Origin of the sequence: Escherichia sp. E4736, from assembly GCF_005781225.1 — a bacterium.
Taxonomy (GTDB): Bacteria; Pseudomonadota; Gammaproteobacteria; order Enterobacterales; family Enterobacteriaceae; genus Escherichia.
The window spans coordinates 57,672-103,063 of record NZ_VATT01000012.1; the positions used below are offsets into that span (position 1 = coordinate 57,672).

Consider the following 45,392-nt stretch of genomic DNA (forward strand, 5'->3'; position numbering starts at 1 on the left):
CTGACACAGACCGCGCCACTGCGCGAGGGCTGATTCGCTACGACCATCGAACCAGTTCAGCCACCACAGAGTGGCGTTCAGCGGATAATCACGCAGCAGTTTCTCGCGCTGCAAACGCGCGTTGTCCTGACGACCACTTAACACCAGCAGCAGGTTATGCAGGCAAAGCACTTCCTGATTGGTTGGGCAGGCGCGAAGACTTTGTTGGCAAAAATCCAGACCCGCGTCGAAGTTACCATTGCGCGCCGCCAGCCGTGCCAGACCATAATAGCCGCCCGCTTTACTATTGCCGCTCCAGACCGCACGCCAGAAATCCTCTTCGGCCTGTTGATATTGTCCCTGACGTTCATAAGCACTGGCGCGAATCAAACTTGCCTGTCCACACTGCGGGTTTTTGTTCAGCGCATGTGCGCGTTTCAGCGCCTGACTGGCATACGCCACCGCTTGCGGGAAATCTGCGCGGTTATATTCCAGCATCGCCAGCGCCAGGTTACAGCGATAATCCAGCGGGTCCAGCGCCACGCCGCGCAGGTAGTAATCGAACGGTGAACGACTGGCGTGATGATATTGCTCCAGATGCTGACCGATAAACCAGGCTTCATCTGTACTGGCAATGTCTTGTGCAGCCAGTGGCGCTTTGGCAACGTCCGGCAACGGCAACTCTTGCGGCTGATGTTCCTGATAACTCAGTACAATATTGCCGTCAGCATCGGAAAGTTCGATGGTCAGTCTGTCAGGATTGATACCGTGCAACACGCCCTGGATGGCGGTCGCTGGTGTCAGGGCCACGGCATCATCGAGCAACGCGTTGCATTTGCCGATTTCGCGGATCGCCAGACGATATCCACTCAACGGGGAGATGGCATACAGCCCCCACTCAATCCCCCGCTCGCTACGCTGGAGTTTTATCACCGCATCGCGGGAGGCATTTTGCACCATACCCAGAGAATGATAAGGCAGGAAATACTGCTCGAAACGCTTCTCTTCGTAAGCATCAAGCCAGGTAAAATCGGGCTGGTTATCGGCAAAAATACCGGTCATCAGCTCGATATACGGACCGTTATTGTCGGTCAGACTCTTATCCCACGCCTGGCCAAATTCACTGTGTCCCCAGCTCCACTGTTTTTTACCTGGCGCAATATGGTGGTTGGCAACGTGCAGCAAACCGCCATCTTCATCGTGACACCACGCGCCGACAAAATCGTACTGCGATTTTTCAGCCATATACGAAGTCGGCACTGGCACATTTTTATAGCGAGAAATGTCCACTCCGGCGGAGTAGTCCACTTTGTAGTAGGTGCCGGTGGCGATGGGGAAAGCTGAAACAGCCCGTTTGCCGTGATCAAACACCGCAGTCACATCCGGCGGGAAAACGCTCTGATGCCCTTCACCACCTTTCACTGCCGGGTTGGCCCACCACAAGAAATGACGCGGCGTGGCGTTGCCGTTATAGACGCGGCTGGCGATTTCCAGCGCTGCCCGGTCAGGGCGCAGTGTGAAACCAGTCATCACTTGTAAACCGTGCATCGGCTCCGTTTCGCCGACCCACACCGTCTGTGCGCCGTCGTCATGGGCTTCGATGGTGAAATCAACGGGCATAAAGGTGGTCGGGCGATGGTGTTGTGGCCAGTTAAACTCAATCCCGCCCGAAATCCACGGCCCCAGCAGCCCCACCAGCGCCGGCTTAATGACTTCATTGTGATAGACAAAATCTCGCTGTTTCACTTTATCCCATGCGCGATGCACGCGACCGCCCAGTTCCGGCAGGATCATCACTTTGATGTAGTCGTTTTCCAGCCACACCGCCTGCCAGGATTTCAGGGTTTTCTGCTCGCTCAGCGTATCGGTCACGCCATAGGGATAAACCGCGCCGGACGATCCCTGATAAACGCGATTTTCCAGGAACATGGGATGTATATCCTGCGGCCCGGTTTCATAGGTCGGGATCTCAACGCGCTCTTGCCACACTTTTACTGGGGTCATGGTGCCCTCAATATTAACAAGACATACTGAATTAAAAGATTTGTGGCAGTGTATTGAACAATCTGGCAATGTTTTCGCGGAATAATCACGCAATTAACTAAACAAGGTTTAGTGAAGATGAGAGCCTGCATTAACAATCAACAGATCCGCCACCATAACAAATGCGTGATTCTGGGACTGCTGTACCGGCAAAAGCGCGCCAATAAATCAACGCTGGCCCGGCTGGCGCAAATTTCGATTCCGGCGGTCAGTAATATTTTGCAGGAACTGGAAAGCGAAAAACGGGTGGTGAATATCGACGATGAAAGCCAGACGCGCGGGCATAGTAGCGGTACATGGCTGATTGCGCCGGAAGGTGACTGGACGCTGTGCCTGAACGTGACGCCCACCAGCATTGAGTGCCAGGTCGCTAACGCTTGTTTAAGTCCGAAAGGCGAATTTGAATATTTTCAGATTGATGCACCGACACCGCAGGCACTGCTGTCCGAAATCGAAAAATGCTGGCATCGTCATCGCAAACTGTGGCCGGGCCGCACCATCAACCTGGCGCTGGCAATTCACGGTCAGGTTGATCCGGTAACTGGTGTATCGCAAACCATGCCGCAAGCACCGTGGACCACGCCAGTTGAGGTGAAGTATCTGCTGGAAGAGAAGCTGGGCATTCGGGTGATGGTCGATAATGACTGCGTGATGCTGGCGCTGGCGGAGAAATGGCAAAATAATTCGCAGGGACGGGATTTCTGCGTGATCAACGTTGATTACGGCATTGGCTCGTCGTTCGTGATTAACGAGCAAATTTATCGCGGTAGTTTGTATGGTAGCGGGCAGATTGGTCACACCATTGTTAATCCGGATGGCGTCGCCTGCGACTGTGGACGTTATGGCTGCCTGGAAACCGTCGCCTCGTTAAGCGCATTAAAAAAACAGGCGCGAGTATGGCTAAAATCACAACCTGGCAATACTCAACTTGATCCAGAAAAACTGACTACAGCGCAATTAATCGCTGCCTGGCAGAGTGAAGAACCGTGGGTCACCAGCTGGGTTGACCGCAGTGCCAACGCCATTGGTTTGAGTCTGTATAACTTCCTCAACATCCTAAATATTAATCAGATTTGGTTGTATGGCCGCAGCTGTGCCTTTGGTGAGAACTGGCTTAATACCATTATTCGCCAGACAGGATTTAACCCGTTTGACCGCGACGAAGGACCGAGCGTGAAAGCGACGCAAATTGGCTTTGGGCAATTAAGCCGCGCACAACAGGTGCTGGGGATAGGTTATTTGTATGTTGAGGCGCAGTTACGACAGATTTGATGGCGCGATAACGTAACAAGGCTTCCCGAAGGAAGCCTTGACGATCACAAACGTAAGATTGCCTGATGCGCTACGCTTATCAGGCCTACACGGATATTGCAATATATTGAATTTGCAAATTTTTGTAGGCCGGATAAGGCGTTCACGCCGCATCCGGCATGAACAACGAGCACGTTGTCAGCAAATCACCGTTTCTCTTATGCGTAAACCGGGTAACGTGCGCAGATGTCGAGAACTTTACCTTTGATGCGCTCGATAACCGCTTCATCATTGATGCTGTCCAGCACGTCACACATCCAGCCAGCCAGTTCTTTCGCTTCTGCTTCTTTGAAGCCACGACGCGTAATCGCCGGAGTACCTACACGAATACCAGAAGTTACAAACGGGCTCTTCGGATCGTTCGGTACGCTGTTTTTGTTCACGGTGATATTGGCACGGCCCAGAGCGGCGTCTGCTTCTTTACCGGTCAGGTTTTTATCAACCAGATCAACCAGGAACAGGTGGTTATCAGTACCGCCAGAAACCACTTTGTAGCCGCGCTCCAGGAACACTTCTACCATCGCTTTGGCGTTTTTCGCGACCTGCTGCTGGTAAGTTTTGAACTCAGGCTCCATCGCTTCTTTCAGCGCTACTGCTTTACCCGCAATAACGTGCATCAGCGGACCGCCCTGACCACCAGGGAAAACGGCAGAGTTCAGTTTTTTGTACAGTTCTTCGCTACCGCCTTTCGCCAGGATCAGGCCGCCGCGCGGACCCGCCAGGGTTTTGTGAGTGGTGGTAGTCACTACGTGAGCATGAGGAACCGGGTTCGGGTAGACGCCAGCAGCAACCAGGCCCGCAACGTGCGCCATATCAACGAACAGGTAAGCACCGATGCTGTCAGCGATTTCACGCATTTTCGCCCAGTCAACCACGCCGGAATATGCAGAGAAGCCACCGATAATCATTTTCGGTTTGTGTTCTTTGGCTTGTTTTTCCAGATCGGCGTAGTCGATATGACCGGTAGCATCGATACCGTAAGGAACGATGTTGTACAGTTTACCGGAGAAGTTAACCGGAGAACCGTGAGTCAGGTGACCGCCATGCGCCAGGTTCATACCCAGAACGGTATCACCTGGTTCCAGCAGCGCGGTGTAGACCGCAAAGTTAGCCTGGGAGCCGGAGTGCGGCTGAACGTTAGCGTAATCAGCGCCGAACAGCTCTTTCGCACGATCGATCGCCAGTTGTTCAACGATATCAACATACTCGCAACCGCCGTAGTAGCGCTTGCCCGGATAACCTTCAGCATATTTATTGGTCAGCTGAGAACCCTGCGCCTGCATTACGCGCGGGCTGGTGTAGTTTTCGGAGGCGATCAGTTCGATGTGCTCTTCCTGACGTACTTTTTCCTGCTCCATAGCCTGCCACAGTTCGGCATCATAATCGGCAATGTTCATTTCACGCTTTAACATCCGCATCTCCTGACTCAGCTAACAATAAAATTTTTTCGCCTAATTTTGGCGGTCCTGATGGACAACGGCGAACAGTATAACCGAATCATTGTGCGATAACAGGTCTTGACAAAGGAATTTACGCAAACGATTACCTTCAAGCTATGCAAGGCTTTGGAGAATAAAGGGCCTGCAACCGGAAACGGATTTCTTTTCAGGTTTGTGATGCAAATTTTTCACTTCATCACATTCTTGATGAAAAACACCAAAAGAACCATTTACAGTGCAGGGCTATTTTTTATAAGATGCATTTGAGATACATCAATTAAGATGCAAAAAAAGGAAGACCATATGCTTGACGCTCAAACCATCGCTACAGTAAAAGCCACCATCCCTTTACTGGTGGAAACAGGGCCAAAGTTAACCGCCCATTTCTACGACCGTATGTTTACTCATAACCCAGAACTCAAAGAAATTTTTAACATGAGTAACCAGCGTAATGGCGATCAACGTGAAGCCCTGTTTAACGCTATTGCCGCCTACGCCAGTAATATTGAAAACCTGCCTGCGCTGCTGCCAGCGGTAGAAAAAATCGCGCAGAAGCACACCAGTTTCCAGATCAAACCGGAACAGTACAACATCGTCGGCGAACACCTGTTGGCGACCCTGGACGAAATGTTCAGCCCAGGCCAGGAAGTGCTGGACGCGTGGGGTAAAGCCTATGGCGTACTGGCTAATGTATTTATCAATCGCGAGGCGGAAATCTATAACGAAAACGCCAGCAAAGCCGGTGGCTGGGAAGGTACTCGCGATTTCCGCATTGTGGCTAAAACGCCGCGCAGCGCACTGATCACTAGCTTCGAACTGGAACCGGTCGACGGTGGCGCAGTGGCAGAATACCGTCCAGGACAGTATCTCGGCGTTTGGCTGAAACCAGAAGGTTTCCCGCATCAGGAAATTCGTCAGTACTCTTTGACTCGCAAACCTGATGGCAAAGGCTATCGTATTGCGGTGAAACGCGAAGATGGCGGGCAGGTATCCAACTGGCTGCACAATCACGCCAACGTTGGCGATGTCGTGAAACTGGTCGCTCCGGCGGGTGATTTCTTTATGGATGTGGCAGATGACACGCCGGTAACACTGATCTCTGCGGGTGTAGGGCAAACGCCAATGCTGGCAATGCTCGACACGCTGGCAAAAACAGGCCACACAGCACAAGTGAACTGGTTCCACGCGGCAGAAAATGGCGATGTTCACGCCTTTGCTGATGAAGTTAAGGAACTGGGGCAAGCACTACCGCGCTTTACCGCGCATACCTGGTATCGCGAGCCGAGCGAAGCCGATCGCGCTAAAGGTCAGTTTGATAGCGAAGGCCTGATGGATTTGAGCAAACTGGAAGGTGCGTTCAGCGATCCGGCCATGCAGTTCTATCTCTGCGGTCCGGTTGGCTTCATGCAGTTTGCCGCGAAACAGTTAGTGGACCTGGGTGTGAAGCAGGAAAACATTCATTACGAATGCTTTGGCCCGCATAAAGTGCTGTGATTTGATGTTGCCGGATGGAAACATCCGGCAACCATGACGCGGTTTAAATCGCCGCGTCGTCCTCTTCGCCGGTACGAATACGAATGACCCGTGCCACGTCGAAGACGAAAATTTTACCATCACCAATTTTGCCGGTTTGCGCCGTACGAATAATCGTGTCTACGCAGATATCTACAATGTCGTCTGGCACGACGATCTCAATTTTCACCTTCGGCAGAAAATCCACCATATATTCCGCACCGCGATACAACTCAGTGTGGCCTTTCTGACGCCCAAAGCCTTTCACTTCGGTCACGGTCATGCCGGTAATACCGACTTCGGCCAGTGCTTCACGGACATCGTCCAGCTTGAAGGGTTTAATAATCGCATCAATCTTTTTCATGCTATTCCTTGAAAAGGTCGCCTGTCTTTTGATCTGCTAAACGTAACACATTACACCGATTCATTCCTTGAAATCGTTTGCATCCAGCTCGTGTCGGGAAAGCAGTTTATAAAATTCTGTCCGGTTGCGCCCCGCCATTCTCGCCGCGTGAGTGACGTTGCCTTTAGTGATTTGCAGCAGCTTGCGCAGGTAGTTGAGTTCAAACTGATTACGCGCCTCAACAAAGGTGGGCAGCGCCGTGTTTTCGCCCTCCAGCGCCTGCTCCACCAGCGCATCACTAATCACCGGAGATGATGTCAGCGCCACACACTGTTCAATCACGTTCACCAACTGGCGCACATTTCCCGGCCAGCTGGCAGTCATCAGGCGTTTCATCGCATCGGTGGAGAACGCGCGGACAAACGGTTTATGCCGTATTGCTGCCTGACGCAACAAGTGATTTGCCAGCAGCGGAATGTCTTCCGTGCGCTCCGCCAGTGCCGGAATTTTCAGGCTGACAACGTTGAGGCGGTAATAGAGATCTTCACGGAATTCCCCGCGCGCCATCGCTTTTGGCAGGTCGCGGTGAGTCGCAGAAATAATCCGCACGTCGATATCAATATCGCGGTTACTGCCCAGCGGACGGACTTTTCGTTCCTGCAATACGCGCAGCAATTTGACCTGCAAAGGTGCGGGCATATCGCCAATCTCATCGAGAAACAGCGTACCGCCTTCCGCCGCCTGGAATAAACCTTCGCGATTGCTGACGGCACCAGTAAACGCGCCGCGTGCATGACCAAACAGCTCCGACTCCAGCAACTGCTCGGGCAATGCGCCACAGTTAATGGCAATAAACGGCTTGCTGTTACGCGGGCTGGCGTTGTGGATAGCCTGGGCAAAAATCTCTTTCCCGGTGCCGCTCTGACCGTTAATCAAAACGCTAACGTCTGATTGCGCCACCAGCCGCGCCTGTTCCAGCAAGCGCAGCATCAGCGGGCTGCGAGTGACAATCGCCTCGCGCCAATGTTCGTCGGTGGCTGGGGCAGATTGCTCCAGTGCATCATCAATTGCCTGATATAGCGCGTCTTTATCAACGGGCTTGGTGAGGAAACTAAACACGCCCTGCTGTGTCGCGGCAACGGCATCGGGAATGGAGCCATGCGCGGTGAGGATGATTACCGGCATACCTGGCTGCACTTTCTGGATTTCAGCAAATAGTTGCATACCATCCATTTCATCCATCCGCAGGTCGCTGATGACTAAATCCACTTTTTCACGATTCAGTATCCGCAGCCCCTCGGCACCACTTTCTGCCGTGACCACGCTGTAGCCTTCGCTGGTCAGGCGCAGGCCAAGTAATTTCAGTAATCCCGGATCGTCATCGACCAATAATAAATGCGCAGGTTTATGGCTCATCAGGGGTGACCTCATTGGTAGATGGCGCGGTTTTTTCACTCTCGTGCGGCGTGTCCGGTGGAAAATTTCCGGCCGGTTTGCGAGTCGAGAGTTGGCGTTCAATATCCGTCAGGTTCTCCAGCTTGCGGGTGGTAAGTTCCAGTTGTTGCTGTAGAACGTGATGTTGCTGGCGAAGGGCGTCCAGTTCGCTGTCGCTGGATTGCTGGAGTTTACTGTAACGTTGGCGCTCTTCCGCCAGTTGCAGTTGCAGCGCCTGTCCGTCGCGCCAGAGTTGATACAACGGGCGAACCTGCGCCGGGATCTCAGTACTTAACGCATCAATGCGCGCAACCAGTTGGCGGCGCTCAAAAGGCGTGATTTTGGCATCGGCAAGCAAAATCCCCTGCTTAAAGGTATTTTGCCAGCTGCCATCACCATACTTGCGCGCTTCCTGACGCGACTGCGCTGGCATTAAGCGGTTGGCGCAATCCATCGCCCGTAGCCAGTAAAGCGGGTTAGTTTCAGTTGATTTACCTTGCAGCGCCCAGATGTCGCTACATTCAGTAGAAAGATAATCAGCCAGTTGATAAACCGGGATTTTTTCTTCTACTGGCGCATTAATGGCTGGCTTATTGTGATTCTGCACGCAGCCCAGCAGCGCCAGACAAGGCAACCCCGCCAGCCACAGCCGTCGGGATAAAAATCGTTGAAAAATGTGTCGCATATTCACCAGACTCAGAGCCTATCCCAGTGGGCGTAATTGTTGCAGGCAGTTTGGATACGGACAGCGCGGAGAAACCGGAGCGTACACGTAGTACGTGAGGATTTCGAGCACTGCCCGGGGCCGAACTGGCAAATAAAATAGCCTAATGGGATAGGCCTTAACATTATTTCGTGTTTTTCGACGAAGGCAATTCAATGCGGAAGCAAACGTCTTGCCCGCTCTCGTCGACCAGATACAGTTCCCCCTGCATACGGCGAATACAATCCCTGGCAATGCTTAATCCCAGACCGCTCCCCTTCACCGCCCCTTTTCGCTGGTGACTTCCCTGAAAAAAGGGTTCGAAGATCATGGCGCGTTCCTCTTGCGGAATGGGCGTGCCTGTATTGATGACATCAATATAAACCCGTGCGCCATGTAAACTGCTGCGAAGGCAAATGTTACCGGATTCAGCCCCGTAGTGCACCGCATTGGAGTAAAGATTATCCAGCACGCTCATCAGCAACATGGGTTCCGCCAGGCATGCTGTTGCCTTGAGATCAACGTCGGTATGCATCATTTTAGTCCGAGCTGGCAGACTGTGAGCGGAAACTACCGTCTCCACCAACGGTGCTAACTCAACATTCTCCAGTTCCACCGCGCCATCTGCCTGTTTACGGTTGTAATCAAGCAGTTGTTCTATAAGTTTTTGCAAATTGCGGCTGCTGCTATCAAGGATGCTCACCACCTCTTTTTGCTCTGGCGTAAGCGGCCCGACAACCTGGTCAGCCAGTAATTCAGTGCCCTCGCGCATACTCGCCAGTGGCGTTTTTAATTCATGAGATAAATGTCTTAAAAATTGATGGCGCTGGGATTCCAGCCATGACAGGCGTTCACTTAACCAAAGAATACGTTGCCCTACCGAGCGTAACTCGCTCGGTCCACTAAACGAGACGCTATTACCCAGTGAGCGTCCTTCCCCCAGACGGTTGATCATCCGCTCGATATTTTTCACCGGACCAATAATCATTCGGGTGAAAAGCAGCACCATTATCAGACTCACCAGAAACAACACCAGTGACTGCCAGCCGAAATACTGTCCGCGTTCGGCTATCTCTCGCTGGAGTTGCTGCCCGCGTGAAAACACCACGGTGCGCGTGGCCTGTACCATTTCGGCATTGGCATTGGCAAAAGCTTCCAGACGCGCGGCAGCCGCCGCATCCGGCCCACTGTTGTTACACTGGAGTTGGGCAAGATTGTTCAAATCCTGACGCAATGCCTGGTAAAGTTTATCGTCCGGCAGCACGCCAGCGTGGGCATCGAGCATTTCGCTGTAACGTTTACGCTGGCTTTGATAGACCTTCGCCAGGGTTGAGTCGTCCAGCACGCAATACTGACGGTAGCTACGCTCCATCTCCAGTGCCGCATTAGTCATTGCCTCACTGCGCCGGGCGTCAATAAGCGTTGTGCGATTGACCAGCGCCGCCTGATCGCTAAGCGCATTAAGGCTTTGCCAGGCTTGCCATGCCAGTACCAGCAGAGGCAGCAGAATCAGCAAGAATGCCAGCATGACTAATTGTCGTAATGAACGGGGAAAAACAGGCCAGCGTTTCAAGGTGTTACTCTCGTCAGACGCGAATAGCCTGATGCTAACCGAGGGGGAGTTCAGATACAACAAAGCCGGGAATTACCCGGCTTTGTTGTGGAATAAGGCGGTGCCTAACTCGACGTTTCGCCCGATGGTTGATATAGCTACGCTGATATCAGAAGTTGGACGGCAGGCACCTTGTTGTGCGTCATTCGAATTTTATGTAGCACGTCCCGAAGGGGCTGACATAAGTGGGTGAATGAGCCACTGGTTATTATTATGCAGTAACTGTGCCAATAAATAAAATAGTTTGATAACGTACTGATAAAACATAGCTTTAATGGATTAATGGCTGTTCCACTGGTTGACTATAAATCAGCCAGTGTGTCGCTTAAAAGAGACGCCCAAAGCTTAAATTATTCGTTTTAAATTAAATCAATAAGTTATATGTCACCTATAAGCGACACGGCAAACCACCCATTGTCGTGATTTACAGACACAAAAAAAGCTCCCGGAGTTGGGAGCTTATAATTGTTGGCGAAGTGGTTGTGTGTAATGCCGGATGCGGCGTGAAAGCCTTATCCGACCTACAAAACAATGGGTTGCGTGGAATTTCCGCAGCCTTACCCCAGCTGCTTACGCGCATTACGGAAAATACGCATCCATGGGCCATCCTCGCCCCAGTTTTCCGGATGCCAGGAGTTGCTGACAGTACGGAAAACACGTTCCGGGTGCGGCATCATAATGGTGACACGACCGCTTTCGGTAGTGACCGCCGTAATACCGTTCGGGGAACCGTTCGGGTTAGCCGGATAGGTTTCGGTGACTTTGCCGAAATTATCGACATAGCGCAGCGCAACCAGCCCTTTGCTTTCCAGTGCCGCCAGATGCGCCGCGTCGCGTACTTCAACGCGCCCTTCACCGTGAGACACAGCAATCGGCATCTGCGAGCCCACCATCCCCTGCAACAGCAGAGACGGGCTTTGGGTCACTTCAACCAGGCTGAAACGCGCTTCAAAGCGATCGGAGGTGTTACGCACGAAACGAGGCCACAGCTCGCTACCTGGGATCAGCTCACGCAGATTAGACATCATCTGGCAACCGTTACATACCCCCAGCGCCAGCGTTTGCGGACGATGGAAGAAGGTTGCAAACTCATCGCGTACACGGTTGTTGAACAGAATAGACTTCGCCCAACCTTCACCGGCACCCAGCACATCACCGTAGGAGAAACCACCGCACGCGACCAGGGCGTGGAAATCCTCCAGACCAGTGCGTCCAGCCAGCAGATCGCTCATATGCACGTCGATAGCATCGAAGCCCGCACGATGGAAAGCTGCCGCCATTTCAACATGCGAGTTCACGCCTTGCTCACGCAGTACGGCAACTTTCGGGCGCGCGCCAGTAGCGATAAACGGAGCTGCTACATCTTCGTTAATATCGAACGACAGTTTCACATTCAGGCCCGGATCAGCGTCGTTGGATTTCGCCTGATGTTCCTGATCGGCGCACTCCGGGTTGTCACGCAGGCGCTGCATCTGCCAGGTGGTTTCTGCCCACCAGACACGCAACGTGGTACGGCTTTCGCTGAATACAGCCTGCCCGTTGGCGGTAATCACAAAACGGTCACCGGAAACCGCCTGGCCAACATAATGGACGCACTCAGCAAGGCCATGCTGTGCCAGTACCGCTTCAACCGCTTCACGGTCAGCGGCACGAACCTGAATCACCGCACCCAGCTCTTCGTTAAACAGCGCCGCCAGGTGATCGTCGCCCAGAGAGGCGATATCCGCTTCAATGCCGCAATGACCGGCAAATGCCATTTCCGCCAGCGTCACCAACAGACCACCATCAGAGCGGTCGTGGTACGCGAGCAGCTTACGCTGTGCAACCAGCGCCTGAATCGCGTCATAGAAGCCTTTCAGTTGTGCGACGTCGCGCACATCAGCCGGTTTGTCGCCAAGCTGACGATAAACCTGCGCCAGCGCCGTTGCGCCCAGCGCGTTATTGCCAAGGCCCAAATCAATCAGCAGCAGTGCGTTATCTTCGGTAGAAAGCTGCGGCGTGATGGTGTGACGCACATCTTCCACGCGGGCAAATGCAGAAATCACCAGCGACAGCGGCGACGTCATTTCACGCTCTTCGTTACCTTCCTGCCAGCGGGTTTTCATCGACATAGAGTCTTTACCCACCGGGATCGTCAGGCCCAGCGCCGGACAAAGCTCTTCGCCCACCGCTTTAACAGCTTCATACAGGCCAGCATCTTCGCCAGGATGACCTGCCGCCGCCATCCAGTTGGCGGAAAGTTTAATGCGTTTGATATCGCCAATTTGTGTTGCGGCGATGTTGGTTAACGCTTCACCGACCGCCAGACGGGCAGAAGCGGCGAAATCCAGCAGCGCAACTGGCGCACGTTCGCCAATTGCCATCGCTTCACCGTAGTAGCTGTCGAGGCTGGCAGTAGTGACCGCACAGTTAGCGACCGGCACCTGCCACGGGCCAACCATCTGATCGCGCGCCACCATGCCGGTTACGCTACGGTCGCCAATGGTCACAAGGAAGGTTTTCTCCGCCACGGTCGGCAGATGCAGCACACGTTTCACCGCGTCAGCAATGGTGATCCCTTCACGGACCAGCGCGTCGCCTTTCGCTTTCAGCGTTTGCACATCGCGGGTCATCTTCGGTGTTTTACCAAGCAGTACGTCCAGCGGCAGATCGATCGGCTGATTATCAAAATGACGATCGTGTAGGGAGAGATGCAGTTCTTCGGTCGCTTCACCAATCACCGCGTAGGGCGCGCGTTCACGCTTACACAGTTCGTCAAACAGCGGTAACTGATCGGCAGCAACCGCCAGCACGTAACGTTCCTGGGATTCGTTACACCAGATTTCCAGCGGGCTCATGCCCGGTTCGTCGCTCAGGATGTCGCGCAGTTCAAATTTACCGCCGCGCCCGCCGTCGCTTACCAGTTCCGGCATCGCGTTAGAAAGACCGCCTGCGCCAACGTCGTGGATAAACAGGATTGGGTTGGCATCACCAAGCTGCCAGCAACGGTCGATCACTTCCTGGCAACGACGTTCCATTTCCGGGTTGTCGCGCTGAACAGAAGCAAAGTCGAGGTCGGCATCAGATTGACCAGACGCCATAGAAGACGCCGCACCGCCGCCAAGACCAATGTTCATTGCCGGACCGCCGAGAACGACCAGCTTCGCACCAACGTTGATCTCGCCTTTTTGTACGTGATCGGCGCGAATGTTGCCGATCCCGCCCGCCAGCATGATCGGTTTGTGATAACCGCGCAGCTCTTCGCCGTTGTGGCTGTTCACTTTTTCTTCATAAGTACGGAAGTAGCCGTTCAGTGCCGGACGACCAAATTCGTTGTTAAATGCCGCGCCGCCCAGCGGACCTTCGGTCATGATATCCAGCGCGGTGACAATGCGCTCAGGCTTACCGAAATCTTCTTCCCACGGCTGTTCAAAGCCAGGAATACGCAGGTTGGAAACGGAGAAACCGACCAGACCGGCTTTCGGCTTCGCGCCGCGTCCGGTGGCACCTTCATCACGGATTTCACCGCCAGACCCCGTCGCCGCACCCGGCCACGGAGAAATCGCCGTCGGGTGGTTGTGAGTTTCGACTTTCATCAGGATGTGCGCCGGTTCCTGATGGAAATCGTAGCGGCCCGTTTCGTGGTCGGCAAAGTAGCGGCCAACTTCAGAACCTTCCATCACCGCGGCGTTATCTTTATAAGCTGAGAGAACGTGATCCGGCGTGGTTTCGAAGGTGTTTTTGATCATCTTAAACAGCGATTTCGGCTGCTGTTCACCGTCGATAATCCAGTCGGCGTTAAAAATTTTGTGGCGGCAGTGCTCAGAGTTCGCCTGGGCGAACATATACAGCTCGATGTCGTTCGGATTACGACCAAGCTTTGTGAAAGCATCCTGCAGATAGTCAATTTCATCGTCCGCCAGTGCCAGGCCGAGACGCAGGTTAGCGTCGATCAGCGCCTGACGGCCCTGCCCCAGTAAATCAACGCTGGTGACTGGAGTCGGTTGATGATGCGCAAACAGCTGCTCTGCATCATCTAAAGCAAAAAAGACCGTTTCCATCATACGGTCGTGTAGTTCAGCGGTAACCTGCTGCCACTGTTCATTGGTCAGCGTAGCGGCTTCTACATAGTAAGCCACGCCGCGCTCAAGGCGGTTTACCTGTTGCAGCCCGCAGTTATGGGCGATATCGGTCGCTTTTGAAGACCAGGGAGAGATGGTGCCTGGGCGCGGGGTCACCAGCAGTAATTTGCCTTCCGGGGCATGGCTGGCGAGTGCCGGACCATATTTCAACAGGCGTTCAAGTTGCGCGTGCGCTTCTTCGTTTAACGGCGCATTGAGGTCAGCAAAATGGACATACTCGGCGTAAATGTTGTGAACCGGGAGCCTGGCAGCCTGAAAACGCGCCAGCAGTTTATTGATTCGGAATGCCGACAGTGCAGGCGAACCACGCAGAATTTCCATCATAAGTCTCTCGTCTTCTAAGCTTTCGGTGTACCCAAGGGGGGGAAACGGGCGTCATTATAAAGAATCTGCTGCGCTGACGAAACCGTTTGCGTGGAAATAAAATCACCATCGTGAATTAGCAACGCGTGCCGCCAATGGCTGTAATAAGTTGCCAACTGGCACAGGTTTACGCAAAATGCCGCTCATTGATGATTATACCTTTGTTTAGCATATCGTTTTTTCAAGCCAGGACACGAACGACACAGAGAATTAACTAATTGAAAAAATTAAAGATTAATTATCTGTTCATTGGCATTCTGGCACTGCTTCTCGCGGTAGCTCTCTGGCCATCTATTCCTTGGTTTGGTAAAGCCGACAACCGTATCGCCGCCATTCAAGCGCGGGGAGAATTGCGCGTGAGCACCATTCATACTCCCCTCACATGGAATGAGATTAACGGTAAATCTTCCGGGCTGGATTATGAGTTGGCCAAACAATTTGCCGACTACCTCGGCGTGAAACTGAAAGTGACCGTACGGCAGAATATCAGCCAGTTGTTTGACGATCTCGACAACGGCAACGCCGACCTGCTGGCAGCAGGTCTGGTTTATAACAGTGAGCGGGTAAAAAACTATCAGCCTGGTCCTACCTATTATTCCGTATCACAACAACTGGTTTACAAAGTGGGTCAATATCGCCCACGCACGCTGGGCAATTTGACGGCGGAACAGCTCTCCATCGCACCAGGACACGTCGTCGTTAACGATCTACAAAGACTGAAAGAAACTAAATTCCCGGATTTAAGCTGGAAGGTGGACGACAAAAAAGGCTCAGCGGAATTACTGGAAGATGTCATCGGAGGTAAGCTGGATTACACCATTGCTGATTCTGTCGCCATCAGCCTGTTCCAGCGAGTTCACCCGGAACTCGCCGTGGCACTCGATATCACCGATGAACAACCAGTGACCTGGTTTAGCCAGTTAGATGACGATAATACCCTTTCCGCAGCTCTGCTCGACTTCTTCAACAAAATGAATGAGGACGGCACGCTGGCACGCATTGAAGAGAAATACCTGGGGCATGGCGATGATTTTGATTATGTCGATACGCGCACATTTTTACGCGCCGTCGATGCGGTGCTGCCACAATTAAAACCTTTGTTTGAGAAATACGCCGAGGAAATTGACTGGCGTTTGCTGGCGGCTATTGCTTACCAGGAATCACATTGGGACGCGCAGGCCACCTCGCCGACCGGTGTGCGCGGCATGATGATGTTGACCAAAAATACCGCGCAAAGCCTGGGCATTACCGATCGTACCGATGCTGAACAAAGCATCAGCGGCGGCGCGCGTTATTTGCAGGATATGATGAGTAAAGTGCCGGAAAGCGTGCCAGAAAATGAACGGATTTGGTTTGCGCTCGCCGCTTACAATATGGGTTATGCGCATATGCTGGATGCTCGCGCCCTGACGGCAAAAACCAAAGGTAATCCAGACAGTTGGACCGATGTTAAACAACGTCTGCCTTTACTTAGCCAGAAACCCTATTACAGCAAGCTGACTTACGGTTATGCGCGGGGACATGAAGCTTACGCCTATGTCGAGAATATCCGTAAGTATCAGATTAGTCTGGTGGGGTATCTGCAAGAGAAAGAAAAGCAGGCAACAGAAGCGGCGTTGCAGCTGGCTCAGGATTATCCGGCAGTGTCGCCAACAGAATTGAGTAAAGGGAAATTTCCTTTTCTCTCGTTTCTTTCACAGTCGTCATCTAACTATCTGACACACTCCCCTTCGCTGCTGTTTTCCAGGAAGGGAAGTGAAAAGAAGAAAAATTAATCCGCAGAAGATTGCGCTTTTTTCTGCGCTTTGATTTCCTGACGGCGCATGCGAAAGAAGTCGCTGAGCAGCGCTGCACACTCTTCCGCCAATATCCCTTCCGTGATTTCCACCCGGTGATTCATGCCCGGATGGTGCAACACATCCATTAATGATCCGGCAGCCCCCGTTTTCGCATCTCGTGCACCAAAAACTACACGACCAATCCGGCTGTGAATCATCGCTCCGGCGCACATCACACACGGCTCCAGCGTGACATATAATGTGGCGTCGATCAGGCGATAATTTTGCATCACCAGACCGCCCTGACGCAGGGCCATGATTTCAGCGTGCGCGGTAGGATCATGCCGACCAATCGGACGATTCCAGCCCTCGCCGATTACCCGGTTGTTATGCACCAATACCGCGCCGACCGGTACTTCCCGCTCGTCCCAGGCACGCTTTGCCAGCGTCATGGCATGGCGCATCCAGTATTCGTGACTTAATTCGACTTCAGACAAAAAGAAAACTCCGGTTATAAAAGCGCGGCGCATTATACACGGACGCTATGCTTTACTCTATTCCAGTTGCTGGAGTTCACCGCGCGGGGTTACTCGCCAACGATGCTGGCAGAAATAAAGCAGCGGGTTGTCCTGATTACTGTCGCTGTAACCACTGTACAACCGCAGTGGCGTGCCGATTTTGCGTTCTAGTTGCGCGACCTTCTCATGCCCGAGGCAACGCATTGTCAATACCCAGCCGCCATAACCACGCTGAATTTGGCTGGCGATAAGATTCACCCGCGGTAACCAGGGCGTATCGAAATAGACCGCCTCAACCAGCGGCTGTGGAGAACCGGTAATCAACCAGATATCAGCATCGGAACTGAGCAAGTAGGTGGTCAGGCGCTCTTGCACCAGCGGAAAGGCAGTAACATTGTCGCGAAACCAGTGTACAAAATCGGCTTTTAATGCCTGTAAACGCGCTTCGCTGTGACCAAAAGTGCATCCCCACAATAGCAGGCTCATCGGCCAGCGCGCAGCACGGCCTTTTATCAATAATGCCATGGCAATAACCGGCAATAGCGGCAGGACAAGCAGTGTATTCAGCGGTTGGCGACGCAGTAAGTAGCGCAGAAAACTACCGAACATATCCTGTTGATGCAATGTTCCATCTAAGTCAAAAAACACCACACGACGCTCGTGAGTTGCCAAACCATACTCCTCTGGACTGAAACATCCTGATTAATCATCGCTACTACATAGCCTAACAGATAGATCATCACTTTTCCGGCAACAATCTACCGTATAATGCTGAATGGAATTTTTAATTCATAGATCTTACAAGCTATGGAATATAATATTCACTCGCTTGTGTCTCATATTGCCTGTTGTCGCCATTATTTCATCGCGAGGAAAGATATGAACGGCTTACTTCGTATTCGTCAGCGTTACCAGCAGCTTGCCCAGAGTGATAAAAAACTGGCGGACTATCTCCTGCTACAACCTGATACGGCGCGCCATTTAAGTTCGCAGCAATTGGCCAACGAAGCTGGGGTCAGTCAATCCAGCGTGGTGAAATTCGCACAAAAACTCGGCTATAAAGGTTTTCCAGCCTTAAAACTGGCGTTAAGCGAAGCTCTGGCGAGCCAGCCGGAATCCCCTTCTGTCCCCATTCATAACCAAATTCGCGGTGATGATCCGCTGCGACTGGTGGGTGAAAAACTCATAAAAGAAAACACGGCTGCCATGTATGCGACGCTGAACGTTAACAGTGAAGAGAAATTGCATGAATGCGTAGTGATGCTGCGTTCTGCGAGGCGGATTATTTTAACTGGCATTGGTGCTTCGGGTCTGGTAGCGCAAAACTTTGCCTGGAAACTGATGAAGATTGGTTTCAATGCTGCCGCAGAACGCGATATGCATGCGTTGCTCGCTACTGTACAGGCATCTTCACCGGACGACCTGTTATTAGCCATCTCTTACACTGGTGTACGACGTGAGTTAAATCTCGCGGCAGATGAGATGCTGCGCGTGGGTGGAAAGGTGCTGGCAATTACCGGTTTCACGCCGAATGCTTTGCAACAACGAGCGTCCCACTGCCTGTATACTATTGCCGAAGAACAGGCGACGAATAGTGCATCGATCTCCGCTTGTCACGCTCAGGGAATGCTTACAGATTTGCTGTTCATTGCGCTAATTCAGCAAGACCTGGAACTGGCCCCTGAGCGCATTCGCCACAGCGAGGCACTGGTGAAAAAACTGGTTTGAGCAAAGAATGCGCGTATAATGCCCGCCCGGTTTGTGTTGTTTTGAGAGTTTCCTTATGGCGCTGTTAATCACTAAAAAATGCATCAATTGTGATATGTGTGAACCTGAATGCCCGAATGAGGCGATTTCAATGGGTGAACATATCTACGAGATTAACAGCGATAAGTGTACCGAATGCGTAGGTCACTACGAGACGCCAACCTGCCAGAAAGTGTGTCCGATCCCTAATACTATTGTGAAAGATCCGGCGCATGTCGAGACAGAAGAGCAGTTGTGGGATAAATTTGTGCTAATGCATCACGCAGATAAAATTTAATATTCTGCTCCTGAAGTAGAATATTAATTATTTATAGACAAAAGCTTAACGCTATTATATTTATTAAAATGATGACAACAGCATAATCATTTATCAAATGAATTCATATAATATCTGCGCAGACGTTTATTTATAATTATTAAAGGCGCGCCTGGCTGGTTAACCTGACGCGCCTTAAGTACGTTTCCTTGTGTTATAAGAACAGAAGGATCAGCTGTAAAACAGCAATGATGACTTTAATGACCCGTTTAAACAGGTATCGACAATCAGCCATTCGTTTTTCCTTAAACAAGGAATGCAGCCGTTCAGATTAGCCCTTACATCTCCCCAAAACTGAACGTGCGAGTTATTGAGGATGCATGCTGCACTCCACACCAGAGCTTTGACGACACCACTCGTTTCAATGGGGGAATTCAGTGGCATGGTGTAAAGCACAGCAAAATCGCCAATAACGAAACCAATTTTAATGTACTTACGAATTTGCGGTCACGTTAATATTTCCATCAATATCGCTTTCTTCGTAAAGGCTCGAGTTTTTATGATAAAGATTGCAAGTTGCTTGTAAAAGATAACCACCCTGATCCATAATCGCTGTTGTTGAGGGTGCATGCTGTACAAAATTAAAGTTATAAAGTAAAACCCCCGTTCCTTACCAGTTCGGGGGTTTTACTTTATAAAGAGAACGGTATTATTTTAACTTTCAATAATTACCGTGGCGCAAGCATAATGACGTTCATCTGCCAGCGTCACATGCATATGTGCGACGCCCAGCTTTTCCGCCAGTTTTAATGCCTCGCCCCACAGTCGCAACCGTGGCTTACCAAGCTCATCGTTGAACACTTCAAACTGATTAAACGCCAGACCATTGCGGATCCCGGTTCCAAACGCTTTTGCCGCCGCTTCTTTCACAGCAAAACGCTTCGCCAGAAAACGCACTGGCTGTTGGTGCGTTTTCCAGATTTCCCATTCGTTATCGCTTAATACGCGGCGAGCAAGGCGCTCACCGGATCGGGCGAGCACCGCTTCAATGCGAGCGATCTCCACGATATCCGTGCCTAAACCTAATATTGCCATTAGCCACGCGCTTCCAGCATCAGGCGCTTCATTTCTGCCACCGCATCTTTCAGTCCGGTCATCACTGCACGACCAATAATGGCATGGCCGATATTCAGTTCATGCATCTCAGGAATGGCGGCAATGGCTTTCACGTTGTGATAGGTCAGACCGTGGCCGGCGTTAACTTTCAGACCGAGACTTGCAGCAAAGGTCGCGGCTTTAGCAATGCGCGCCAGCTCTTGCGCCTGTTCAGCGTCAGTTTTGGCATCGGCATAACAACCAGTATGGATCTCGATAAACGGGGCGCCTACCTCTGCTGCAGCTTTGATCTGCTCTTCATCTGCGTCAATAAACAGAGAAACCTGAATCCCGGCATCCGCCAGACGTTTACAGGCATCGCGCATTTTGTCACGCTGACCTGCGACGTCCAGGCCACCTTCAGTTGTCACTTCCTGGCGCTTTTCCGGTACCAGGCAGCAAAAATGAGGCTTCGTCTCAATGGCAATCGCCAGCATCTCTTCGGTCACCGCCATTTCCAGATTCATGCGGGTATCCAGCGTCTGACGCAGGATGCGCACGTCGCGGTCAGTAATGTGGCGACGATCTTCACGCAAATGCACGGTAATGCCATCCGCGCCAGCCTGCTCGGCAATAAACGCGGCCTGCACCGGATCGGGGTAAGCAGTACCACGTGCATTACGCAGCGTTGCGATATGGTCAATGTTGACGCCCAACAGTAATTCAGCCATGACAATCCTCATCAGTCATTATGTGTTTGCACTGTTCGCTTAGGTATAAACTGCCGGAACAGTTCCCTGCTCTTTAAAGGTTTACCGCCAAGATACGGCTTAAGCGCCATGCGGGTAAAGCGTTTCGCGGCACGCAATGTGTCTGCGTCAGGAAATTCCCGCGTGTGTAACGCTTTCAACTGCCTCCCGGTGAAGGTTTTATTGTCGATAACGACGCTTGCGATAAACCCTTTTTCTTCGCGATAACGATACGTCATGGTGTCATCCACCGGTTCGCCGCTACCTGCACAATGGGTAAAATTGACGCCATAACCCAGATGCCCGAGCAATGCCAGCTCAAAGCGGCGCAACGCGGGTTCCGGTGTGCCAGTAGCCCCAGCCAGAGACTGGATGCAGTGTAAGTAATCGAAAAAGAGTTCCGAGAAGCGCGTCTCGTATTCCAGCACGCGGGAGAGAAGCTCGTTGATGTACAGACCGCTGTAAAGCGTGATACCGCTTAATGGCAGCGCCAATGAGACAGCTTCAGCACTGCGCAGTGTTTTGACTTCACCGCGCCCACCGAAGCGAAGCAAGAGAGGCGTGAAAGGCTGTAATGCACCTTTCAGGGTAGAGCGTTTAGAGCGTGCGCCTTTGGCAACCAGACGCACGCGGCCCGATTCCTCCGTGAAGACGTCCAGCATCAGGCTGGTTTCGCTCCACGGGCGACTATGCAATACGAATGCGCGCTGCCAGCCTTCCATCATACTCGTCGCCTTTCAAGTTGCAGGTGCCCTGGCTGCACCCGTTCACCCTGGTCACTTACTTTAGTAAGCTCCCAGGGATTCACGGTCTTGCCGCCTTCCTGCACCTCGAAAGTCATAGAGTATGCTAATTAAAGATCGTCAACGTAACCGAGACTACGCAGTGCGCGTTCGTCGTCGGCCCAGCCGGATTTCACTTTTACCCACAGTTCAAGATGGACAGGCGCTTCGAACATTTCCTGCATGTCTTTACGCGCTTCAATACCGATGGTTTTAATCTTGGCCCCTTTGTTGCCAATGACCATCTTCTTCTGCCCTTCACGCTCAACGAGAATCAAACCGTTGATGTCGTAACCACCACGTTCATTGGTGACAAAACGTTCGATCTCCACGGTCACGGAGTACGGCAGTTCTGCGCCGAGGAAACGCATCAGTTTTTCACGGATGATTTCAGAGGCCATAAACCGCTGTGAGCGGTCGGTGATGTAATCTTCCGGGAAGTGATGCGTCGCTTCCGGCAGGTGTTTGCGCACGATTGCCGCGATAGTGTCAACGTTAAGTCCGGTTTCGGCGGAGATTGGCACGATATCGAGGAAATTCATCTGGCTTGCAAGGAACTGCAGGTGCGGCAGCAGATCGGCTTTCTCCTGCACGTTGTCCACTTTGTTCACCGCGAGGATCACCGGCGCTTTGCCATCACGCAGCTTGTTGAGCACCATTTCATCGTCCGGCGTCCAACGGGTGCCTTCAACGACAAAAATCACCAGCTCAACGTCGCCAATGGAGCTGCTCGCCGCTTTGTTCATCAGGCGGTTAATAGCACGCTTCTCTTCCATATGCAGGCCCGGGGTATCGACGTAGATCGCCTGATACGCGCCTTCAGTATGGATACCCACAATGCGGTGACGAGTTGTCTGCGCTTTGCGGGAAGTGATGGAGATTTTCTGCCCCAACAGTTTGTTCAGCAGCGTGGATTTGCCAACGTTCGGACGTCCGACGATGGCAATAAATCCGCAGTAACTTTTATCGATGCTCATTCCAGCTCCAGTTTTTTCAACGCCTGTTCGGCGGCAGCCTGCTCAGCCTTACGACGGCTTGAACCTGTGCCAACCACCGGTTCACTCAGGCCGCTGACCTGGCAGTGGATAGTAAATTCCTGATCGTGCGCTTCGCCACGTACCTGAACTACCAGATAAGTCGGCAGCGGCAGATGGCGACCCTGCAAATATTCTTGCAAGCGCGTTTTCGGATCTTTTTGTTTATCGCCTGGGCTAATTTCGTCCAGACGGGTTTGATACCAGTTAAGAATTAACTTCTCGACAGTTTGAATATCACTGTCGAGGAATACGCCGCCAATTAATGCTTCGACGGTGTCGGCGAGAATTGACTCGCGACGAAATCCACCGCTTTTAAGTTCACCCGGCCCTAAACGCAAGCACTCACCTAACTCAAATTCGCGTGCCAGTTCTGCCAGCGTATTGCCACGGACCAACGTGGCGCGCATGCGGCTCATATCGCCTTCATCCACACGCGGGAAACGGTGATACAACGCATTAGCGATAACGTAGCTCAAGATTGAGTCGCCTAAAAATTCTAAACGCTCGTTATGTTTGCTGCTGGCGCTGCGGTGAGTTAATGCCTGCTGCAGCAGTTCCTGATGATTAAAAGTGTAGCCCAGCTTCCGTTGAAGCCGATTAATTACGATGGGGTTCATGCGATACCAATAAATAAATGCGTCAACAATTCAGCACACGAAACAGACCTGATACACATAGGCTCTGTTAACCGCTTTGTCGCGGATTCATTACGCCATATATGGAAACCAACGCTGTTTCGTGTGCCGTGGCAACCAGAAGGCGCCAACCTTAAACTTCGGGGGAATATTCTATACACAACGATAAGGGATGTCGTTAGCCTGGGGAGATTTATCTCATAAATAATTCACGTTGCCGCCAGAATGACGACAACGTGAACGAGAAGCAGCAATTAATGGATGCCGCCAATGCGACTTAAGCGCACACCTGTCGGCCATTCACCTTCTTGCTTATCGAAACTCATCCAGATTGCCGTTGCCCGACCTACCAGATTCGCTTCCGGCACAAAGCCCCAGTAACGGCTGTCCGCGCTGTTGTCGCGGTTATCGCCCATCATGAAGTATTGACCCGGCGGGACAATCCAGGTTGCCAGTTGTTGTCCTGGTTGCTGGTAATACATCCCTACCTGATCCTGGGCGATTGGCACAGTCAGGATACGATGCGTTACATCGCCCAACGTCTCTTTACGTTCGGAAAGACGAATACCATTTTCTTTGGTTTCGTTTTTCGGCACTTCAAAGAAGCCACTGGTCGCTTCCCCGCCGTTACGACGCGAGAAGGTCTGTACGAAATCGCTCGGTTCAACGTTGGAATAAGTTACCGGCAGCGCGTTTTCACACGCTTGACCAGAACTGCATCCAGGTTGAATGGTCACTTCTTTCGCGACCGGATCATAAGTGACCTTATCGCCCGGTAAACCTACCGCTCGCTTGATGTAATCAAGCTTCGGATCTTCCGGGTATTTGAAGACCACGATATCGCCACGTTTCGGATGACCGGTTTCGATCAATGTTTTCTGGTAAATAGGATCTTTAATGCCGTAAGCAAATTTCTCTACCAGAATGAAGTCACCGATTAACAGAGTCGGCATCATCGAACCTGACGGGATCTGGAACGGTTCATAAATAAATGAACGCACAATCAATACGATAGCCAGCACCGGAAATACAGAAGCCCCGGTTTCCAGCCAACCTGGCTTCGGCGCAACCTTTTTCAGTGTTGCTTTATCCAGTGAATCCCCGGCAGCCGCTTGCGCCGCTGCCTGACGTTCCCGTCGTTTAGGTGCGAAAAAGAATTTATCCACGCACCATAAAATGCCCGTCACCAGTGTGGCAATCACCAGAATCAGGGCAAACATATTCGCCATGCCAACTCCTAAGGGTTATTTGTTGTCTTTGCCGACGTGCAGAATGGCAAGGAACGCTTCCTGCGGCAGCTCAACGTTACCGATCTGCTTCATACGTTTCTTACCTTCTTTCTGTTTCTGCAGCAGCTTTTTCTTACGGCTGATATCACCACCATAGCATTTAGCCAGTACGTTTTTACGCAGCTGCTTCACGGTGGAACGCGCAATGATGTGCGTACCAATCGCTGCCTGAATAGCGATATCAAACTGCTGGCGAGGGATCAGATCTTTCATCTTCTCCACCAGCTCGCGGCCACGGTTTTGCGAATTATCACGGTGGGTGATCAATGCCAGCGCATCAACACGTTCACCGTTGATTAAGACGTCAACACGCACCATGTCAGAAGCCTGGAAGCGTTTGAAGTTGTAATCCAAAGACGCATAGCCACGCGAGGTTGATTTCAGTCGGTCGAAGAAATCAAGCACCACTTCCGCCATCGGGATCTCGTACGTCAGCGCTACCTGGTTTCCGTGATAGACCATGTTGGTCTGTACACCGCGTTTTTCAACGCACAAGGTAATGACGTTACCGAGATACGCTTGCGGCAGCAGCATGTGACACTCTGCAATCGGCTCGCGCAGTTCGTAGATGTTATTTACCGCTGGCAGCTTGGATGGGCTGTCGACGTAGATAACTTCTTTTGCCGTAGTTTCAACTTCATACACTACTGTCGGTGCTGTGGTAATCAGGTCAAGATCGTATTCACGTTCCAGACGTTCCTGAATGATCTCCATGTGCAACAGGCCGAGGAAGCCGCAGCGGAAACCAAAGCCCAGCGCCGTTGAGCTTTCTGGCTCATAGAACAGTGAAGCGTCGTTCAGGCTGAGTTTGCCCAACGCGTCACGGAAGGCTTCATAGTCGTCGGAACTTACCGGGAACAGACCGGCATATACCTGCGGTTTAACTTTCTTAAACCCAGGCAACGCTTTTTCTGCCGGATTACGCGCCAGCGTTAAGGTATCGCCTACCGGTGCACCGTGGATGTCTTTGATCGCACACACCAGCCAGCCTACTTCGCCGCATTTCAGTTCAGTACGATCAACCTGTTTCGGCGTGAAGATCCCCAGGCGGTCGGCGTTATAGGTCTGCCCGGTGCTCATAACTTTCACTTTGTCGCCCTTACGCAAGGTGCCGTTTTTAATACGGATAAGTGAAACCACGCCCAGGTAGTTATCGAACCAGGAGTCGATAATCAGCGCCTGTAACGGACCTTCTGGATCGCCTTCCGGCGGCGGAATGTCGCGCACCAGACGTTCGAGAACGTCCTGCACGCCCACGCCGGTTTTCGCTGAACAGCGCACCGCATCGGTGGCGTCGATACCAACGATATCTTCAATTTCTTCCGCCACGCGTTCAGGATCGGCTGCCGGTAAGTCAATCTTGTTCAGTACCGGCACCACTTCGAGATCCATTTCCATGGCGGTGTAGCAGTTCGCCAGTGTTTGCGCTTCTACGCCCTGCCCGGCGTCGACCACCAGCAATGCACCTTCACAGGCAGCCAGCGAACGGGAAACTTCATAGGAGAAGTCTACGTGGCCCGGGGTGTCGATAAAGTTAAGCTGATAGGTTTCACCGTCAGACGCTTTGTAGTCCAGTGTCACGCTTTGCGCTTTGATGGTAATGCCACGCTCACGCTCAAGATCCATGGAATCGAGAACCTGCGCCTCCATTTCACGGTCAGACAGGCCACCGCAGATCTGGATAATACGGTCAGACAGCGTCGATTTACCGTGGTCAATGTGAGCTATGATCGAAAAGTTACGTATATTCTTCATAAAGTATGATTATTGTGCCTTAACGCCCGGTTAACCAGGCTTTTAGAAGTCGCTGTTCTGAGCTTAACGTCTGTATTAATAGAAAGGTCGCATTCTACACTACAACATTGAGGCGAGGAAATGTTCATACCGTATGGATTGTGGTATCTGGAAACGTCCTCGCATTTGTTATGCAAAATGCAACAAAGCCAGTGAAATCACTGGCTCGCGTCTTCCGAAGATGTTTCAAACCGCACAAGGCCTGGCGGCAATGCCACGCTTAAAATGATCGGTTGCCATTCAGCCCGGGCAGCAAACTTTCGCGAGAAGCTGCGCGCAATCAGGAATCCACCAACGCCACCAAGAATTGCGCCGCATAACGCCGCGATGTCTGAAGCAAAGAGTAGCTGAAATAACGAAGCAACAAGGAATAATCCCAACAGTGGCGACATATAAACCAGTAATGCGGAACTAAGCAGGCTACCTTCAGCGATTCCTAATTCGACTTTTTGCCCCGGCACTAACGGTTCATCACAGGGTACGACGATGGTATGTGTGGTTTGCGGACCAAGTTTATTCAACACGCGACTGCCGCAGCCAGCGCGGGAAGCGCAGCTGCTGCATGAGGCTTTGACATCACAACTGACCAGCGCCTGCCCGTTTTGCCAGGAGACGACGGTAGCCCACTCTTTGATCATTGTGCGGCCCCGAACTTAATGTTCTCGGCAATGCGTTTCGCCGTTTGCGGCGGTAGTTCACCAACAATAGTGATTTCCGCGTTGTCACGTATGCTGGTGCTGACTGTTCGGCGTCCGGTACGCAACATCTGATCGGTGCTCGATGGCGTCGCGCGGTTAACGTTTACCGAGAAGCTGAACAAGCCGTCGGAATAGAGACGTGATTCGATGGGCATATTGTCCATCGTGGGCAACGGGCGTCGGCTACTGGAGACTTCGCTAAACCCCTGCGGCAACCAGGTTGGAGTCCAGTTGAATTTGGCTTTTTCACCTACAGGAACAGAAAGCAACGGCGGCAAATTTGCCTTCGCCAGCGTCTGCATACTGCTGCTGATATCCTGATTGACGTTAAAAGCAATCACGCGAAATTGTTCCAGCGTTTCACCATCGCGATCAAGGAGATCAACCCGCATCGGTAATTTCGATTCGGTGTCCATCCACACAATGTAGCTGTAGCGTGTGCCATCACGAGCGACTACGCGAATGACTTCGCAAAGACGATCAGCAATACGCGTGCGTCCCACGGAGATAAAGTCGTAGTAAGGAGAAAGGCGTTTGAAATCGGTATAAATGAGCGATGGCAGAGAATCAACAATGTAATCGCCATTAAGAGTAAACGGTTCAAGGCCCGGCTCAAAGTAGCTGATTTCATTGCCGCGCTGTACCACTTCCCGGCGCGGGCCATCCATTTGCAACAACTGAGCAAGCGGACGGTTATCGAGGCGTGCATGTCGATAACGCAGAGACTCAACACCCTGTTTATTGATGCTGATGAATGACAGCTCGTAATTCAGTGACTGGCTAGCCAGGTTCATCTGCTGTAATAACGCCCCGGACGCGGGAGTGGCCGAGGCGTTAGCAGAGAATAACAGGCTACCTGTCACTAATGACATGGCAAACCAAAGTTGCTTCATTACTGCGATTGCGTTCCTAAAGTTTGAATTCCTGGCACCTGTACAGCGGCTTGCTGTGTTTGTGCCTGCTCAAACTGAAGCTGTTCGGAGTGGAGTCGACGTTGCAGTTCGTAATCCTGCAACATGGCATTAATGCGACGACGCTGCTCCTGTACCTGCTGCTGTTGACCATTGTTTGCGGTCGCTTCAGAAGGTACTCCCAGACTTACCGGGCTGGCTTTACCCATCATCGGCAGAGTATTGAATACCGGTGTTTCGGGCTGCTGGGACGTTTCAGATTGTCCATTATAGTGCTGGACGCCAACGATAACTGCAAGCGATACACATGCCGCTACGCCCATTTGGGTAAGCTGTGCCGCCCATGGACGTACTTTCTGCCAGAATGGCATTTTCTGCCATTGATGCGGAGCAGGCTGGGCCTCTGGGATCAATATCGTCGGTTGACGAACTGGCTCTTCTTCAATGGCGGCCATCACGCGCGATGAGATATCGAAATGAAGCAACTCAGGAGTATCACCCCGCATAGAGTCACGGATTAAGTGATAGCTTTCCCAGGTTTTCTGCATTTCCGGGTTGTGAGCCAGTTCGTTAAGCAGCTCACTATCCAGCGTTTCGCCATCCATTAAAGCGGAAAGTTGTTCTTTCTGCATGCCTAATACCCTTATCCAGTATCCCGCTATCGTCAACGCCTGATAAGCGGTTGAACTTTGTTATCAATAGCTTCCCTCGCTCGGAAGATACGTGAACGCACCGTACCTACCGGACAATCCATGATAGCGGCTATCTCTTCATAGCTCAGGCCATCCAGCTCCCGCAAGGTTATTGCCATGCGTAAATCTTCCGGGAGGGACTCAATAGTTCGGAAAACTATCTGTCTCAGTTCTTCTGACAACATTAAGTTCTCAGGGTTCGAAATTTCTTTCAGCGCGCCACCACTTTCGAAGTTTTCAGCTTCAATGGCATCCACATCACTGGAAGGTGGACGACGCCCCTGAGCAACCAAGTAATTTTTCGCTGTATTTACAGCGATCCGATACAGCCATGTATAAAAAGCACTATCTCCCCGGAACGAATCCAGCGCACGATAGGCTTTAATAAAAGCTTCTTGTACCACATCGGGAACATCACCCGACGGCACATAGCGGGAAACCAGACTCGCCACTTTATGCTGATAGCGCACTACCAGTAAGTTAAAAGCTTTCTGATCTCCCTTCTGGACCCGTTCAACCAGGACCTGGTCCGTTAACTGCTCGCTCATCCGAGGTAAAGTCTCCCCAAACCAAATTTCCACGCGCTATCGAAACGCCACTCCATTAGCTGCAATTTGAGCAAGCAAAACGTTAGAGTGTCTCGTTTTTGTAAAGTTCCGTAACGCATCTGTTTTTGTTTGTCATGCTGTAGACGGATCATTATCTATCATTATAAGTCTACAGAATCTGAACATCGCATTATCTGTGTAGAAATGCCCATTTAACTGCCTGAAGAGTACCCCAACGGCCTTTTTATTTCACCACCTAATCCTCCGCCAGCAAGCAACTTCTCTTTTTTCCACCGTCCAGGATCTCCCTGTTTAGCTATTGTAACAAATATTAAAATAGCAGGTGTTTAATTACACAACGTGATGCTATGCTGACCAAACCGTGTTTAGTAAATTAAACAAACAAAATGAATACTCTTCCTGAACATTCTTGTGATGTGCTGATTATCGGTAGCGGCGCAGCCGGGCTTTCACTGGCACTACGTCTGGCTGACCAGCATCAGGTCATCGTTCTTAGCAAAGGCCCGGTAACGGAAGGCTCAACATTTTATGCCCAGGGCGGAATCGCCGCCGTGTTTGATGAAACTGACAGCATAGACTCGCATGTGGAAGACACATTAATTGCTGGTGCCGGCATTTGCGATCGCCATGCGGTTGAATTTGTCGCCAGCAACGCGCGTTCCTGCGTGCAATGGCTAATCGATCAGGGAGTGTTGTTTGACACCCACGTTCAGCCGAATGGCGAAGAAAGCTATCATCTGACCCGTGAAGGTGGGCATAGTCACCGTCGCATTCTTCATGCTGCCGACGCCACCGGCAGAGAAGTAGAAACCACGCTGGTGAGCAAGGCGCAGAACCATCCGAATATTCGTGTGCTGGAACGCAGCAATGCGGTTGATCTGATTGTTTCTGACAAAATTGGCCTGCCTGGAACGCGACGGGTTGTCGGCGCGTGGGTGTGGAACCGTAATAAAGAAACCGTGGAAACTTGCCATGCTAAAGCGGTGGTGCTGGCAACTGGCGGCGCGTCGAAGGTTTATCAGTACACCACCAATCCGGATATTTCCTCTGGTGATGGTATTGCCATGGCCTGGCGTGCGGGTTGCCGGGTCGCCAATCTCGAATTTAATCAGTTTCACCCTACCGCGCTGTACCATCCACAGGCACGGAATTTCCTGTTAACGGAAGCCTTACGCGGCGAAGGCGCTTATTTGAAACGCCCGGACGGCACACGTTTTATGCCTGATTTTGATGATCGCGGCGAACTGGCCCCGCGCGATATTGTCGCCCGCGCCATTGACCATGAGATGAAACGCCTCGGCGCGGATTGTATGTTCCTTGATATCAGCCATAAGCCCGCTGAATTTATTCGCCAGCATTTCCCGATGATCTATGAAAAGTTGCTCGGGTTGGGTATTGACCTCACGAAAGAACCGGTGCCGATTGTGCCTGCTGCGCACTATACCTGCGGCGGCGTAATGGTTGACGATCATGGACGTACGGACGTTGATGGCCTGTATGCCATTGGCGAAGTGAGTTATACGGGCTTACATGGTGCTAACCGCATGGCCTCTAACTCCTTGCTGGAGTGTCTGGTCTATGGCTGGTCGGCAGCGGAAGATATTACAAAACGTATGCCTTATGCGCGTGGCGTCAGTACGTTACCGCCGTGGGATGAAAGCCGTGTTGAGAATCCTGACGAACTGGTGGTGATTCAACATAACTGGCATGAGTTACGCCTGTTTATGTGGGATTACGTAGGTATTGTGCGCACAACAAAACGCCTTGAGCGCGCTCTGCGGCGTATCAATATGTTGCAACAGGAAATAGACGAATATTACGCACACTTCCGCGTATCAAATAATTTGCTGGAACTGCGTAATCTGGTGCAGGTTGCCGAGTTGATTGTTCGCTGTGCAATGATGCGTAAGGAGAGTCGGGGGTTGCATTTCACGCTGGATTATCCGGAACTGCTCACGCATTCCGGTCCGTCGATCCTTTCCCCCGTCAATCATTACATAAACAGATAAAAAGCCTGGGTCAGCGCAGTGTACGCTTCGGAATAGTTCTGGTCTGGCCCACGAATCACTAAGCGATCGCAAAAGCACTCCCCCGCCAGTGGGGAGAATGCCAGCAGCACCCGATGCGGCAATCGCGCTTCGTTTTCTGCCACATCCGTTCGCAAACGTAAATGCCACCCCATGCTTAATGCCAGCTCCGTAAAACTATTACCGATTTGCTCTGGCAGTACCACGCAGAAAAATCCCTCTTCGGTAATGCACTCTGCCGCGCAGGTCAGCAAGGATTGATGATCCAGCGTGGTGGTATAGCGCGCCTGTTCCCGCTGCGATGTCGCACACTCCACTCCCTGCTGATAATACGGCGGGTTGCTGATGATTAAATCAAAGCGTGCTGTCTGCTGTGTGATCCACTGCTGAATATCTGCCGTATGGACATTAATCCGCTCTGCCCACGGAGACTGGTTAATATTCTCCTGCGCCTGAGCTGCAGCTTCACTTTCCAGTTCAACTGCATCAATCATCACGCTGTCATCGGTTCGCTGCGCCAGCATCAGTGCCAACAACCCGCTACCAGTGCCGATATCAAGGCAGCGTTTTACCCCAGCCACCGGAGCCCATGCGCCAAGCAAAATTCCATCCGTTCCCACTTTCATCGCACATCGTTCGTGGCCGACAAAAAACTGTTTAAAAGTAAATCCATTACGACGAAGCACGGATGTAGACTGTGACATGTAAATAAAACCTTGCTGAAAAAACGGCGATAGCACCGGGTAAGAACAATACCTGAGAAGCGATATCCATACAAACAGATGAAGATTGCAGCCGTAACGTCTATAATCAGCGCCCCACACAGAGGTAGAACATGACTGTAACGACTTTTTCCGAACTTGAACTCGACGAAAGCCTGCTGGAAGCCCTCCAGGATAAAGGTTTCACTCGCCCGACCGCCATTCAGGCTGCCGCCATTCCGCCTGCGCTCGATGGCCGTGATGTACTCGGTTCTGCGCCGACAGGCACCGGTAAAACGGCGGCGTATCTGCTGCCAGCGTTGCAGCACCTGCTCGATTTCCCACGTAAGAAATCCGGTCCGCCGCGTATTTTGATCCTCACCCCAACTCGCGAACTGGCGATGCAGGTGGCCGATCATGCCCGCGAACTGGCGAAACATACGCATCTGGATATCGCCACTATCACCGGCGGCGTGGCCTATATGAACCACGCAGAAGTTTTCAGCGAAAACCAGGACATCGTGGTCGCCACGACCGGACGTCTGCTGCAATACATAAAAGAAGAGAACTTCGATTGCCGCGCGGTTGAAACGCTGATCCTCGACGAAGCTGACCGTATGCTGGATATGGGCTTCGCTCAGGATATCGAACATATTGCTGGCGAAACGCGCTGGCGTAAACAGACCCTGCTCTTTTCAGCAACGCTGGAAGGCGATGCAATTCAGGACTTTGCAGAGCGCCTGCTGGAAGATCCGGTGGAAGTTTCTGCTAATCCTTCCACTCGTGAGCGCAAAAAGATCCATCAGTGGTATTACCGCGCCGATGATCTTGAGCATAAAACCGCGTTGCTGGTGCATCTGTTAAAACAGCCTGAAGCGACTCGCTCAATCGTATTTGTGCGTAAGCGTGAGCGTGTGCATGAGCTGGCAAACTGGCTGCGCGAAGCAGGCATCAACAACTGCTATCTCGAAGGTGAGATGGTACAAGGCAAACGTAATGAAGCGATTAAACGCCTGACCGAAGGTCGCGTAAACGTGCTGGTTGCAACCGATGTTGCCGCACGCGGTATTGACATTCCGGATGTCAGCCACGTCTTTAACTTCGATATGCCGCGCAGTGGCGATACTTATTTGCACCGTATCGGTCGTACCGCTCGCGCCGGTCGTAAAGGCACCGCAATTTCGCTGGTGGAAGCTCATGACCATCTGCTGCTGGGCAAAGTTGGTCGCTATATTGAAGAGCCAATTAAAGCTCGCGTAATTGATGAGTTACGCCCGAAAACGCGTGCACCAAGCGAGAAACAGACTGGCAAGCCATCTAAGAAAGTACTGGCAAAACGCGCCGAGAAGAAAAAGGCTAAAGAGAAAGAGAAGCCGCGGGTGAAAAAACGCCATCGCGATACCAAAAATATTGGTAAGCGCCGTAAACCAAGCGGAACGGGCGTGCCACCGCAAACAACAGAAGAGTAATCATAATGCCGGGTTTAAGCCCGGCATTTTTTTATCCAGCCACAAAACACTCTTCAACACACTGAATAAAAGTGTACATCGCCGAGCTAACCGCTTTTCCGGCATGGTGTGCGCACATTGCTGTAATGGTCTGCGACGGCTCGCCAAAGGGCAATTCAATTAATTCACCGTTCGCAAGTTCTTTTGCCACCGCAAAGCGTGGCAGGTAGCTGACACCGATATTGGCCGCGACACAACGCTTGATGCTTTCGATACTTATAAGCTCTATGGTGTTTTCCACCGTGATCCGCCGCTGGCGAAGCGTGCTCTCAAATATCTGGCGGAAGATACATTGTGGTTCGTTGATAATAAAACTACAGGCGTTATGTCTTCCCGACTCAGTAAAATCGACATCTGCAATTTGCGGTGAAGCCACCAGCACCAGCGATTGTTCACCCAACTCACGTCGGTTCAGTGCATCATCATTCCCTACGCGATAAAAGATGCCGACGTCTGCCTCATCATTCAGTAGTTCATCACGAATCACGTAACAGTTCAGTGACTGCAATGATAAACGCACTTTAGGTGCGCGTTGCCGAAAACGCTGCAACACCTCCGGCATACGGTAAGAGAGTAACGTTTCGCCCGAAACAACGCGCAGTTCTCCGTCCGGCTCCGACTCTTTTTTGGCAGCTACGCGAAACGTATCCATTACTCTGGTGAGTTCATAGATGTGCGGCAGCAGCTTTTTGCCTTCGCGAGTGAGGCACATCCGTCGACCAATTTTCTCAAACAACTGGACCGAGAACTCCTGTTCAAGCTGCTGAATATGAAAAGTCACCGTCGACTGTGTGCAGCACAATTTTTGCGAAGCTCGCAAAAAAGAACCCTCTTCCACCACGGTTTTTAGGGTAATAAAACGGCGCAGATCCATAATCCCGAACCTATCGAAAATATCGAACTTAGAATGTGAAAACATTCATTTTTTTAAATGTTTTGTGTCGGGTACTGTCTACCAAAACAGAGGAGATAACAAGTGACACCGACCCTTTTAAGTGCTTTTTGGACCTACACCCTGATTACTGCCCTCACGCCAGGACCAAACAATATTCTCGCCCTTAGTTCTGCCACGTCGCATGGGTTTCGTCAGAGTACCCGCGTACTGGCGGGGATGAGTCTGGGATTTTTAATCGTCATGCTACTGTGCGCGGGAATTTCGTTTTCACTGGCTGTTATTGACCCGGCGGCAGTGCATCTGTTGAGTTGGGCGGGGGCGGCATATATTGTCTGGCTGGCGTGGAAAATCGCTACCAGCCCAACAAAGGAAGACGGGCTTCAGGCAAAACCGATCAGCTTTTGGGCAAGCTTTGCGCTACAGTTTGTGAACGTCAAAATCATTTTGTACGGCATTACGGCACTATCGACGTTTGTCCTGCCGCAAACGCAGGCGTTAAGCTGGGTAGTTGGCGTCAGCGTTTTGCTGGCAATGATTGGGACGTTTGGCAATGTGTGCTGGGCGCTGGCGGGGCATCTGTTTCAGCGATTGTTTCGCCAGTATGGTCGCCAGTTAAATATCGTGCTGGCACTGTTGCTGGTTTATTGCGCGGTACGTATTTTCTATTAATGAAAAAAAACGGAAGAGGTCGCCCTCTTCCGCTTAGTAACTTGCTACTTAAGCCTTACAGGCTTTCAGTAAAGGTACGAGCGATAACGTCGCGCTGCTGTTCCGGAGTCAGAGAGTTAAAGCGAACTGCATAACCGGATACACGGATGGTCAGCTGCGGATATTTTTCCGGATGCTTAACTGCATCTTCCAGAGTTTCACGACGCAGAACGTTTACGTTCAGGTGCTGACCACCTTCTACGCGAACTTCTGGTTTAACTTCTACTGGAACTTCACGGTACTCAATGTCACCCAGTTTGCTTACTGCAACCACTTCGTCTTCTGCAAAACCTGCTTTCGCAACGATGCAACGCGCTTCGCCTTTTTCGCTGTCCAGCAGCCAGAAAGAGTTCAGCAGATCGTCGTTAGCGGCTTTAGTAATCTGGATACCTGTAATCATGTGATGCCTCCCCGGCAAAATTTATTTGATTTGATCAGCCTGTCGCGGCCAATTGGTAAAACCATTGTTGCTTGAGTGTATATATACTCCTCAAAGACCCCTGATTCTTTGATTTAAATCAACAAAAAACACACACCAAGTGTGGCGACAAGTAGATTTTATTGTTTTACATCAACTTATTCAGGTGTGAAATTTTACCAATTTACATTTTTTTACAGTCGATTATGTCTCTAAAATGAGCTTGATTTTGCTCTGTAGAAAGAAGCAGTTAAGCTAGGCGGATTGAAGATTCGCAGGAGAGCGAGATGGCTAACGAATTAACCTGGCATGACGTGCTGGCTGAAGAGAAGCAACAACCCTATTTTCTTAATACCCTTCAGACCGTCGCCAGCGAGCGGCAATCCGGCATCACTATCTATCCGCCACAAAAAGATGTCTTTAACGCCTTTCGTTATACCGAGTTAGGCGATGTCAAAGTCGTGATTCTCGGCCAGGATCCTTATCACGGCCCCGGACAGGCTCACGGCCTGGCGTTTTCTGTTCGCCCCGGTATCCCCACTCCGCCGTCATTACTGAATATGTATAAAGAGCTGGAAAATACCGTTCCAGGCTTTACCCGCCCGGCGCATGGCTATCTCGAAAGCTGGGCGCGTCAGGGCGTTCTGCTGCTCAATACCGTATTGACGGTACGCGCAGGTCAGGCGCATTCCCACGCCAGCCTCGGTTGGGAGACGTTTACTGATAAAGTCATCAGCCTGATTAATCAGCATCGCGAAGGCGTGGTGTTTTTGTTGTGGGGATCTCATGCGCAAAAGAAAGGGGCGATTATAGATAAGCAACGCCATCACGTACTGAAAGCACCGCATCCGTCACCGCTTTCTGCGCATCGTGGATTCTTTGGCTGTAACCATTTTGTGCTGGCAAATCAGTGGCTGGAACAACGTGGCGAGACGCCGATTGACTGGATGCCTGTATTACCGGCAGAGAGTGAGTAAATTTGCGGGAAAATGCCGGATGGCAGAGTTGCCACCCGGCTGATTTATCAGGCTTTATTCTGACGCCACCATTCGCCAAGCAGAACGCCAGTTGCGACAGAAATATTCAGTCCAGCAACGTTGCCAGTACCGTCAATCTTCACGCGTAAATCGTTCGGATCGCGTGCTGCATCCGGTAACCCTTCATATTCCTGCCCCAGCACCAGCACCATTTTTTCTGGCAGACTGGTTTTGAACAGCGGTTTACCTTGCTCGCTGGAAGTGGTCACCACGGTGTAGCCCGCCTGACGGAAATCATCCAACACGTCAACAATGTTGTCGCCAGTAATCGGCTGAACATGTTCTGCGCCGCCTTCTGCGGTACGAATAGCCGCCCCCGATTCCAGCAGTGCCGCATCCTGCACCACAACGCCTTTCACGCCAAAGTGCGCACAGCTACGCATCATACCGCCCAGGTTATGCGGGTTAGATTCGTTTTCCAGCGCCAGTACACAATCCTGCGCACCAGCCTTGCTTACCCACTGCTGCACGGTTGTACCGTTACGCTTTTTGATCAGGAAGCACACGCCTCCGTGATGCTCCGTACCTGACGCCTTTGTCAGTTCAGCTTCATCCACCACATGGTACGCTTTGCGGTTTGCCGCCATCCAGCGCAATGCTTCTTTAAAACGTGGCGTTACGCTCTGGATAAACCAGGCGCGAACAATTGCTTCCGGACGGCTCTGGAACAGTGCCTGACATGCGTTTTCGCCGTAGACGCGGGTTTCTTCCGCACGCTGACGACGCAACACTTCCGGATCAATAAAACTTTTACCACTGATGCCACCGTGATCGGCCTTTTCCGGCGCATCATCACCAGGCGCGCGGGAAACTGTGCGCCACGGCGACTCTTCCCACTTGCGGTCACGGGGCTGACTCTGTTTGTCATCGCGGGCGGGGCGACGGCCACCGTCGGCACGAGATTTTCCTGGACGCCCGCCCCCTTTCCCGGTACGCGGGTTATGGGTACGTTTATCAGAATCATCATCACTGCGGACATACATCACTTTGACCTTGCCGCTTTTGCTTTTCATTTCATCGTTCATGCTTTTCTCCACCAGCGCTGCGCGAAGCGCGCAGATTACCCGAAGTGCGCGCGGTTCGCCATGATTTCGTTCCAAAGCCTACGTCTATCATACCCATTGAATAAAACAGATTGTTGTCTAGAACAATGTTACCGATAATATGTAACATATTAGAAACATACCGGCGTCGTTGCCGATAAGTCTCCTTACTCATCCCGAGGTTAGTTATGAATACCGTTTGTACCCATTGTCAGGCCATCAATCGCATTCCCGACGATCGGATCGAAGATGCGGCAAAATGCGGACGCTGCGGTCACGACTTGTTTGACGGAGAGGTGATTAATGCGACCGGTGAAACGCTCGACAAATTGCTGAAAGATGATCTACCTGTGGTGATCGACTTCTGGGCGCCGTGGTGCGGCCCCTGCCGTAACTTCGCGCCAATTTTTGAAGATGTTGCGCAAGAGCGTAGCGGTAAAGTGCGCTTTGTGAAAGTGAATACGGAAGCTGAACGTGAATTAAGCAGCCGCTTTGGTATTCGCAGTATTCCGACGATCATGATTTTCAAAAATGGTCAGGTTGTCGACATGCTTAATGGCGCAGTACCGAAAGCGCCGTTCGACAGCTGGCTGAACGAATCTCTTTAATCTTACCGGGGCGCATCTTGTGCCCCGTTTTCTCCTCTGCGACAATGGCGTTTTTTCGACGCTCTCTTATGACCGAAAACGCTGTTCTCCAGTTACGCGCCAAACGTATTGCGCGCGCAACACGTCCTTTTCTTGCCCGCGGTAATCGCGTTCGTCGCTGCCAACGCTGTCTTTTGCCAGAGAAATTATGTCTCTGTTCGACAATTACCCCAGCGGAAGCAAAAAGTCGCTTCTGTTTGCTGATGTTCGACACCGAGCCAATGAAGCCAAGTAACACCGGGCGTCTGATTGCTGATATTTTACCTGATACCGTTGCGTTTCAATGGTCGCGTACCGAACCATCACAAGAACTGCTGGCTCTGGTGCAAAACCCGGATTATCAACCAATGGTGGTCTTTCCCGCCTCATATGCTGATGAGCACCGGGAAGTGATCTTCACCCCGCCTTCCGGTAAGCCACCGCTGTTTATCATGCTCGATGGTACCTGGCCGGAAGCGCGCAAGATGTTTCGTAAAAGTCCGTATCTGGATAATCTCCCCGTCATTTCCGTCGATCTTTCCCGGCTTTCTGCCTATCGCCTGCGTGAAGCCCAGGCTGAAGGCCAATATTGTACCGCTGAAGTGGCTATCGCACTTTTAGATATGGTGGGCGATACCAGGGCTGCGGCCAGCTTAGGCGAGCATTTCACTCGCTTTAAAACACGCTATCTGGCAGGAAAAACGCAACATCTGGGTAGTATCACAGCAGAACAGTTAGAAAGCGTTTAAAATCATTCGGTCACTTCTGCGGGAGACCGGTATGAGTCAGCGAGGACTGGAAGCACTACTGCGACCAAAATCGATTGCGGTAATTGGCGCATCGATGAAACCCAATCGCGCAGGTTACCTGATGATGCGTAACCTGCTGGCGGGAGGCTTTAACGGACCGGTGTTACCGGTGACGCCGGCCTGGAAAGCGGTACAAGGCGTACTGGCCTGGCCGGATATCGCCAGTCTGCCATTTACGCCCGACCTTGCTGTGCTGTGTACCAATGCCAGCCGCAATCTGGCGCTTCTGGAAGAACTCGGCGAAAAAGGCTGTAAAACATGCATTATTCTTTCTGCCCCGACATCGCAACACGAAGATCTCCGCGCCTGCGCCCAGCGCCATAACATGCGCCTGCTTGGACCAAACAGTCTGGGATTACTGGCGCCGTGGCAAGGTCTGAATGCCAGCTTTTCGCCTGTGCCGATTAAACGCGGCAAGCTGGCGTTTATTTCGCAATCGGCTGCCGTCTCCAACACCATCCTCGACTGGGCGCAACAGCGTGAGATGGGCTTTTCCTACTTTATTGCGCTCGGCGACAGCCTGGATATCGACGTTGATGAATTGCTCGACTATCTGGCGCGCGACAGTAAAACCAGCGCCATCCTGCTCTATCTCGAACAGTTAAGCGACGCGCGACGCTTTGTTTCGGCGGCCCGTAGTGCCTCGCGTAATAAACCGATTCTGGTAATTAAAAGCGGACGTAGCCCGGCAGCACAGCGACTGCTCAACACGACGGCAGGAATGGACCCGGCATGGGATGCGGCTATTCAGCGTGCCGGTTTATTACGAGTGCAGGACACTCACGAACTGTTTTCGGCAGTGGAAACCCTTAGCCATATGCGCCCATTGCGTGGCGACCGACTGATGATTATCAGCAACGGTGCCGCGCCAGCTGCGCTGGCGCTGGATGCCTTATGGTCACGCAATGGCAAGCTGGCAACGCTAAACGAAGAAACCTGCCAGAAACTACGTGATGCGCTGCCAGAACATGTAGTAATCTCTAACCCGCTCGATCTGCGCGATGACGCCAGCAGTGAGCACTATATTAAAACGCTGGATATTCTGCTCCACAGCCAGGATTTTGATGCGCTGATGGTTATTCATTCGCCCAGTGCCGCGGCTCCCGCCACAGAAAGCGCACTGGCATTAATTGAAGCGGTAAAGCATCACCCTCGCAGCAAGTATGTCTCTCTGCTGACGAACTGGTGCGGCGAACACTCCTCGCAGGAGGCGCGACGTTTATTCAGCGAAGCCGGGCTGCCGACCTACCGCACCCCGGAAGGAACCATCACCGCTTTTATGCATATGGTGGAGTACCGACGTAACCAGAAGCAACTACGCGAAACGCCGGCACTGCCCAGCAATCTGACCTCTAATACCGCAGAAGCGCATCTTCTGTTGCAACAGGCGATTGCCGAAGGAGCAACGTCGCTCGATACCCATGAAGTTCAGCCCATCCTGCAAGCGTATGGCATGAACACGCTTCCCACCTGGATTGCCAGCGACAGCACCGAAGCGGTGCATATTGCTGAACAGATTGGTTATCCGGTGGCGCTGAAATTACGCTCGCCGGATATTCCACATAAATCGGAAGTTCAGGGCGTCATGCTCTACTTGCGTACAGCCAATGAAGTTCAGCAAGCCGCGAACGCTATTTTCGATCGCGTAAAAATGGCCTGGCCGCAAGCGCGGATCCACGGTCTGCTGGTGCAAAGTATGGCTAACCGTGCTGGCGCCCAGGAGTTGCGGGTAGTGGTCGAGCAGGATCCGGTTTTCGGACCGTTGATCATGCTTGGTGAAGGCGGTGTGGAGTGGCGTCCAGAAGATCAAGCCGTCGTCGCATTACCGCCGCTGAACATGAACCTGGCCCGTTATCTGGTCATTCAGGGAATAAAAAGTAAAAAGATTCGTGCGCGCAGTGCACTGCGTCCACTCGACGTAGCAGGCTTGAGCCAGCTTCTGGTGCAGGTTTCCAACTTGATTGTCGATTGCCCGGAAATTCAGCGTCTGGATATTCATCCTTTGCTGGCTTCTGGCAGTGAATTTACCGCGCTGGATGTCACGCTGGATATCGCGTCGTTTGAAGGCGATAGCGAGAGTCGGCTGGCAGTGCGCCCGTACCCGCATCAGCTGGAAGAGTGGGTAGAATTGAAAAACGGTGAACGTTGCTTGTTCCGCCCGATTTTGCCAGAAGATGAGCCACAGCTTCAGCAATTTATTTCGCTAGTCACCAAAGAAGATCTTTATTACCGCTATTTTAGCGAGATCAACGAATTCACCCATGAAGATTTAGCTAACATGACGCAGATCGACTACGATCGGGAAATGGCGTTTGTGGCGGTGCGACGTATTGATCAAACGGAAGAGATCCTCGGTGTCACGCGTGCGATTTCCGATCCTGATAACATCGATGCCGAATTTGCCGTACTGGTTCGCTCGGATCTCAAAGGGTTAGGCTTAGGTCGACGCTTAATGGAAAAGTTGATTACCTATACGCGAGATCACGGACTGCAACGTCTGAATGGTATTACGATGCCAAACAATCGTGGCATGGTGGCGCTGGCCCGCAAGCTCGGGTTTAACGTCGATATCCAGCTCGAAGAGGGGATCGTTGGGCTTACGCTAAATCTTGCCCAGCGCGAGGAATCATGAGTAAGGTACTGGAAATGTTGACCACTTAATCGGGACTGGTGTTATTATTGCCCGCTTATGTCGTCTGCATTGCACAGAGGACCCTTCAATGAACAGAGAAGAAATGCACTGTGATGTTGTCAAAATTTAAGCGTAATAAACATCAACAACACCTTGCCCAACTACCCAAGATTTCTCAATCAGTTGATGATGTCGATTTCTTTTACGCTCCCGCCGACTTCCGGGAGACGCTGCTGGAAAAAATAGCCAGCGCGAAGCAGCGCATTTGCATTGTCGCCCTGTATCTCGAACAGGATGATGGTGGCAAAGGCATTCTGAGCGCGCTATATGAGGCTAAACGGCAGCGTCCGGAACTGGATGTGCGGGTGCTGGTCGACTGGCATCGTGCGCAACGTGGACGCATTGGCGCTGCGGCATCTAACACTAACGCTGACTGGTACTGCCGCATGGCGCAGGAAAATCCGGGCGTAGATGTTCCGGTTTATGGCGTACCCATCAATACCCGTGAAGCCCTGGGCGTTCTGCATTTTAAAGGCTTTATCATCGACGATAGCGTACTTTACAGCGGTGCCAGCCTGAACGATGTTTATCTGCATCAGCACGATAAATACCGCTACGACCGTTACCATCTGATTCGTAACCGCAAGATGTCAGACATTATGTTTGAATGGGTTACGCAGAATATTATGAATGGTCGCGGTGTTAACCGTCTGGATGATGAACATCGCCCAAAAAGCCCGGAAATCAAGAACGACATTCGCCTGTTCCGCCAGGAGCTGCGCGATGCCGCTTATCATTTCCAGGGAGATGCCGACAACGATCAGCTTTCCGTAACGCCGCTAGTGGGGCTGGGGAAATCGAGTCTGTTGAACAAGACCATTTTCCATCTGATGCCCTGTGCAGAACAGAAACTGACTATCTGTACGCCATACTTCAACCTGCCGGCAATCCTGGTGCGCAATATCATCCAGCTGCTGCGTGAAGGGAAAAAGGTCGAAATTATCGTTGGTGATAAAACCGCGAATGACTTCTATATTCCGGAAGATGAGCCATTCAAGATAATTGGCGCGTTGCCTTATCTTTATGAGATTAATTTGCGTCGCTTCCTGAGTCGTTTGCAGTATTACGTCAATACTGACCAGTTAGTGGTCCGTTTGTGGAAAGATGACGATAATACTTATCACCTGAAAGGAATGTGGGTTGATGATAAGTGGATGCTGATAACCGGTAATAACCTGAACCCACGCGCCTGGCGTCTGGATCTGGAAAACGCCATTTTGATCCACGATCCACAACTGGAGCTTGCGCCGCAGCGTGAAAAAGAACTGGCTCTGATCCGCGAGCATACCACCATTGTTAAGCACTACCGCGATCTGCAAAGTATTGCCGATTACCCGGTAAAAGTTCGCAAACTTATCCGCCGTTTGCGCCGCATCCGCATCGACCGATTAATTAGCCGTATCCTGTAATCTGAACCCCGTCCTGTACGGGGTTTGTTTTTTGGAGGCCGCGTTGCGTATTCTTTTTGTCTGTTCGCTATTGTTACTTTCTGGATGCAGCCATATGGCTAACGATAGCTGGAGCGGGCAGGATAAAGCTCAACACTTTATCGCCTCGGCGATGCTTTCCGCCGCAGGAAATGAATACGCGCAACATCAGGGGATGAGCCGCGACCGCAGCGCGATGTTCGGGCTGGTGTTCTCTGTAGGGCTGGGAGTGTCAAAAGAGCTTTGGGATAGCCGCCCTGAGGGGAGCGGCTGGAGCTGGAAGGATTTTGCCTGGGATATAGCCGGTGCAACTACCGGCTATACCGTCTGGCAAATAGCGCATCACTAAAGACGCATCCCCTTCCCTTTGCGATGCAACATCAAAGAAACCAGAAACGCTACCACGGCCATCAATGTCACATACCAGAAAAATGCCGTTTCCATTCCTATCGATTTCAGCGACAACGCTACATACTCCGCCGAACCACCAAATATAGCATTGGCGACCGCATATGACAGACCAACACCTAATGCGCGAACCTGCGCCGGGAACATCTCAGCCTTCAGTATTCCACTGATTGATGTATAAAAACTCACTATCAGCAGGGCGCACAACACCAGACCAAAAGCGGCATAAGGAGAGGAGACGTTCTGCAATGCTGATAGTATGGGGACGGTAAAAATAGCGGCCAAAGAGCCAAAGCATAACATTGAGGTTCGGCGTCCAATCTTATCTGACAGCGCGCCAATGAACGGTTGAATGAGCATAAATACAAACAATGCCGCAGTCATAATGCCGCTTGCTACGTTAGCGTGCATTCCCGCAGTATTCACCAGATATTTCTGCATATAGGTGGTAAAGGTATAGAAACAAAGAGAACCCGCAGCAGTGAAGCCGAGAACCATGATGAATGCACGGCGATTGCGCCATAATCCTTTCATTGACCCCGCTTCTTTTAACGCTCGCGTCTCTTGTTGTGAAGTTTCATCTAACTGACGACGTAACCACAATGCCACAACGGCTAACACCGCTCCTAACGCAAAAGGAATGCGCCATCCCCACTCTCTAAGAGCAGAATCTTCCATAGTATGTTGTAGAACAACCACCACCAGTAAGGCCAGCAACTGACCGCCAATTAGCGTGACGTACTGGAACGAAGCATAGAACCCTTTGCGCCCTTCGACAGCAACTTCACTCATATAGGTGGCGCTGGTGCCATATTCTCCACCAACGGATAATCCCTGGAATAAACGCGCGAGAAGCAATAATGCCGGAGCCCAGGTACCGATAGTTTCATAACCAGGGAGGCAGGCAATAACCAGAGATCCGAAACACATCATACACACCGATAACAGCATTGATTTTTTACGACCATGTTTATCGGCTATGCGTCCAAATAGCCAGCCACCGATTGGACGCATCAGAAAGCCCGCAGCAAAAACACCGGCTGTTTGCAGTAATTGAGTGGTAGTGTTACCAGAAGGGAAGAAAATGTGGGCAAAGTAGAGGGAACAGAATGAGTAGACATAAAAATCGAACCACTCGACCAGATTACCTGAAGAGGCCCCTACTATTGCCCAGATGCGGCGACGAGTATCACTACTTGTCAGTTTGTCGTCTGCCGTTACAGTGCTTTCTGCCATGCCAATATTTCTCCTGCCATAATCCGATGCTTTTGTCGGCCAATGTTGTTTATTATTTAGTAAGACAGATGTTATACATTTGCTACCGATGTTTGTGCAACCATAACTGCGAATTTAGTTAGCAGGGGAATGATTATTCTGGATGACCAGGAAGGATTTCAGGTGAGGTTGTCGTATGGAAATGGGCGAGCATCTGGCGTATACAAGGGAATGGTAGGGTTTTTATTTCTTAGTCAGAACCACATCAGGTGGTTTTTACTGCCTACGCTATTCAGGACGGACGACAGACAAAACAAAAGGCCCAGTCTTCCGACTGAGCCTTTTGTTTTATTTGATGCCTGGCAGTTCCCTACTCTCGCATGGGGAGACCCCACACTACCATCGGCGCTACGGCGTTTCACTTCTGAGTTCGGCATGGGGTCAGGTG

Annotated in this window: 41 protein-coding genes and 1 rRNA gene (1 of these 42 only partly in view); 14 read left to right on the forward strand and 28 right to left on the reverse strand. The window is 51.6% G+C overall.

Translation table 11 applies throughout. The features are described from left to right. A protein-coding gene (locus FEK46_RS08950; RefSeq protein WP_135490556.1) for a DUF5107 domain-containing protein crosses the window boundary here: on the reverse strand, positions 1-1,983 show its 5' portion. The gene continues 1,299 nt to the left of window position 1, outside the view; the window shows 1,983 of its 3,282 coding nt (coding positions 1-1,983); it begins with the start codon at positions 1,981-1,983; its stop codon lies off the left edge, out of view. A gap of 117 nt (positions 1,984-2,100) precedes the next feature. Between FEK46_RS08950 and FEK46_RS08955 the strand changes: the two genes are divergently transcribed. After that, complete coding sequence (locus FEK46_RS08955) at positions 2,101-3,294, forward strand: ROK family protein (protein ID WP_135559321.1); 1,194 nt, start codon at positions 2,101-2,103, stop codon at positions 3,292-3,294. Positions 3,295-3,491: 197 nt separating this feature from the next. Here the strand turns inward: FEK46_RS08955 and glyA are convergent, their stop codons facing one another. Continuing rightward, positions 3,492-4,745 (reverse strand): serine hydroxymethyltransferase, encoded by a 1,254-nt coding sequence (gene glyA, locus FEK46_RS08960; RefSeq protein ID WP_000919159.1) that lies wholly within the window; start codon positions 4,743-4,745, stop codon positions 3,492-3,494. A gap of 330 nt (positions 4,746-5,075) precedes the next feature. On the opposite strand from glyA, the gene hmpA reads away from it, so the two are divergent. Then, on the forward strand, positions 5,076-6,266 hold the full coding sequence (hmpA, locus tag FEK46_RS08965; protein WP_135559320.1) for an NO-inducible flavohemoprotein: 1,191 nt from the start codon (positions 5,076-5,078) through the stop codon (positions 6,264-6,266). A gap of 43 nt (positions 6,267-6,309) precedes the next feature. On the opposite strand, the gene glnB is transcribed toward hmpA, so the two are convergent. The 5 genes from glnB to purL form a co-directional block, all read right to left on the reverse strand. After that, positions 6,310-6,648 (reverse strand): nitrogen regulatory protein P-II, encoded by a 339-nt coding sequence (glnB, locus tag FEK46_RS08970; protein WP_000717691.1) that lies wholly within the window; start codon positions 6,646-6,648, stop codon positions 6,310-6,312. A gap of 60 nt (positions 6,649-6,708) precedes the next feature. Then, positions 6,709-8,043 (reverse strand): two-component system response regulator GlrR, encoded by a 1,335-nt coding sequence (glrR, locus tag FEK46_RS08975; protein ID WP_135559319.1) that lies wholly within the window; start codon positions 8,041-8,043, stop codon positions 6,709-6,711. Next, positions 8,033-8,746 (reverse strand): two-component system QseEF-associated lipoprotein QseG, encoded by a 714-nt coding sequence (gene qseG / locus FEK46_RS08980; protein ID WP_135559318.1) that lies wholly within the window; start codon positions 8,744-8,746, stop codon positions 8,033-8,035. Before qseG ends, glrR begins: the two co-directional genes overlap by 11 nt. Positions 8,747-8,909: 163 nt before the next feature. Then, on the reverse strand, positions 8,910-10,337 hold the full coding sequence (qseE, locus tag FEK46_RS08985) for a two component system sensor histidine kinase QseE/GlrK (RefSeq protein WP_130214661.1): 1,428 nt from the start codon (positions 10,335-10,337) through the stop codon (positions 8,910-8,912). Between the two features lie 596 nt (positions 10,338-10,933). Beyond that, a complete protein-coding gene (gene purL / locus FEK46_RS08990) occupies positions 10,934-14,821 on the reverse strand; it encodes a phosphoribosylformylglycinamidine synthase (RefSeq protein ID WP_135559317.1) in 3,888 nt (1,295 codons plus the stop codon). A 257-nt stretch (positions 14,822-15,078) separates the two neighbouring features. Here purL and mltF point away from each other — a divergent pair, with 257 nt between their 5' ends. Next, a complete protein-coding gene (gene mltF, locus FEK46_RS08995) occupies positions 15,079-16,635 on the forward strand; it encodes a membrane-bound lytic murein transglycosylase MltF (protein WP_135559316.1) in 1,557 nt (518 codons plus the stop codon). Here mltF and tadA read toward each other — a convergent pair. Both tadA and yfhb read right to left on the reverse strand, forming a co-directional pair. Next, a complete protein-coding gene (gene tadA, locus FEK46_RS09000; RefSeq protein ID WP_214251100.1) occupies positions 16,632-17,135 on the reverse strand; it encodes a tRNA adenosine(34) deaminase TadA in 504 nt (167 codons plus the stop codon). The two genes, mltF and tadA, sit on opposite strands and share 4 nt — an antisense overlap. Before the next feature lie 57 nt (positions 17,136-17,192). After that, positions 17,193-17,828: a phosphatidylglycerophosphatase C gene (gene yfhb / locus FEK46_RS09005; RefSeq protein ID WP_135490549.1), complete on the reverse strand. Its 636-nt coding sequence runs from the start codon at positions 17,826-17,828 to the stop codon at positions 17,193-17,195. Positions 17,829-18,035: 207 nt separating this feature from the next. On the opposite strand from yfhb, the gene FEK46_RS09010 reads away from it, so the two are divergent. Further along, positions 18,036-18,884: a MurR/RpiR family transcriptional regulator gene (locus FEK46_RS09010; protein ID WP_130207550.1), complete on the forward strand. Its 849-nt coding sequence runs from the start codon at positions 18,036-18,038 to the stop codon at positions 18,882-18,884. 55 nt (positions 18,885-18,939) lie between these two features. Beyond that, positions 18,940-19,200, forward strand: coding sequence for a 4Fe-4S dicluster ferredoxin YfhL (yfhL, locus tag FEK46_RS09015; RefSeq protein WP_001196294.1), 261 nt, complete (start codon positions 18,940-18,942; stop codon positions 19,198-19,200). A 193-nt stretch (positions 19,201-19,393) separates the two neighbouring features. On the opposite strand, the gene FEK46_RS09020 is transcribed toward yfhL, so the two are convergent. From FEK46_RS09020 to rseD, 13 genes are all read right to left on the reverse strand, one after another. Continuing rightward, entirely contained in the window at positions 19,394-19,474 is an 81-nt protein-coding gene (locus FEK46_RS09020) for a small toxic protein shoB (RefSeq protein WP_130207596.1), read from the reverse strand. A 419-nt stretch (positions 19,475-19,893) separates the two neighbouring features. Then, on the reverse strand, positions 19,894-20,274 hold the full coding sequence (gene acpS / locus FEK46_RS09025) for a holo-ACP synthase (RefSeq protein ID WP_130207552.1): 381 nt from the start codon (positions 20,272-20,274) through the stop codon (positions 19,894-19,896). Further along, entirely contained in the window at positions 20,274-21,005 is a 732-nt protein-coding gene (pdxJ, locus tag FEK46_RS09030) for a pyridoxine 5'-phosphate synthase (protein WP_130207554.1), read from the reverse strand. The genes acpS and pdxJ overlap by 1 nt, the downstream gene beginning before the upstream one ends. Before the next feature lie 11 nt (positions 21,006-21,016). Beyond that, positions 21,017-21,745 carry a DNA repair protein RecO gene (gene recO, locus FEK46_RS09035; RefSeq protein WP_130207598.1) on the reverse strand — a complete coding sequence of 243 codons (729 nt, stop codon included), beginning with the start codon at positions 21,743-21,745 and terminating at the stop codon, positions 21,017-21,019. Positions 21,746-21,876: 131 nt separating this feature from the next. Beyond that, a complete protein-coding gene (era, locus tag FEK46_RS09040) occupies positions 21,877-22,782 on the reverse strand; it encodes a GTPase Era (RefSeq protein ID WP_000020738.1) in 906 nt (301 codons plus the stop codon). Beyond that, entirely contained in the window at positions 22,779-23,459 is a 681-nt protein-coding gene (gene rnc, locus FEK46_RS09045; RefSeq protein WP_001068343.1) for a ribonuclease III, read from the reverse strand. Before rnc ends, era begins: the two co-directional genes overlap by 4 nt. A gap of 272 nt (positions 23,460-23,731) precedes the next feature. Continuing rightward, positions 23,732-24,706 (reverse strand): signal peptidase I, encoded by a 975-nt coding sequence (lepB, locus tag FEK46_RS09050; RefSeq protein ID WP_000002532.1) that lies wholly within the window; start codon positions 24,704-24,706, stop codon positions 23,732-23,734. 15 nt (positions 24,707-24,721) lie between these two features. Then, positions 24,722-26,521 (reverse strand): translation elongation factor 4, encoded by a 1,800-nt coding sequence (lepA, locus tag FEK46_RS09055; RefSeq protein ID WP_000790173.1) that lies wholly within the window; start codon positions 26,519-26,521, stop codon positions 24,722-24,724. Positions 26,522-26,718: 197 nt separating this feature from the next. After that, positions 26,719-27,198, reverse strand: a complete 480-nt coding sequence (gene rseC / locus FEK46_RS09060; RefSeq protein ID WP_130260421.1) for a SoxR-reducing system protein RseC — start codon at positions 27,196-27,198, stop codon at positions 26,719-26,721. After that, positions 27,195-28,151, reverse strand: a complete 957-nt coding sequence (rseB, locus tag FEK46_RS09065; RefSeq protein WP_064526144.1) for a sigma-E factor regulatory protein RseB — start codon at positions 28,149-28,151, stop codon at positions 27,195-27,197. The genes rseC and rseB overlap by 4 nt, the downstream gene beginning before the upstream one ends. Then, positions 28,151-28,801: an anti-sigma-E factor RseA gene (rseA, locus tag FEK46_RS09070; protein ID WP_130260422.1), complete on the reverse strand. Its 651-nt coding sequence runs from the start codon at positions 28,799-28,801 to the stop codon at positions 28,151-28,153. Before rseA ends, rseB begins: the two co-directional genes overlap by 1 nt. 32 nt (positions 28,802-28,833) lie before the next feature. After that, positions 28,834-29,409 (reverse strand): RNA polymerase sigma factor RpoE, encoded by a 576-nt coding sequence (gene rpoE, locus FEK46_RS09075; RefSeq protein WP_001295364.1) that lies wholly within the window; start codon positions 29,407-29,409, stop codon positions 28,834-28,836. Continuing rightward, positions 29,406-29,561 (reverse strand): rpoE leader peptide RseD, encoded by a 156-nt coding sequence (gene rseD, locus FEK46_RS09080; protein ID WP_064526141.1) that lies wholly within the window; start codon positions 29,559-29,561, stop codon positions 29,406-29,408. The genes rpoE and rseD overlap by 4 nt, the downstream gene beginning before the upstream one ends. 255 nt (positions 29,562-29,816) lie before the next feature. Between rseD and nadB the strand changes: the two genes are divergently transcribed. Further along, positions 29,817-31,439 (forward strand): L-aspartate oxidase, encoded by a 1,623-nt coding sequence (nadB, locus tag FEK46_RS09085; RefSeq protein WP_135494926.1) that lies wholly within the window; start codon positions 29,817-29,819, stop codon positions 31,437-31,439. Here nadB and trmN read toward each other — a convergent pair. Next, entirely contained in the window at positions 31,424-32,161 is a 738-nt protein-coding gene (trmN, locus tag FEK46_RS09090; RefSeq protein ID WP_130260424.1) for a tRNA(1)(Val) (adenine(37)-N(6))-methyltransferase TrmN, read from the reverse strand. The genes nadB and trmN overlap by 16 nt on opposite strands. A 131-nt stretch (positions 32,162-32,292) precedes the next feature. Here trmN and srmB point away from each other — a divergent pair, with 131 nt between their 5' ends. After that, the gene (srmB, locus tag FEK46_RS09100) at positions 32,293-33,627 is read left to right on the forward strand and encodes an ATP-dependent RNA helicase SrmB (protein ID WP_000219193.1); all 1,335 of its coding nucleotides are present in this window, start codon (positions 32,293-32,295) and stop codon (positions 33,625-33,627) included. A 31-nt stretch (positions 33,628-33,658) separates the two neighbouring features. Here srmB and FEK46_RS09105 read toward each other — a convergent pair whose 3' ends face one another. Beyond that, positions 33,659-34,540 (reverse strand): LysR family transcriptional regulator, encoded by an 882-nt coding sequence (locus tag FEK46_RS09105; protein WP_135559315.1) that lies wholly within the window; start codon positions 34,538-34,540, stop codon positions 33,659-33,661. Positions 34,541-34,642: 102 nt separating this feature from the next. Here FEK46_RS09105 and eamB point away from each other — a divergent pair, with 102 nt between their 5' ends. Continuing rightward, positions 34,643-35,230: a cysteine/O-acetylserine transporter gene (gene eamB, locus FEK46_RS09110; protein ID WP_130214681.1), complete on the forward strand. Its 588-nt coding sequence runs from the start codon at positions 34,643-34,645 to the stop codon at positions 35,228-35,230. A gap of 55 nt (positions 35,231-35,285) precedes the next feature. Here the strand turns inward: eamB and grcA are convergent, their stop codons facing one another. After that, positions 35,286-35,669 carry an autonomous glycyl radical cofactor GrcA gene (grcA, locus tag FEK46_RS09115; RefSeq protein ID WP_000627804.1) on the reverse strand — a complete coding sequence of 128 codons (384 nt, stop codon included), beginning with the start codon at positions 35,667-35,669 and terminating at the stop codon, positions 35,286-35,288. Between the two features lie 305 nt (positions 35,670-35,974). Between grcA and ung the strand changes: the two genes are divergently transcribed. After that, complete coding sequence (ung, locus tag FEK46_RS09120; protein ID WP_135407576.1) at positions 35,975-36,664, forward strand: uracil-DNA glycosylase; 690 nt, start codon at positions 35,975-35,977, stop codon at positions 36,662-36,664. A gap of 47 nt (positions 36,665-36,711) precedes the next feature. Here ung and FEK46_RS09125 read toward each other — a convergent pair whose 3' ends face one another. After that, complete coding sequence (locus tag FEK46_RS09125; RefSeq protein WP_130207570.1) at positions 36,712-37,749, reverse strand: tRNA/rRNA methyltransferase; 1,038 nt, start codon at positions 37,747-37,749, stop codon at positions 36,712-36,714. A 206-nt stretch (positions 37,750-37,955) separates the two neighbouring features. Between FEK46_RS09125 and trxC the strand changes: the two genes are divergently transcribed. The 5 genes from trxC to FEK46_RS09150 all read left to right on the forward strand — a co-directional run bounded on the left by trxC (position 37,956) and on the right by FEK46_RS09150 (position 43,670). Next, positions 37,956-38,375 (forward strand): thioredoxin TrxC, encoded by a 420-nt coding sequence (trxC, locus tag FEK46_RS09130; protein ID WP_001098726.1) that lies wholly within the window; start codon positions 37,956-37,958, stop codon positions 38,373-38,375. A gap of 68 nt (positions 38,376-38,443) precedes the next feature. Then, entirely contained in the window at positions 38,444-39,142 is a 699-nt protein-coding gene (gene tapT, locus FEK46_RS09135; RefSeq protein ID WP_135559314.1) for a tRNA-uridine aminocarboxypropyltransferase, read from the forward strand. A 31-nt stretch (positions 39,143-39,173) separates the two neighbouring features. Continuing rightward, complete coding sequence (gene pat / locus FEK46_RS09140; protein ID WP_135559313.1) at positions 39,174-41,834, forward strand: protein lysine acetyltransferase; 2,661 nt, start codon at positions 39,174-39,176, stop codon at positions 41,832-41,834. Between the two features lie 113 nt (positions 41,835-41,947). Continuing rightward, a complete protein-coding gene (gene pssA, locus FEK46_RS09145; protein ID WP_130207600.1) occupies positions 41,948-43,303 on the forward strand; it encodes a CDP-diacylglycerol--serine O-phosphatidyltransferase in 1,356 nt (451 codons plus the stop codon). Between the two features lie 43 nt (positions 43,304-43,346). After that, positions 43,347-43,670, forward strand: coding sequence for a YfiM family lipoprotein (locus FEK46_RS09150; RefSeq protein WP_130207576.1), 324 nt, complete (start codon positions 43,347-43,349; stop codon positions 43,668-43,670). On the opposite strand, the gene kgtP is transcribed toward FEK46_RS09150, so the two are convergent. Together kgtP and rrf are read right to left on the reverse strand one after the other, a co-directional pair. Beyond that, complete coding sequence (gene kgtP, locus FEK46_RS09155) at positions 43,667-44,965, reverse strand: alpha-ketoglutarate permease (protein WP_135559312.1); 1,299 nt, start codon at positions 44,963-44,965, stop codon at positions 43,667-43,669. The genes FEK46_RS09150 and kgtP overlap by 4 nt on opposite strands. A 336-nt stretch (positions 44,966-45,301) precedes the next feature. After that, a 5S ribosomal RNA gene (gene rrf / locus FEK46_RS09160) occupies positions 45,302-45,392 on the reverse strand; the annotation flags it as partial.

Bases quoted from the DNA above. Each gene is read 5' to 3' on its own strand.
- glnB (WP_000717691.1), bottom strand. From the start codon at position 6,648: ATGAAAAAGATTGATGCGATTATTAAACCCTTCAAGCTGGACGATGTC.
- rpoE (WP_001295364.1), bottom strand. From the start codon at position 29,409: ATGAGCGAGCAGTTAACGGACCAGGTCCTGGTTGAACGGGTCCAGAAG.
- pat (WP_135559313.1), top strand. From the start codon at position 39,174: ATGAGTCAGCGAGGACTGGAAGCACTACTGCGACCAAAATCGATTGCG.
- purL (WP_135559317.1), bottom strand. From the start codon at position 14,821: ATGATGGAAATTCTGCGTGGTTCGCCTGCACTGTCGGCATTCCGAATC.
- ung (WP_135407576.1), top strand. From the start codon at position 35,975: ATGGCTAACGAATTAACCTGGCATGACGTGCTGGCTGAAGAGAAGCAA.
- rseA (WP_130260422.1), bottom strand. From the start codon at position 28,801: ATGCAGAAAGAACAACTTTCCGCTTTAATGGATGGCGAAACGCTGGAT.
- glrR (WP_135559319.1), bottom strand. From the start codon at position 8,043: ATGAGCCATAAACCTGCGCATTTATTATTGGTCGATGACGATCCGGGA.
- rseD (WP_064526141.1), bottom strand. From the start codon at position 29,561: ATGATCCGTCTACAGCATGACAAACAAAAACAGATGCGTTACGGAACT.
- rseB (WP_064526144.1), bottom strand. From the start codon at position 28,151: ATGAAGCAACTTTGGTTTGCCATGTCATTAGTGACAGGTAGCCTGTTA.
- rseC (WP_130260421.1), bottom strand. From the start codon at position 27,198: ATGATCAAAGAGTGGGCTACCGTCGTCTCCTGGCAAAACGGGCAGGCG.
- srmB (WP_000219193.1), top strand. From the start codon at position 32,293: ATGACTGTAACGACTTTTTCCGAACTTGAACTCGACGAAAGCCTGCTG.
- FEK46_RS09125 (WP_130207570.1), bottom strand. From the start codon at position 37,749: ATGAACGATGAAATGAAAAGCAAAAGCGGCAAGGTCAAAGTGATGTAT.
- rnc (WP_001068343.1), bottom strand. From the start codon at position 23,459: ATGAACCCCATCGTAATTAATCGGCTTCAACGGAAGCTGGGCTACACT.
- trmN (WP_130260424.1), bottom strand. From the start codon at position 32,161: ATGTCACAGTCTACATCCGTGCTTCGTCGTAATGGATTTACTTTTAAA.
- grcA (WP_000627804.1), bottom strand. From the start codon at position 35,669: ATGATTACAGGTATCCAGATTACTAAAGCCGCTAACGACGATCTGCTG.
- nadB (WP_135494926.1), top strand. From the start codon at position 29,817: ATGAATACTCTTCCTGAACATTCTTGTGATGTGCTGATTATCGGTAGC.
- FEK46_RS08955 (WP_135559321.1), top strand. From the start codon at position 2,101: ATGAGAGCCTGCATTAACAATCAACAGATCCGCCACCATAACAAATGC.
- FEK46_RS09020 (WP_130207596.1), bottom strand. From the start codon at position 19,474: ATGGCTGATTGTCGATACCTGTTTAAACGGGTCATTAAAGTCATCATT.
- qseG (WP_135559318.1), bottom strand. From the start codon at position 8,746: ATGCGACACATTTTTCAACGATTTTTATCCCGACGGCTGTGGCTGGCG.
- era (WP_000020738.1), bottom strand. From the start codon at position 22,782: ATGAGCATCGATAAAAGTTACTGCGGATTTATTGCCATCGTCGGACGT.
- tapT (WP_135559314.1), top strand. From the start codon at position 38,444: ATGACCGAAAACGCTGTTCTCCAGTTACGCGCCAAACGTATTGCGCGC.
- lepA (WP_000790173.1), bottom strand. From the start codon at position 26,521: ATGAAGAATATACGTAACTTTTCGATCATAGCTCACATTGACCACGGT.
- lepB (WP_000002532.1), bottom strand. From the start codon at position 24,706: ATGGCGAATATGTTTGCCCTGATTCTGGTGATTGCCACACTGGTGACG.
- hmpA (WP_135559320.1), top strand. From the start codon at position 5,076: ATGCTTGACGCTCAAACCATCGCTACAGTAAAAGCCACCATCCCTTTA.
- acpS (WP_130207552.1), bottom strand. From the start codon at position 20,274: ATGGCAATATTAGGTTTAGGCACGGATATCGTGGAGATCGCTCGCATT.
- FEK46_RS09010 (WP_130207550.1), top strand. From the start codon at position 18,036: ATGAACGGCTTACTTCGTATTCGTCAGCGTTACCAGCAGCTTGCCCAG.
- FEK46_RS09105 (WP_135559315.1), bottom strand. From the start codon at position 34,540: ATGGATCTGCGCCGTTTTATTACCCTAAAAACCGTGGTGGAAGAGGGT.
- glyA (WP_000919159.1), bottom strand. From the start codon at position 4,745: ATGTTAAAGCGTGAAATGAACATTGCCGATTATGATGCCGAACTGTGG.
- kgtP (WP_135559312.1), bottom strand. From the start codon at position 44,965: ATGGCAGAAAGCACTGTAACGGCAGACGACAAACTGACAAGTAGTGAT.
- pssA (WP_130207600.1), top strand. From the start codon at position 41,948: ATGTTGTCAAAATTTAAGCGTAATAAACATCAACAACACCTTGCCCAA.
- yfhL (WP_001196294.1), top strand. From the start codon at position 18,940: ATGGCGCTGTTAATCACTAAAAAATGCATCAATTGTGATATGTGTGAA.
- recO (WP_130207598.1), bottom strand. From the start codon at position 21,745: ATGGAAGGCTGGCAGCGCGCATTCGTATTGCATAGTCGCCCGTGGAGC.
- pdxJ (WP_130207554.1), bottom strand. From the start codon at position 21,005: ATGGCTGAATTACTGTTGGGCGTCAACATTGACCATATCGCAACGCTG.
- trxC (WP_001098726.1), top strand. From the start codon at position 37,956: ATGAATACCGTTTGTACCCATTGTCAGGCCATCAATCGCATTCCCGAC.